Source organism: Akkermansia sp. NBRC 115031 (genome assembly GCF_030268505.1).
GTDB classification, from domain to species: domain Bacteria; phylum Verrucomicrobiota; class Verrucomicrobiia; order Verrucomicrobiales; family Akkermansiaceae; genus Akkermansia; species Akkermansia massiliensis.
The window spans coordinates 237,909-295,579 of sequence record NZ_BSQU01000003.1; the positions used below are offsets into that span (position 1 = coordinate 237,909).

Consider the following 57,671-nt stretch of genomic DNA (forward strand, 5'->3'; position numbering starts at 1 on the left):
GTAAGAGGGGTAAGAGGGGTAAGAGGGGTAAGAGGGGTAAGAGGGGTAAGAGGGGTAAGAGGGGTAAGAGGGGTAAGAGGGGTAAGAGGGGTAAGAGGGGTAAGAGGGGTAAGAGGGGTAAGAGGGGTAAGAGGGGTGATGATGGGAATTCCCTATAATCCCTAAAGTTCCCTATGATTCCTATAACCCCTAATTCCTTTTCCCTTTTCCCTGATAAGAAAAACCCCGCCTGCCGTAAGGCAGACGGGGCCGTCTCTCTGTTTCTGCTATGCGTTTCTGCGGGTGAACTTATTCATCATCCCCTTCTTCCTGGACCGGAGCGGGGGGGAGGGGCATGTCGTTATTGCCGCGGGCTGCCTTCCTGGCTTCCCTGCGTGCGGAACGGCGCGCTTCCAGAGCCTTGGAGGCGTCAGCGTTGAGCTGTGCCATTTCAGCTTCATTCAGCTTGCCGTCCTTGTCGGCGTCATACTTTTCCTCAATCAGGATCCAGCCGGCCGCCATGATGGGGGCGCGGTTGGGATCAAGCTGGGGGCGGGGGCCGTCCGGGCGGTTGCCGCGGGGACCGCGGTCACCGTCTCCGCGGCGTCCTTCACTGCCTCTGCGACCTTCCGGTCCCCTGGGCGCGCGGGGTCCTTCAGCCCTGGGGCCTCCGGGACGGCGCGGGCCATCCATCTTGGGCGCACCCGGTCCCTTGGGACCGCCGGGCGCGGCATGATGCGGGCCGGGCTGGCCGCGATGGGGAGGGATAGCCTGCAATTCTTCCGGGGAAAGCTTGCCGTCGCCGTCCTTGTCAAACTTCTTGATCATGTTGGCAGCGTGGGCTTCCTGGCGGGCTTTCATTTCCTCCATGCGCTTGGCGGCTTCCGGATGGTCCTTGGCCCAGTCCTCCCGCATGGCTTTCTTTTCCTCGTCGGAAAGCTTGCCGTCGCCGTCCTTGTCATACTTCTTCAGCATTTCGGCCTTGCGGGCTTCCTGGCGGGCCTTCATTTCTTCCATGCGCTTGGCGGCTTCCGGATGGTCCTTGAGCCATTCTTCCTGCATGGCCTTTCTTTCCTCCTTGGAAAGCTTGCCGTCGCCGTCCTTGTCGAACTTCTTCAGGATGGCGGCCTTCCTGGCTTCCTGGGCTTTCTTGACGTCCGCCTGGAGAACGGCTATTTCCTCGTCGGAAAGCTTGCCGTCCTTGTCGGTGTCATACTTGGCCATGACCAGTTCTTCCCCGATGATCATGATGCCGGGATCAATTCTCCTCATTTGGAGATTGGCCCGTTCCGGACCTGGGCCCTGGCGGTCCCTGCCTCCGGCGCGGTGGCGGGGGCCTCCCCTTCTTTCAGGAGGGGGCTGCATTTCCGGAGCGTCGGAAGGTGCGTCCGGGGCGGGGGGCGGCGGCGCGTCCTGAGCGAACGCGGAGCATGCGGCAAAGGCCGCGGCGATAATCATTTGCTTGGTCATAACTTTGAGTGGTGAGGTTTGATGCGTTTCGGAAAGGGGCGTCGCGCTGTGATATCTCAAACAGGTGGAAACGCCTCCCTTTGCTAGGATGAACCCCCGGAATTCGTCCTGGTTGCAAAATAAAAACGTGCGTGCTCCGGAAAGGGGCGGCCGGAGCCTTTGCGGGGCTTCCCTTTTTTCTGCCGGGGTGCAGAATGGTAAAGCTGTTGAATATGAAATAAATCTGTAAAAAAAGACCGCAGCCCGGAAGGGTTGCGGTCCAGCCGTGTCATGGAGGGAAAAATTATTCTCCGGAAATGAAGCGGAGATAGGCCAGCCACCACTGGTCGCCACCCAGCAGCCAGATCAGGGCGGCGCTGAGCAGAGCGGGGCCGAAGGGAAGATTCCTGCCGAACCCCATGCGTGAAACGACTGCCTGCACAATCCCCAGCAGGGAGCCGAGGAAAAGGCAGAACACCGCGCCCTGCCATCCGCCCACGCATCCGGCCATCATCAGAATCCAGGCATCACCGGAGCCCATGGCTTCCCGCTGCGCGCGAATATCCGTCATGGTTCCTTCCACGCTTTCCAGGTCTTCCAGCGGGAAAACGTCTCCGTTCTCCAGCTCTATCCTGTCCTGGCGCAGGATGACGGAGCAGGGAGGGAGCGTTTCCCCGTCAATGGTGACGGAGCCCCCGGAAATGACGGCCTTGTCCGTGGCCCGGTGGAAAAGCATGGACCAGTCGTGAGGCTGTCCGTTGATAATGAGCTGGAGCTCGTCCCGGTCGGATTCCGGCTCCTTCAGGCTCCACGGAGCGGGAGCGTCAAAGTGCTGCTTCCAGGTGCCGAACAGGAGCTTGCCCATTTCAATCACCAGCCTGATGGCGGCATACCCGGCGATTCCCCCCAGCACGGAGGCCGTGAAGGCGTCCGTCCAGGTCATGACGTCATTGTCCGGCAGGAGAAACGGGTAAAGGGCACAGGCTCCCACTCCGGCTGCGGCGCCGATGAGCGCCTGGGTACGGAATACGATCAGATGCTCCGCGTCAATGAACATGATGACGATGGCCATGGCAGTCCACAGGCAGAGCAGTATGGCGGCTCCCGCGGAGGCGTCCGCGTACTTCCACCCCAGGGCGGCGAAAAGCAGGGCCGTAAGCAGCTCCACGAAGCAATAGCGGAAGCTGATGCGCGTTCCGCAGCAGGCGGATTTTCCCCGGAGCGTCAGCCAGCTTAGCACCGGAATATTCAGGTACCACGGAATGGGTTCCTCGCATTCCGGGCAGAAGGAGCGCGCCGGATCATTGACGGAGATGCCCAGCGGCGTCCGGTAAATGACCACGTTCAGGAAGGAGCCGATGCAGGCTCCCATCAGGCCGAAAATCAGCGGAATCAGCCACGCGGGAAGGGCGTCAGACATGGGAGGGTGGGGAATAAGTCCGGCTGGGCGTCTGGTTGATGCGGTCAATCAGCAGCCTCAGCCTGCCGTAATTGCCGCGTTTGATGGGGAAAATGAGGCGTGGCAGCCGGTCCAGGTGGGGTTCGTCCGCCTCATCCGGGAGCGGTCCGCTCTGGACCATTCTTCCCCCGGGCAGGATCAGGTCTGAAAAATCCCGTTCCAGGTGCTCCACCCACTGGGCGGGCAGGTGCGTGTTCAGGCGGATGACGATGGCGTCCCTGACAAAACGGTAGGAGTGGAAAATGCGGTAGAAGCGGTCGATGTGCTCCATGGCCTCCGCCGGATTCTTGGTGACGTGGATGAGGTGCAGGTCATCCGCGGAAATCAGGCCGGAATCCACCAGTTCCACGCGGATGAAGGCCAGCCAGTTCAGCCAGAAAGTCTTGCCGGGGGAATCGAGAAGGACGATCGGGTAAATGGTGGCCTTCCCCGTCTGGATCAGGGTGAGGGTTTCAAACACCTCGTCCATGGTGCCGAAGCCGCCGGGGAACGCCACCATGGCATCGCTTTCCGCTACGAAATTCAGCTTTCTGACAAAGAAATAATAGAAATTGATCAGCTTGTCGCTGTGGGCTACCACGTGGTTGGAAGTCTGTTCATACGGCAGGGTGATGTTCAGGCCGAAGGAGCGTTGCTCGCCGGCTCCTTCATTGGCCGCCTGCATGATGCCCGGTCCGCCACCCGTAATGACCATGTAACCGTGTTCGCTGGCTTCCCTGGCGAACTCCCGCGCCGTTTCATACGCCGGCTCATCATTCCTGATGCGCGCGGAGCCGAACACGGAAATCTTGCGGATGTGGCGGTACGGGGCGAAAACGCAGTTGGCCCGGTACATCTCCCGCCCGGAACGGATCAGGACGGTAAAATCGTGGTCGGAGGCTTCGGACTGCGCCATGTTGATGCCCGTCTTGATATACTCCTGGAGGTAACGGGGATCGTGCCTGGTGGAGGCTATTTCGGAAAGTTTTTTGACGACTCCTTCCAGAGCCTGGTAGCTGGTGTCCATGGACATGGTGGAGGGGCGCTTCTTGTCTTCCCCCGTAAAATCCCTGTTGTCCAAAAAATCAGGATGCTTCATGAGTTGGTATATAGGTTTGCCCCACTATGCCAGATGACGCACGTTAAGTCACAGAAAATTTGCCGGCGGACATGAAAAGAGTTGATTGTTGAAAACAGATCGTTAAATTGCTCCCCGCACGGGCGTTTCCAAAACATGCCGTAGGTCCTTCAGGCGGATTGCCCGCCATGCCCGTGCTGAGGGGAAACCCGGTACATTACATACGATTATGTCGGAAAACGAAACCACTACTGCAGAAGAAACCGCCGTTACCACGCTGGCCCGCTTTGAAGTTCCCAGCCGTCTGGAAAAAATTGAAGACCCGAATGATGCGAATCATCTGACCTTCGTGGCGGAACCGTTTGAAAACGGTTACGGCCATACGCTTGGCAACTCCCTGCGCCGCGTTCTTCTGGGTTCACTTGAAGGTGCCGCCATCACCTCCGTCCGCATCGCCGGCGCACAGCATGAATTCTCCTCCCTGCCCGGCGTGGTGGAAGACGTGACGGAAATCGTGCTGAACCTGAAAAAGGTCAAGTTCAAGCACAACGGCAAGGAACCGCGCCTGCTCTCCCTGCGCGTGCACAAGCAGGGCGTCGTGACCGCCGCCGACATCACTGACGACACCACCTACCAGGTGGTCAATCCCGATCAAATCATCTGCACCCTGGACCAGGACACCATGTTCGAATGCGAATTCCAGGTGCGCGTGGGCCGCGGCTTTGCCACCGGCGACGAAAACAAGGTGCCGGACATGCCCATTGGCGTGATCCCGATCGACTCCATTTTCTCCCCGGTCACCCGCGTGAAGTACTCCGTGCAGAATACCCGTGTGGGCCAGATGACCGACTACGACAAGCTGATCCTTGAAGTATGGACGGACGGGCGCATCTCCCCCGCAGACGCCATGCTCCAGGCCTCCGCCATTCTGCGCCACCACCTGGACGTCTTCGTCAACTATGACGACAAGCAGGTCAACTTTGAAGAAGCTCCTTCCGCCGTCCAGGACGAGGAAACGGCCCGCCTGCGCAAGCTGCTCAACATGAGCGTCAACGAAATCGAGCTTTCCGTGCGCGCCGCCAACTGCCTCAACAACGCCAACATCACCACCGTCGGCCAGCTCGCCATGAAGAGCGAAAGCGAAATGCTCAAGTACCGCAACTTCGGCAAGAAGTCCCTCAACGAAATCAAGGACAAGCTGCTGGAACTGGGCCTTTCCCTGGGTGTTCAGGTGGATCCCTCCCTGCTTACCGGTCCCGTGCCGCAGGCCAAGCCGCGCCTGGGTCTGGAAGAGGAAAGCCCCGTGGGCCTGGCAGACCTGATTGCCGCCAACATCGAAGACGACGACGACTAAATCTCACAAAACCAACACACATAGAAAAATATCATCATGAGACACGGTGTAAAAACCTCCAAGCTTCAGCGCAACGCTTCTCACCGCAGGGCTTTGCTCGCCAACCAGGCATGCAGCCTCATCCTCAACGGACGCATCACCACCACCCTGGCCAAGGCCAAGGCTCTCCGTCCCTATGTGGAAAAGCTGATCACGCTCGCCAAGCGCGGCGACGTGCATTCCCGCCGCCTGGCTACCGCCACCATTCACAACACGGCCGCCGTCAAGCGCCTGTTTGATGAAATCGCTCCCCTCTGCGCGGAACGCAAGGGCGGCTATACCCGCATCGTCAAGCTGGGCCAGCGTCTGACGGACTCCGCCCTCGTGGCCATGATCGAAATCATCGATCTGCCCCGCGAAACGGCTGAAAAGGAAGAAGCTCCCGCAACCACGGAAGCAACCGCCTAAGGCCGTTCCCTGACACATCAGGCTTAACCATCTGTCCCGGCCTCTCGCAGAGACCGGGGCGGATTTTCTATTCATATTGGCGGTAAAGAGATTACGGAGGAAGTGCGGTGGCAAGATCGCTCTTGCTTCTTTCCTGCCGGAACGGTATAATTCAGCCTCAACTATGGACGCAGTATTATTGTTTTCCGGACAAGGTGCCCAAAAAGTAGGCATGGGCAAAGATTTGTATGACCAGTATCCCGCAGCCAGGGCCCTGATTGAGCAGGCGGACAAGGCGCTTGGGGAATCCCTCTCCTCCATCATGTTTGAAGGCCCCGGCGAAGAACTGACCCGCACCTGCAACTGCCAGCCTGCTCTCTACGTGCATGGCCTGGCCTGCCTGGCCGTCTTGAAGGAGCTGGCGCCTTCCCTGAATCCCGTGGCTGCCGCCGGCCTTTCCCTGGGTGAATTCACGGCTCATGCGGCTGCCGGAACCTATACCTTTGAAGAAGGCCTTCGCCTGGTCCAGAAGCGCGGCGCGTTCATGGAGGAAGCCTGCAACGCCACGAAGGGCACCATGGCCGCGATGATCGGCGGGACGGATGAAAACGTCATCAAGCTGGCGCAGGAATGCGACGTGGACGTTGCCAACTTCAACTGCCCCGGCCAGACGGTCGTTTCCGGCACGGAAGAAGGCGTGGACAAGGCCATTGCCGGAGCCAAGGCTGCCGGCTGCAAGATCGCCAAGAAGCTCAATGTGGCGGGAGCCTACCATTCCCGCCTGATGCACAGCGCCATGGTGAAGCTGGCGGAGGAACTCAAGAATGTCTCCTTCGGCACGCCTTCCATGCCCGTCTACTGCAACTATGAAGCCCGCGTGGTGGAAGGGCCGGACGACATCCGCAATGTGCTGGAGCACCAGGTGTGCGGCTCCGTGCGCTGGACGGCCTCCATGCAGAAGCTGGTGGACCAGGGCCACCGCCTTTTCATTGAACTGGGACCGGGCAAGACGCTGGCCGGCATGATGGGCCGCATCTGCAAGGATGCCACCGTCATCTCCATCGAAGACGTGCCCAGCCTGGAAGCCGCCGTTGCGGAATTAAATAAATAATTCTCCGTAACAGTAATTTTCAAACCGCCGGATCTTCAACGGTCCCGGCGGTTCTTTATTTCAAGTTATCCGACGGCACGGCGTCCCGGCCCGGGTGCAACACGGTGGCGGACGTTCCGCCGCGCTCTTATTCCCTGCCGGGAGCAGCGGTAATGCCGCACTTTTCCACAAGCGTGTGGACGTAGCATAAAAGCTTGCCCATGAAAACGAGGATGCAGGGAATCAGGATGATTACTTCCAGTTCGGCATGGTTCATCAGGAAAAATATCACGATGCCAAAGCAGAAAAAGAGGGTTGCCGCTGCGTAAAACAGGATGCGGATGGAAGGCTGCTCCTTCTTTGAAGGCTGGAGCGCCTTGAATTTAATCCGCCTCTGCAGAATGGCGGAAAGGGGGACCCAGTTCCGGGAATCTTCTTTCCTGACCATGGTGGTGGAAAACGGAAGCTTGCCGGCTGCCGCCAGCGTGTCGATCACTTCCTTGCTGACGGGACCGGCGGTTTTCTCATCGGTGCGGTAATGGTAGAGCGTTGCTCTGGCGGGTATCGGGCTCATAGGCTGCAGGGGAGAGAGCGGAGAGGAGGAAAATGTTTGCGTCTGGTCAGCGTTCCGGTTCCTGGGCGGGCATTTTCCTCATGCCTCCGGTAAGAAGGTGCATGTACATCAGCATCTTTCCCATGAAAAACGCTATGGCAGGCACGAACAGCACTTCCATGTAAAGGATGGTGTGGAGCATGATGGAATGCGCCACGCCGCAGGCCAGAAGGAGAAGGGCAATGATGTAAAACAGGAGGCAGCTTTTAGGAGGGCGGCAGGAAAGCATGAAGGCGGATGCCCTGAGGCGCGCCAGGCGCTCGTGACGGCGCAGCTCCGTTGCGAGCGGCATCCAGCACTGGGAATGTTCCTCCCGGATCATGGTGTCCGGAAGAATTTTCTTGGAGACAAGCAGGGCGTGGAGGTCTGTCAGGCAGATAGGGCCCACAATCTTGTCTTTGACGCGGTAGTGATATAATGGGGTACGTTGGGAAGCCATTCTCCTTACATAAGGCATGAAAGGAATTCCGTCAAGAAACAAGCGTAACGGAATGGAAGGCGGAATTCCCGAATTCCTAAAGAAGTTCCGCCAGGGAACGGATTTTACTGGTTGCCAGGGAAAAATCCGCCTGCTCCGTCACCCGGTTCGGGATGGAGATAACGGGCATTCCTGCGCGGTGCGCGGCGGTGGTGCCGTTCTGGGAATCTTCCAGCACCAGGCATTCAGCCGGCTGCATGCCCAGGTTTTCCGCAGCCTTCAGGAACAGGGCCGGGTCCGGTTTGACGGGAAGGCCGTCGTCACGGCAGACGACGGTCTGGAAATAGGGCATGATGTCCAGCCTGTTCAGCCAGCCGTCCACCCAGCGGTGGGAAGAGCTGGAGGCCACGCCCATGGGCGTTCCGGCTTCCGCCAGGCTCCGGATGAGTTCGCAGGCTCCTGGCAGAAGGCCGGCGTGCTCCAGGTCGCGGACGATTTCCTCCTGGCGGCGGCCGTTGACGGCTTCCCAGTCGAAGGTGCGGCCCGTCAGTTGTTCCAGATGCTCCCCGGGGTTCCAGTGGGTGTAGCCGCTCCCCAGGCACTGGTTGAACAAATCCAGGGGGAGGGCGTGGCCGCAGGATGCGAACACGCGTTCCCAGGAAGAATAAATGGCGTATTCCGTATCCACCAGCAGCCCGTCAAAGTCAAAAATCACGGCGCGTGCCCGGTGGAGCAGTTCGCGGGCTTTCCGGACGGCTGCCAGGGAGTCGTCAAGGTGGTCAGGGTTGGTCATGGACGGGTGTCTTTTTCAAGCCTCTCAGCATCTCCATGAAGCTTCTGTGGGCCAGCTTGGTCTGGAACAGGCGGATGGCGATGATGGTGTAAATGATGTTGGGCATCCACGCCCCCAGCCAGGTGGGGAGGTAGCCTGCGGAGGCCAGCGTGGGGAAAAACTCATACAGGAACAGCATGGCCGCCGCCAGGAACAGCGCAATGCCGATGCCGGACATGGCGGAGCGCCGCTGGAACGTGATGGCGGAAGGAATGGCGATGAATGTCAGGATAATGCAGGAAAACATGCGGGCTATCCTGACGTGCCATTCCGTTTGCAGGCTTCTGAGGTACTTGGCGTTTGTCGTGCCGGACCTGATGATTTCCTGGAGGGCCGGAGTGCCCTGGGTATCCACGCGGACGTTGGGGGAAATCAACTGCCAGGGAGTCTCTGGATAATGCTCTTTCAACGTTTGGTATTCCTGCCCGGCGAACACGGGCACGTCGTTCAGCTGGCGGGGTTCCTCCTGGGAATAATTCCTTTTGATGGCTTGCCGGAATGTCCATGTTCTGGAAGCCGGGTCCCACATGGCTTCATCCGCAAACAGCTCGTACTCCATCTTTCCGGGCGCGCTGAACTGTTCCACGCGCACCTGCCTGAACGGCTCGCCGGGGGAGTCTATTCCGGGAGGGTCGCCGAGGTACCAGATGCGGGATTCCGCGTCGTTCTTGTAGATGGTGCTCCGGGAGGCGTCGTCATTTTTATTCTGGCTCAGGGAGGAAAACATCAATTTCCTGTACAGAGTGGAATTGGGAGCCCAGTGAAACCCGAAGATGCCGAAGTAGATGGCCGCAAAGACGGCGCCGATGATGACCGGGGCGTTGATCCGGAGCAGGGATCTCCCGGATTGCAGCATGCCGGTGATTTCCGAGGATGAGGAAAGCTTGGTAAGCGCCCAGAGCGTTCCCAGCAGAAGGGTGTAGGGAAGGATCAGGTTCAGAATCATGGGCAGCTGGCTCAGGTAGAAGCGGAAGGTGCCCGCCAGGGGGGAATCCAGGTTCATCAGGTCCCCCACATTGTCCGCAAAGTCGCCGATGATGTAAATCAGCGTGAGGATGGCCGTGCACATGATGAAAGCCGTGAACCAGGTACGCGCCACATACCTGTCCAGGATGCCCGAGCGGTTGTACAGCAGCATCCCCAGCGCCGGAAGGAAACAGCCCAGGAGAATGAGCCAGGGCCGCAGAAGCTGGGCAAGGGGATATTCGGACGGCGTGCCGGGAATTTCCCATTGCATCTGGGACCATTCCCGGGGCATCAGGAACCAGGCCGCCGTTCCTCCCAGCGCAAGCAGGAGGAGGAATGCGAACCATTGGCGGAAATGTCGGGCCTGGATTGCCATGAAAAAGTAAGGTGGGACAAGGATGCCAGATCGGGGGCGGGAAATAAAGCGTTATTTGGCCGCCGGGCACGGACGGAGGCTTGCCGGAACCGCATGTCCGTGCGCCCGCGCCTGTCCAGCGGAGGGCGGTGCGGCACGGCTCCATGCGGGCCGGAATGGCGTGCGGAAGATATTCTCCTGATAGAAGTTGAGTGTTGTCAACGTAGACGGGATGGGATAAAATCTTCTCGACAACCGCTTTCCGGGTACAGCTTTTCCATGTTCAAACGTCTTGTTCAACTGTTTCTTCTGCTCCTTCTGGCAGCAGTGGGCGTCCTGGTGTGGTTTGCGTGGTATGTGTCCACTCCGTTGCTCGTTCCCGTGGGGGGGGATGAACCTGCCGCTTCTCCCGTTGCGGATTCCCTGGTGATGGAGCCGGTGGAAGCCGTCTCCGCCGACGGTACCGCCATTGAAGGCTATCTGGTGCGTCCGGGGCGTCCGGAGGCCTTGTCCCCGCGCCAGAGCCGCGTGCGGGATACCTTGAAACTGCGCGGAAGAATGCCGCATCTGGAGGCGAAGCCGGAGCTGGTGGTGATAGCCACCTCCTGGGACCAGGGGGTGAAAGGCTCCCTGCCGCTGGCGGAAGGACTGACCGGAGCCGGTTACACGTGCCTGGTATGGAATCCGCGCGGGAAAAACGACGCCCGGAAATTCTGCACGTACGGATTGAAGGAATATGCGGACGTAACGGCTCTGCTGGACGCCGTATCCCGGAAACAGGGGGGATTGCCGCCCGTGGCCGCCGTAGGGCAGGGGTTTGGGGCAGCGGTGCTGCTGAAAGCCGCGTCTGAAGATCCCCGCATCCGCTGCATGGTCAGCATGGACTGCTTCCCTTCCCTGAAAACCGTGGCTGTCCGGGAAATGGAGCAGGACTGGGGCAAGCCCCTGTGTTATGCCGCGTACTGGCTGCTGGATGCCGGCGTTGACTGGCGTGCGGATTTCAGTACGTTTGACGTGGCTCCCGTAGACGATGCCCTGAAACTGGATTATCCCGTCATGGTGGTCTGCACGAACCAGTACTTCTTCTCCACGCTGGAGGATTGCCTGAGCATTTACGACTCCCTGAGAAACGAGAAAAAACAACTTTATGAATCCATCCGGGAAGGCGAGCCCTACGGCACCCGGGAGCGGACCTTCCTCCATTCCATTGAAGGAAAAAAGGGGGAGAAATTTGAGAAAACCTACAAGGTCAACGTCTATGCCGGGGATGACGAGTTGCAGGCTGGCATTGCGGAATGGATTCATGAGAATACGCGCATGCCCATGCCCAGGGTGTTGTCCCATGAAACCTACAGTGCACCTGCTACGGGCACCGCTCCTTCCGGTTCATGAACCGTGCCTCTCCTTTTGCTGATGATCCCGTGAGTGCCAATCAGGAAAACACCCGTGAACTCCGCGAGAACCGCCGCAGGCGCAGCCGTTTCATCCTGCCTGCGCCGCGCCATCTTGCCGCCGTGGCGGTGGGGGCCCTTCTTGCCGCCGTGCTGGTGCACTACCTGGGCTTCATCGTTCTGAGCTGGTTTGACCTGGGCATTCATGTGCACAAGGCACCCGCGGTTCAGGAGGACCGGAAGCCGCTGCCTGAGAAAATCGTGCTGAAAGCGGACGACCGTCCCGCACCGGATGTGGCGGAAGTGGTTGAAAAACCGGATATCGAGCAGCTTGAGGAAGTGCCGCCGGAATTGCCGGACCTGGAGGACATGCTGCCGGAACAGGTGGTGATCGCTCCGGGGGAAACCAGCTTTTCCGCCGATCCGGTTACTCCGTCCCCGCCGGAATCCCTCGCCCCCAGAATGCCGCAGGTGGACATGAATGCCGTCGCGAAGGGACTGCCTGAACCTTCTCCGCCCGAGATGCTGAAAACTTCCGCCAGCCCGGCGACTATCAAGACGGCGGAGCCGGACATGGTCAACCCGGACGAATGGTACAACAAGCTCAAGGGGGCTGGCGGCCAGGATGATTCCCATCTGCCGGACGGCAGTAAATCACTTTCCCAGTTGATGGCCCAGTCCTCCCTGGGCAAGGACAGCGGTTACAGCAGGCTGGGCGCGGACCTTCTGTTTGAATACAACAAGGCGGTGATGAAAAATTCCGCGCGCCTCAGCATGCTTCAGCTCGCCGGGCTGATGATGAAAAACCCGGACACGATTTTCATTGTAGAGGGGCATACGGACAGCTTCGGTTCCGGAGAATATAATGCCGTGCTCTCCCTGATGCGGGCCAATGCCGTGCGCCAGTGGCTGAAGGACAACGGCATTGCCCTGACGCGCCCGAACGGGGAATGCAGGCTCTACATACGCGCCTGCGGGGCCTCCCGCCCGGTAGTCTCCACGAAGGGGGACCGGAATGCCCAGGCTGCCAACCGCAGGGTGGAAATCCACATGCGCAAGCCGGGAGAGGAAATTCCCGCCGGAAGCCTGCCCGTCACCTATGCGGTGGATATGAATACCCCCATTGCCCGCCAGGTGCGGGCCGGCGTGGGCGCCGAGGCCAGAATCCCCGCTTCCGCAGGAGAAAGGAAAACGGCCCCTGCGGCGCGTCCGCCGTCTGCCGTCCCGGCAGCCCGTCCCGCTCCCGCTGCGCCGGGACGCCGGGAGAAGCCTGCGCCGCGGCAGGAAGTCATCCCTGAGGCGGAACCCGTTCCGGAAACCATTCCTTCCGCCGAACCCGTGGAAGAACACATTCCCTCGGCGGAGCCGGTGGAGGAGGATATTCCGCTGGCGGAACCCGTCGTGCATGCGGAGAGGCGCGCCGCGGTGAAGGGAGGACTGGCCTGAAATGGAACTGATGCGTTTTCTGCCGGTCCGTGCCTTGCCCAGGCCCGGACTGCCCCGGTATCTCTTCTCCTTTGACTTTGACGATACCTTGTTCACGCTGGGGGGCCCTGCGGAGGAAAGACGCGTTTTTTTCAAAACCATGCGTGGACTCCGGGCGCGGTACGGCGTGCTCTGGGGCATCAATACGGGGAGGGACCCCGTTTACCTGCGGGAAGGGCTGATGGACATGTTCCAGGGTAATCCGGAAGCGTTTGCCCCGGATTTTACGGTGACGATGGAACGGAACGTTCATCTGGCGGATGCGGAAGGGCGGCTGATGCCCGGCGTTCCGTGGAACGATGCCTGCTCCGTGGCCCATGACGACCTGTTCACCCGTTACGGCGGAATGCTGGAATCATTGATGGACCATCTGGAACACCGGTTCTCCGGGCTGGAACTCCGCAGGCAGGCCAATGACGCTTTTTCCCTGGTGGTGAACGATGCCTGCGGGCTGGATGACGTCTCCTGCGTCATTCAGGACACGGTTGGACCGTATGATGAAATCGTCACGCAGAGGGCGGGGCCTTACCTGCGTTTCAGCCACCGCGACTACAACAAGGGGACTTCCCTGGCTTTTGTAGCCTCACGGTTCGGTGTGCTTCCCGTCCATGCGGCCATCTTCGGAGACGGGCACAATGACCTGGACGCCATGCGCCATTTGCCGGAAGCGTTCCGGTGCTGTCCCTCCAATGCGGCGGAGGAAGTGAAAGCCATGGTAGCCTGCGGTCATGGATACATCAGCCCGGAACCGCGCACCCGCGGCGTGCTGGACGGCCTGATGCATGGCGCGTTCCCCCATTTCGGGATGAAGGCGGAGGTTCCGGAAGCGGACGCTTGAAAAACGGGGGACGCCGGATGCGGGGAAAATCGGTTTCCGGAATGTTCTTTCCATGAAAGCTCCCGCGGAAAAGGAAGAATCGTATTGACAAGAAATGTCTGCGATGCAGAAATAATGACGATTTATTCCGATCACATGAATATTCCTTCTTTTACCCGAAGCGTCTCCAGAGGTTCCGCCGTAGGCTGGTTTTTAGTGCTTCTGCTGGTTTGCGGCGCGGGCGCCGGATATTATCTGTACCAGGATAACCTGGCAAAAAGGAAAGCTGCCCAGGAATTGACTGCCGAGCGTAAAATGAAGGAGAAGAAGGCCAGGGAAGCCGCTGAAAAACAGAGAATGCAGCGTGAGCGGGAAATCAGGGAGAAGAAGGAAAAGGAGAGGCAGGCAGAGCAGAAGGCGCGTGAGGAAGCCAGGGAAAAGAAGGAACGGCAGGTTGCGGAAGCGGCTCAAAAGCTCCGGGAGCAGGCTCAACGCGAAGAGAAGGAAAAGAAGAGGAGGGAGGAGCTGGAACGGCGCGAACGTGAGGAACAGGCCCGCAGGCAGGAGGAAAACATCCCTGTGGAAGAAGATGAGCCTGAACCGGAAGGGCGTTTTCCCCTGCCTGTGAAGAACCGGATGCCGGAGCTTTCCGTCTACTCAATCCCCTCCAGGGATGAAATTCAAACGGATAAGGACAAGCCGCTGGAAACATGGTCCTGGGACAAGGCGGAAAAAATGGCGGGAATGGAGGAATTTCCTGCGGGTGCCGCTCCGTGGAAAAGAGGTAATGATACCCGGCGCATGCAGGAGCTTCTGGAAAAATGCCGGGAATGGAAGGACGCCAAGCTTTCCACCCTGAAGGCGTGCCCGGCGGCGAAGGATTTTCCCGGCGTTCCGGAGGACGGGGCCCAGACGGTAAGAAGGACGGTGGAAATAGATTCCAACATCGGCGGCTGGCACAGTACGGGACTGTATGCTCCCCCCGGAGGGGAAATCTCCTTTTCCCTGTCCGGCGCGCCCAAGGATAGCACGGTCAGCGTGCGCATAGGGTGCCATACGGACAGCCTGCACAAGCTGGATGAATGGAAAAGGGTTCCGGAAATAACCATGCAGGTTCCGGCGGACCGGGGCCGCGTGAAAATGGTGAACCCGATGGGCGGCCTGGTTTACGTGAATGTGGGCCAGCGTTCCAAACGGGGAAAAGTATTCAAGGTTCAGATTTCCGGAGCCGTGCCGGCCCCTCTTTTCGTCATGGGGAAGACCACTCCGGAACAATGGGCCGAACAACTGGAAAATACCAAGGCGCCGTGGGGGGAAATCTGCATGCCCCGTCTCATTGTCACGATGCCCGTGGAGCAGTTGAAGCGGTGCCCGGATGTTCAGAAAACGGCTGAATTCCTGCAAAAAAACATGGCCCTCCAGGACTGGATCATGGGATGGGACACCAAGCCGGACCGCCTGCATCACCCGATGCGTTTTGTCGTGGACAGGCAGATTTCCGCCGGGGCCGGGCATTCCGGTTATCCCGCCATGGCTACGAAGGACTGGACGGACTCCATTGCCAGCGGCTCCATCATCCATTCCGGAAGCTGGGGGCTGTGGCATGAACTGGGGCATAACCACCAGTCGCCTCCGTTTACGATGGAGGGCCAGACGGAAGTATCCGTCAACATCTTCTCCATGGTCTGCGAGGTAATGGGAACCGGGAAAAACTTTGAATCCTGCTGGGGCGGCGGCATGGGGCCGTACGGCATGAGCGCTGAGATGAAAAAATACTTCTCCGGGGATCAGACCTACAATGAAGCGCCCAACAAGGTGCAGCTCTTCTTCTGGGTGGAGCTCATGTACTATCTGGGATTTGACGCTTTCCGGCAGGTGGCCCTTCAATTCCATGACAAGCCGTACGACAACGGCAAGCTGAGTGATGAAAAGAAATGGGAATGGGTCATGAACGCCTTCTCCAAGGTCACGGGAAAAAACATGGGGCCTTTCTTTAAAATCTGGCGCATGCCGGTTTCCGAACGCGCCGCGGACAGGATGAAAGACCTTCCCGTCTGGCTGCCTTCCAAGGACTACCCGGCCTGCTATACCGCGGAGGAATAAAAGGGTTCCGGGATTATGAGGGCTTCCGTTGCCGCACTCGCGTCTGGACGGTTCCGGCGGCGGGGGCTAGGATGGCGGAGCTGATGAAATGGCTGAATGACTGGCTGGGCTTTTTCAAGCCCCTTCAGGTGAGGAACCTGCAAATCTTCTGGTCCGGGCAGGCCGCCGCCCTGATCGGGATGTGGCTGCAGGTGACGGCCATGGGCATTCTTGTGTACGACATTTCCGGCGGCTCCGCCACGGCGGTGGGCTTTCTGGCCGCCCTGAACGCGCTCCCTTTCTTTCTGGGCGGCATGCTGCTGGCCGGGCTGGGAGACCGTTTTGACAGGAGAAAACTGCTCATAGCCGTGCAATGCGTCCAATGGCTGGTGGCCGTAGCCCTGTTTCTGCTGACGATGCTGGATATGCTCCAGCTATGGCACTTGTATGCCGCCGGGCTGGTCATGGGCGTCAACCAGACAGTGGGCTTTCCCACGCAGCAGGCTTTTGTGGGCGATCTGATCCCGCGCAGGCAGTTGCAGGAGGCCGTGGGCATGTACTCCCTGGTATTCAACACGTGCCGCGCCGTAGGTCCGGCGCTGGCCGGCTACATCATTGCGGAATGGGGGGCCGGAACCGCCTTTGGCGGCAATGTCGTGGCAAGCCTGCCGTTGGTAGGCTGCCTGGTAGCTCTGAAAGGACGCGTTGCGGATACCTCTGCCCCTAAAAAGCAGCGCGGGGCCGGAAGAAAGGCCTCTGGGCTCAAGGCGGTGCTTTCTACGCGCAGCCTGCTCTTCATCATGATCAGCGCGCTCATTCAGAACATCTGCGGGCAATCCCTTTACCAGATTGTTCCGGCATTGATGCACGGGAACCCCAGGAATACCGGCCTCATTCTGGGAGCGGTCGGAGCCGGTGCCATGGTGAGCATCCTCTTTGTCCTGCCGTTTGCGCGCAAAAGCGACAGGGTGGGGGCCAAGCTCTCCTCGGGCACGCTGTGGATGGGGAGCGCATTATGCGTGGCCGGCATCATTCCCGTGGTGGAAATACAGGCCCTCTGCTTCTTCTTTGCCGGTCTGGCTACTTCTTCCCTCTTTGTCACCTCTTCATCCGCCGTGCAGCTTCTGGCGCCGCCGGAACGCAAATCTGCCATTCTGGGGCTGTTCAGCATCGTTACGATTGGGGTGCAGCCTTTGGCGGCCATGGGCTGGGGAGCCGTGGTGGATGTTTGGGGAGTCCAGGCGACGATCATCATGGCGGGAGGGCTGGAAGCCTTGTTCTCCATCTGGATGCTGAGCGTTCCGTTCTGGCGCAACTTCAAATTCTCTCCGGATGATTGTCCTGAGGCAACCTGACGGATCCTTGTCATTTGGCGGCATGGGAAAATTGCCGTCCCGTATTCCGCTGGCTTTTAAGGATTGGTCAGGAAGATGCGATTCGGGAAGTTCCTGGCGGCGGGAATTCCGGAATGCGGCTTGGGAGAGGCTGGAAAGGCAGTTCTTGAACCTGTTTTACTGAAAAGAGAGCAGGCGTATTCCGGTCCTGCGGGAAAATTGAAAGCCGCTTCTGCCGTTTTTCTCCTGGCGGGAATCATCTGCGGCCTTGCAGGGAGAATGTGCCTCCCTGCCGGCAGGACTCTTCAGGGAAAAAGGAAAATTTGGCAGACTGTCCTTCCGGGAAAGGGCCTTCCTGCTTGAATGATTCCTGTTTTTCAGCCGGACGGAATGTGGATTTTTCCCCAGCAAAAAAGGAGGAAGGAGGTAAATATCCGGAAAAGGGAGGAACCGGGTTTGTTAATGCCCCGGCTTTGCCTCGTGTTCGGAATAACTGATGCCCAGCATGCAGATATCGTCGGCCTGGTTGGTGCAGCCGGTGAATTTTGCTACGCAGGTAAGGGCCTGATGGACAAAATCCTTGGTGCTCGTGGGGGATGAGTTGTTAAAATAATCGATCAGCCTCTCCACGCCCAGCTCTTCCCCTTCCGAATTGGCGGCTTCCGTCAGTCCGTCCGTATACATCAGGACGCGGGAACCTGCCAGGAGGGGGAACTGGGCGTTCTGGTACGTGGCATCATCCAGCAACCCCAGGGCAATGCCCCTGGGCAGCGGCATCTTGCGGGCAACTCCGTCCGGCCCCAGGATAATGGGATGCGGGTGCCCGGCCGTGGAGGCGGTCATGACGCCGGTTTCCAAATCCAGGTAAATATAAACGGCGGAGGCGAACATCGTGGTATTCGCCCGTTGCAGAATTTTGGCAAGCTGGTGGTTGAGGGAAGACAAAAAGGCCGCCGGATTGTCCGCCAGATGGGACAACTGCTCCATCAGGCCGCGGAGCATGGAAGCGATCAGGGCGGCGCGGATGCCGTGGCCCATCACGTCGCAGACGATGGCGCCTACGCCGGAATTGCCCACGGGAAAGGCATCGAACCAATCGCCCGCCACCCCCTCTGAAGGAGTGAAAATGTGGTGGAAATCCACATGGCGCGTCAGGCCGTGTTCCGTATGGGAGCGGGAGGGAATCTCATAGGGAAGCAGGGCGAACTGGATTTCCCGGGCCAAATCTATCTCCTTCTCCAGGGACTTGTTGCGCTCTTCCAGAATACGGGCTGTTTCCGTGGCCTTGATCTCCGTCTTCACCAGCTTGGTAACGTCGCTGGAAATGCCCACGATGCCCTTCAGGTCCCCGTTGCGGCCGTACCAAGGAAACTTGCTGATCTGGCTCCAGGAATCATCCTTGTGAAGCCATGTCTCATGATGGAGACGGGCGCGGATGGGGCGTCCGGTAGCCATGATGTCCAGCTCCTCCTTGCGGGAAACATCGGACATCGTTTGATCGAAAAAGTAATCGTCCGTCCTTCCGGTCAGGTCAGCCGGCGTGGGCACGCCCAGCTTATTGGCCGTGGCGGTATTCGCCAGCACGAAGCGCGATTCCCGGTTCTTGAAATAAATGCTGTCCGGAATGTGCTCAATCAGGGTGTGGAACAGGTCCCTGTCTTCCGCGGCGCGCAGTTCCGCCGTCTTTCGCCGGGTAATGTTGACCCATACCCCTACCAGCATGACAGGGCGGCGCTGCTTGTCCCTGCGAGCGAGACCGTTGATGCGGACCCAGCTCCAGCTCTTGGAATTCAGCTTCTTCATGCGTATTTCAATGCGCATGGGCATGTGGGAATGGCCGTCCAGGTAACGGCGCACCTCCTGGGAAAAAAAGGCCTGGTCCTCCTCGTGGATGGTAAGCTCCGGCTGGGTGAAAATATTGGGGGCCTTCTCCTTGCGGCTGGCCCCCATCATGGTCAGGCAGCGGTCCGTGTAATGGATGACGCCCGTTTTGATATTCCAGATATAAAACCCTTCTTCCGCCGCCGCCAGGGCCATCTTGATCTTGTCCCAGGTAAAAACTCTCTGGGCGGAATGTCTGTTGCGTGAGGGCGGCATTGCAGTTGCCGTTATCTAACGACAAAACATCTGCCTTGGCAAGAGGCAAAATAAAGGAATCATTCCTGAAAAGCGGAACGGCAGGAGAAAAGCGGGAAACGGGCCCGGTTGCACCGGGGCGGCATCCGCCTATCTCTCCTTCTCCTCTTCCTGGGAATGAAGGAATTGCAACTCTTTCTTCAAGGCGCTTCCTACGCGGTGCTTCGCCAGATAAACCTGGGCAATCGTGACGCCGAGCTGTCTGCGGACCTTCGCCGCATCCCACTCCCGTAGCACGTAATAATCAAAAATTTGAAACTGCTTGGGAGACACCTTCGCTTTGACGCGTTCCAGGGCCGCCTGGAGCAGGTTATTCTGCCACTCCCTCTCCCACACCTGGTCAAAATTATTCTTCCCTTCGTCCGGAATCTTGTCGATGGGATGTTCCTGGCTCTCCGTGGCGTCCGGGCTCATCAGCATGGCCGTATCCTTCTTCCGCTTGCGGAACTGGTCGTTAATGCGCCAGCGGGTCATATTCCAGAGCCAGAGCTTGAAGGAACCCTGTTCCGGCTTGTAAATATTCTTCTTGCTCTGCTTGGCGATGGAAAGAATGGTCTCCTGCACCACGTCCCAGGCTTCGTCCTCCCTCAATCCGGCCTTGAGGGCGACGGAATAAATAAGACGCCAGTACGTCCGGTAAAACTCATCCCACGTGCGCTGGTCCTCCCAATTCTCCAGGCGCGCAATCAGGCTTTTCCTGGTATGTTCGGCATATTGGGAAAGTGTCTGCTCGTCAGGCTGGGACTCGTTCTGGGGTTGCAATGAAGGCACATTCATGGTTTATCATGAACTACGGATGAAAGTGAAGTGAAAGCCGAGTAATAAGCCGGAAAATTTTGTGCGGCTCGGCCTGTTCATTCACTACGTCCTTCATGGAGAAAATCTTTCAAGGGAACGGACATGATCAGGAAAACGTCAAAACGCAGGGGAACCTCCGTCATCGCGGCCCTGGTTGTGCTGTGCGCGGTGCTGGGGTACGGCTTGATGGAATGGAAGCCGCTGACGGATACGCCGCAGGCGGTCCCTGCCTCCTGGGAGGCGCCCGGGAAGGGAAGGGTTCCGGAGAAAATCTCTATACCGGAAAAGGGTGAACCTGTCAGGTTATTCACAATGAATGCTGGCAACTACTTTGTACCGGAAGATCCGCGCAGGAGCAACTTTCAGGTAAAATACAAGCCCGTTGAAGCACGGGAGGCCGTGGCCGAACTCATCCGGCAATCCGGTGCAGAAATAGTAGGATTGTCAGAAATGGGTGGGGAAGCCGCCGTGCGCGACCTGCAAATGCGGTTGAAAAGAAAAGGAGTTCAGTTACCGCATAAGGTCCTGGTCATGCGGAACGGAGAAGACCGGGGATTGGCCCTTCTCTCCAAATATCCCATTGTGGACAACCGTTCCGTGACGGACATGCCTGTATCCGGAGAAACGAAGAGGAAAAAAACGATGCTGCGGGGCATTCTGGACGCCACGGTGAAAATGCCGGACGGGCGGCTGTTCCGCCTGGTGGGCATTCATTTGAAATCGCGCCTCAGCCGTGACGGTTCCGCAGAAGACACGCGGCGAAGGGAAGCGTATGCCCTGCGGGACTACCTGAATGAAGCCATCGCCTCCCAGGACGGCATGCCGCTGCTTTTGTACGGAGACTTCAATGACGGTCCGGCGGACAGCGCCGTGCAGGTCATCCAGGGGCCGGCTAAAACGGAATACCGCCTGAACCGCCTGAAACCCAGGGATTCCCGCGGGGAAACCTGGACCATCTACTATGAAGACGGAGACACCTACCACTCCTTTGACCATCTCTTCATCAACAATACCCTGAAAAAGCGCCTTGGCCGCAAGCCTTCCATGGGAATCCTTGACTCTCCCCCCTCCCGCCAGGCCAGCGACCACCGTGGCATTTGGGTGGAATTGAGGTAGGTAAAAATGATTTATTATAAAAAAGATACGCAATAAATATTTGTTAGATTGTTTTATTTGATCGGATTGATATTTTTGTGATGTAAAAATTCACTTATAAAAACCTAAAAAATAATATTGCTAATGAGCAGAAAAATTTGTAGAGCTGTCCCTCAATATTACCTTCTTGCATAACTGTTAACTATTTATTATGGATTTTCCAATTAATTCTAATGATGTATCTGCGTTCAGCATAATTAGAGGATTTAAATTTAAGATATAAAAACGGAATTGTTTAATCTAGTTTTGTTCCGGTCATCTTCTCTGTTTTTCTCCAGATATATTGCCGGATATCAGTATTTGAGTAATGTTGCAAATCTTACAGTAATACTATTCTATATAATCCTGTAAAAAATATGGACTGCTTCCATTTAATGTGTTTTATTAGTGTTCTTATGTTGAAGTGGCAAATTATTTTTTACCATAGCTATATATAAAATATCCGGATACGTAATTGTAGATTGCAACTATACATATTTGTTGTCTTATTTTAAATGTTTGCTTCTGAAGAATTAGGGTTTTGTAAAAATACAAAAAGTTGCATTTTAACTTTGAATGGAACTCAATCTCTTAATTAGGGCTAATAGCAAAATGGAGCTTATAGATAATATAAACAAGACCCTGAAAGGGGATTTAACCAAGGAGTTGCACGACGGCAGCAAAGTAGCCATTGCCGCCTCGTGCTTTTCCATTTACGCCTTTGAGGAGCTGAAAGCGCAACTTAAAGACATTGAGGAGTTGCGCTTTATCTTCACCTCCCCGACTTTCGTCACCGAGAAAGCCAACAAGCAAAAACGGGAGTTCTATATTCCACGGTTGAACAGGGAGCGCAACCTCTATGGCTCTGAGTTTGAGATAAAGTTGCGCAACGAGCTTTCGCAAAAGGCCATTGCCAAAGAGTGCGCCGAATGGATCAGGCGGAAAGCATGCTTCAAGTCCAACTATACGGGAGAGAACATGATGGGCTTCGCCACCGTTGACGACAAGGCGTATATGCCCGTCACCGGATTTACCACGGTGGAGTTGGGGTGCGAGCGGGGCGACAACGCCTACACGGTGATAAACAAGTTCGAGGCTCCTTTCTCGCAGCAATACCTTTTCCTTTTCGATCAGCTTTGGAATGACAGCGCGAAGATGCAGGTGGTCACGGACAAGATACTCGACAACATCAGCAATGTCTATAAGGAGAACGCCCCCGACTTCATCTATTTTGTCACCTTGTACAATATCTTCCGTGAATTCCTTGACGACCTCTCCGAAGACGACCTGCCCAACGAGGCTACCGGATTCAAGGAAAGCCAGATATGGAGCAAACTATATAATTTCCAGAAGGATGCCTGCCTTGCCATCATCAACAAGTTGGAGAAGTACAACGGCTGTATCCTTGCCGACAGCGTGGGATTGGGCAAGACGTTTACCGCCCTCTCGGTCATCAAGTACTATGAGAACCGCAACAAGTCAGTACTTGTGCTTTGCCCGAAGAAACTTAACGACAACTGGATAACCTACAAGAGCAACTACCTGAACAACCCCATTGCCCGTGACCGCCTGCGCTATGACGTGTTCTTCCATTCCGACCTGTCACGCCGGGGTGGAAAGACCAACGGGCAGGACTTGGACCATATCAACTGGGGCAACTACGACCTTGTGGTCATAGACGAGAGCCATAATTTCCGAAACGGCGGCAAGGTGACAACGGACGGGAACGACGACAACCCGCGCGAGAACCGCTACCTGCAACTGCTGAACAAGGTTATCCGGGCGGGGGTCAAGACAAAAGTGCTGATGCTCTCGGCCACGCCCGTGAACAACCGTTTCAACGATTTGAAGAATCAGATACAGCTTGCCTACGAAGGTGAGTGCGGCAGGATGGATGCCCTGCTGAACACGTCTTCCGGCATTGACGACATTTTCCGTCAGGCTCAGAAGGAATACAACATATGGACGAAGCTCCCGCCGAAGGAGCGCACTACGAAAGAACTGCTCAGCCGGTTGAGCTTCGATTTCTTTGAAGTGCTCGACAGTGTTACCATTGCCCGCAGCCGCAAGCACATAGAGCAGTATTACAATACGGCGGACATCGGCAAGTTCCCCATGCGGCTGGCTCCGCTGTCACGCCGTCCCAACCTGACCGACCTCGACACGGCTATCAACTATAACGAGATTTACGAAATTGTCAGCCGCCTCAACCTTGCCATTTATACCCCTTCCGATTTCATTCTGCCAAGCCGGAGGAAAAAATACATGGACGAGGATAACGACTTCCACGGTCGCGGCAGAGCCGGACGCGAGAAGGGAATACGCCGCCTGATGAGCATCAACCTGCTCAAACGTCTGGAAAGCTCGGTCAATTCTTTCCGCCTCACCCTTGAAAGAATCAAGAAGTTGATAGCGTCAACCATCGGACAGCTTGATGTGTTGAATCAGGGCGACAGCTTTTCCATTGAATTGGAGGATATTTCGCGGAATCTCGATGCCGATGACCGAGAGGCGGATATGTTTATCGGTGGCAAGAAGACAAGAATTGCCCTGCAGGATCTTGACCACATCACATGGCGCGGCTACCTCAAAGAGGATTTGGAGAACCTTGATCTTCTGCTGCTCATGATTGGTTCCATCACTCCGGAACACGACAGCAAGCTGCAACAGTTGATTGCCGACTTGCGCGACAAGTTTGCCCATCCCATCAACGCAGGCAACAGGAAGGTGATTATCTTCACGGCGTTCTCCGACACCGCCGAATACTTGTACGACTGTCTGGCTGCTCCCATTCTGAAAAAGTATGGGCTGCATACGGCACTCGTCACCGGAGACGTGGAAGCACGCAGCACATTGCGCCTGCCACAGCGCGTGAAGCTCGACTTCAACAAGGTGCTTACGCTCTTCTCTCCAATTTCAAAGGAGAAGTCTGCCATTTATCCGCACATCCGGGAGGAGATAGACGTGCTTATCGCTACCGACTGCATCAGCGAGGGACAGAACTTGCAGGATTGTGACTGTCTCATCAATTACGACATCCATTGGAATCCCGTGCGCATCATTCAGCGTTTCGGGCGTATCGACCGCATCGGCTCGCGCAACGAGGTGATTCAACTTGTGAACTACTGGCCGGACGTGACCCTTGACGAATACATCGACCTGAAAGGACGAGTGGAAGCCCGCATGAAGGTGTCGGTGCTGACAAGTACGGGCGATGACAATCCCATATCGCCCGAAGAGAAAGGCGACCTTGAATACCGACGCGAGCAACTGAAACGTCTGCAGAGCGAGGTGGTGGACATTGAGGAGATGAACACGGGTGTTTCCATCATGGACTTGGGGCTGAACGAGTTCCGTCTTGACCTGCTTGCCAGCCTGAAAGACGATCCCGGCCTAGAGCATACGCCTTTCGGTCTTCATGCTGTGGTGCCCGCAAGTGACGGTGCGCCTGCCGGAGCGGTGTTCGTATTGAAAAACCGTAACAACGGCGTGAACATCGACCACAGGAACCGCCTGCATCCTTTCTATATGGTCTATATCTCGGAGAGCAAGGAAGTGGTGGTCAATCATCTTTCACCCAAGGAGATGCTAGACCGCCTGCGTTTCCTGTGCAAAGGCAAGACCGCACCGGACATGGAACTATGCCGGGAGTTCAACAAGGCTACTTCCGACGGGAAGAACATGCGGCGGTATTCCGAACTGTTGGGCGATGCCATCTCTTCCATCATCCATGTGAAGGAGGGGAGCGACATCGACAGTTTTCTGAGCGGCGTGCAAGGCTCACTCTTCACGGAGGAGATACGCGGGCTGGATGACTTTGAATTAATCTGTTTCCTTGTCATCAAATGAGTATGTACGGACTGCCCATCACTACGGAACGCAAGAAGCAATTGCCGAAAAAGGCCGTATTTGCGAAGTTCCACCTGAAGCCCTCGCAGCGCGACGGCTTCGATGCCGATGTGAGCCGCATGGATATTGTGGCGGTCTTGTCTCCGGCAACATTGCCGGCCATTACGGCGGGAGAGAGCATCAAGGATATTTATGTGCTTGCTGTTCAGATGAAACGTAAAGATTATGATGGCAAGAATATCGTCCTGTTATCCCGGCTCATTCCGCAGAACATCCTGTTTGCCTTGCAGTTTGAAACAGACACGCAATTCGCCGTCTATCATTCGGACAGGCTTATCTGTTCCGCATGGATGCCGACAGGGGAAGCGAAGATGGCGCTTTCGGGCTTGAGCATGGATGCCGTTTGGGAGAATATCGTGAAGAGCATCGGCGGCATTGAGATGGAACAGGGCAATACACTTACGCAGCAGATACAAACCAATGAGCAACGAGCGAAAACCCTTGCTCAGATTGCTGCTTTGGCGCGGAAGATGGCAAGTGAGAAACAGCCTCGGTGCAAACGGGAGTATTTTGAAATAATCAAAAAACTAAAATCAAACCTGTAAATGGACAAACTGAAGATGCAGAGCCACGATGTGACAGGCTCCAACATAAATAAGATAGCGCGATTGTTCCCGAACTGCGTTACGGAACGGTTAGGTAAGAACGGCAAGCCGGAACTGGCTATCGACTTTGAAAAACTGGAAGCGGAGTTATCCAACGATATTCTTGTAGAAGGGGAGGAACGCTATCAGTTCACTTGGCCGGACAAGCGGGCGGCAAACCGTTTGGCGAACACTCCCACGACAATGACGCTCCGCCCGTGCCGGGAGGAATCGGTGGATTTTGACAACACGCAGAATCTTTATATTGAGGGTGACAACCTTGATGTGCTGAAGGTGTTGCGTGAGACATACCTTGGCAAAGTGAAGATGATTTATATTGACCCGCCTTACAACACGGGCAACGACTTTGTGTACAATGACGAGTTTGCACAAGGCAAGTCGGAGTTTGAGCAAAACAGTGGTTTGTTCGATGAAGAGGGGAATCAGACGATTGACCCGATGTTGCGGAATACGGAAAGCAACGGGCGTTTTCATACCGACTGGTTGAATATGATATATCCGAGGCTGAAGGTGGCGAGGGACTTGCTGGCGGAGGATGGAGTTATCTTTATTTCGATTGATGATAACGAACAAGGCAATCTTAAAAAGTTGTGCGATGAAGTGTTTGGCGAAGATAACTTCATTGCCTCTCTAATTTGGGCGGCAGGCAGAAAGAACGATTCAAAATACATATCCGTTTCTCACGAGTATATGCTTTGTTATGTTAAATCCATCTCTACACTAATTGATAGTAAGGTTCTGTGGAGAGAACGAAAGCAAGGAATAGAAGATATATATGCGGCTTATGAAAAAATTAAAAAGCAATATGGGACAGATTATAAAGCTGCAACAGCAGCACTAAAAGAATGGTACAAAGGTTTGCCAGACACCCATGCAGCAAAGAATCACTCGCATTATTCTTGCATTGATGCTAAAGGAATATATTTCCCCTCTGATATTTCTTGGCCGGGTGGCGGCGGTCCTAAGTACGAGGTCCTGCACCCAGTTACAAAAAAACCAGTACGTGTACCAAACAGAGGCTGGGTCTACCCGACCAAAGAAAGAATGGATGAAGTAATAGCCCTTGGATTGGTTCACTTTGGAGAAGATGAAACCAGTGTTCCATGTAAGAAAACCTACCTGGTTGATGGAGAATATACTACACCGTATAGCGTTTTTTATAAGGACGGTAGAGCCTCCACTAAGCGGCTTCGCACTTTGATGGAAGCAATGGTATTTCAGAATCCAAAAGATGAAACAATAATAAAGAGTTTGTTGGAGTTTACACTTACCAATAAGGACAGTATCATACTTGATTTCTTTTCCGGTTCTGCAACTACCGCCCACGCTGTTATGCAACTGAACGCAGAGGACGGCGGCAACCGCAAATTCATCATGGTGCAGCTTCCAGAATTGACCGATGAGAAGAGCGAAGCCTATAAAGCCGGGTATAAGAATATCTGCGAGATAGGCAAAGAACGCATCCGCCGTGCCGGAAAGAAAATCAGGGAAGAGAATGCCGACAAGGAAGGCATCGACAAGCTTGACACCGGTTTCCGCGTGCTGAAACTCGACAGCGGCAACATGGAAGATGTCTATTACACTCCGCAAGAGTTTGACGGGCAATCCTTGTTCAATGAGAATGTGAAGCCCGACCGCAACAGCGAAGATTTGCTGTTCCAAGTGATGCTCGACCTCGGCATTGAACTCTCGGCAAAGATTGAGACGCGGCAAATGGCAGGAAAGAACGTGCATTTTGTGGACGGGAACTATCTGATAGCCTGTTTCGACAAGGACGTGAATGAATCCGCCATTACGGAAATCGCCAGACTGAAGCCGGTATATTTCGTGATGCGCGACGCTTCGGCAGCCAACGACAACGTGATAGACAATTTCGAGCAGATATTCCGTCACTACTCGCCCGACACGAATTGCAGAATACTGTAGCCATGAAATTCAAGTTTAAGATACAGCAATATCAGACGGAGGCAGTGGAGAACACCGTGGCCGTCTTCACGGGGCAGCCCACGCACGCCATAGAGGGATATCGCATCGACCGCGGACGGCAGGCGCAACAACAGTTGGATTTCGATGATGAAACAGGATACAGGAACCACTGCGTGGAACTGGACGGGAAAGCCCTGTTGAAAAACATCAATACCATTCAGAACCTGTATGACATCACGCCGTCTTCTTCCCTTTCAAAGGGTATCGGCGCGGTGAATCTCGACATAGAAATGGAGACCGGAACGGGAAAGACATACGTCTATATCAAGACGATGTTTGAGCTGAATAAGCAGTACGGCTGGAGCAAATTCATCGTGGTGGTGCCGAGCATCGCCATCCGTGAGGGCGTGGCAAAGAGTTTCCGCATGTTGGAGGAGCACTTCATGGAACACTACGGCAAGAAAGCGCGGTGGTTCATCTACAACAGCGGCAACCTGCAACAACTCGACAGTTTTTCATCTGATTCCGGGTTGAGCGTGATGATTATCAACACGCAGGCTTTCGCCTCCTCGATGAAGGAGGGCGGCAGGAGCAAGGAGAGCAGGATTATTTACTCCGAGCGTGATGAGTTCGGCAGCCGCCGTCCCATAGACGTGATTGCCGCCAACCGTCCCATCATTATCATGGACGAACCGCAGAAGATGGAGGGCGATGCCACGCAGGCGGGCATCAAACGCTTCAACCCACTGTTCGTGCTGAACTATTCGGCTACGCACACGACCAAGCACGATACCATCTATGCTCTGGATGCTTTGGACGCCTACCGGCAGAAGCTGGTGAAGCGCATTCATGTGAAAGGCTTTGAAGTGAAGAACCTCCGGGGAACGAGCGGGTATCTCTATCTCGACAACATCGTGTTGTCGCCCAAACGTCCGCCGGAAGCGCGCATTGAGCTGGAGGTGAAGAATGCTTCAGGCAGCATCGTCAGGAAGATAAAAACGTTCGGCGTGGGTGACAACCTGCGCGAAGAGTCCGGGCTGGCCGAGTACGACAACTTTGTGGTGTCGGAAATCAACGTGAACGGCTATGTGACCTTTCTCAACGGCGTGACCATCCGCAGGGGCGAGGTGATAGGCGACCCGGACGAGCTAAACATTCAGCGGGTGCAAATCCGGGAGACCATCATGTCGCACTTTGAGAAAGAACGCCAGCTTTTCAAGCGGGGCATCAAGTGCCTGTCGCTCTTCTTCATCGACGAGGTGGCGAAGTACAAGAGCTACGATGAGAACAGGGAGGAAGTGAAAGGCGTGTTCCAGAAAATATTCGAGGAGGAATATGCGCGGTTGGTGAATGAGGAGTTCTACATCTGGGATGAGGACTACAATGAATACCTCCGCCGTTTCATGCCCCAGGACGTGCATCGGGGTTATTTCTCCATAGACAAAAAGACCAACCGGGTGATTGACGGCAAGGTGGAAAAGAAGACGGGACTGTCGGATGACATTTCGGCTTACGACCTTATCCTGAAGAATAAGGAACGCCTGCTGAGCTTTGAGGAGCCGACACGCTTCATCTTCTCACACTCGGCACTGCGCGAGGGGTGGGACAATCCCAATGTATTTCAGATTTGCACGCTCCGCCATTCCAACTCCTCCACCGCCAAACGTCAGGAGGTAGGGCGCGGACTGCGTATCTGCGTGGACAGGCACGGTGTCCGCATGGACAAGGAACTATTGGGAGAGGATGTGCATGAGGTGAACAGACTGACCGTGATAGCCAATGAGAGTTATGCGGACTTTACCACAGCCCTGCAAAAGGAGACGCGGGAAGTGTTGCGTGAGCGCGCAGCCAAGGCAACAGTCGCCTATTTCCAAGATAGGCAGATTAAGATTGAGGAGGAAATACATACCATTACCGAAACGGAAGCCAGCCGCATCATCATCTATCTGGAAGACAACGGCTATATTGACGAAGACAAGCACATTACGCCGGATTACCGTGAGGCCGTGGCAAACGGCACTGTGGCTCCATTGCCGCCCAAGCTGCAACCGATAGCCGAGGGTGTAGTCCGCCTGATAAACTCCATCTTTGACCCGAAGGTACTCGACGACATGGTGGTGGAGGAGAAGACAACCACGCCGGACAACAGGCTCAACGAGAACTTCCAAAAAGCCGAATTCCAAGCCTTGTGGAACGAGATAAATCACCAATATGTCTATACGGTAAGTTACGACAGTAACGAACTAATAGAAAAAGCCAGCCTGCACATCAATGCCGAACTGAAGGTGAAGCAGCTCCGCTATGTGATGGTGGAGGGAACGCAAGACGAGGAGCAGGTAACTGACTTCGGAGACACCCGTTCCCAATCCAGGCAGCTGACCGATGTCTGCACTTCCTCCGTCCGCTACGACCTTGTGGGCGACATAGCCAAAGGCGCCAATCTCACCCGCCGCACAGTGGTGAAGATACTGCAAGGCATCAAGACGAGCAATCTCTACCTGTTCAAGAACAACCCCGAAGAGTTTATACGCAAGGTTGTAAGCATCATCAAGGAGCAGAAGGCCACAATGATTGTGGAGGCCATCCACTACAACATGACGGAAGGCAAATACGACAGCAGCATCTTCACCGTGAAGAGCAAAATGGATTTTGACCGGGCATACGAGGCGAAGAAGCATATCACCGATTATGTGTTCAGCGACAGCAAGGGGGAACGCCAATTCGCCCATGACCTTGATGAGGCCAATGAAGTGGTGGTATATGCCAAACTGCCCCGTACTTTCCAAATACCCACTCCGGTAGGCAACTATGCCCCCGACTGGGCTATCGCTATGACGAAAGGCGGAGTGAAACACATCTTCTTCATTGCCGAAACCAAAGGCTCTATGTCATCAATGGATTTGAGTGCCATCGAAAAGGCAAAAATCGCATGTGCGGAGAAGTTGTTCAACTCTATCTCAACGTCAAATGTGAAGTACCACAAAGTGGCTACCTATCAGGATTTGATTGATGAGATGAACGCGGGGTAAAAAAGAACCTTTTTAGCTTTGTTTTTGGGACTCTTATTTTTATGAGCCGGATTTCGTCCCAGGCCGGTTTGACTCTATCTTTCTCTAGGTGTACTCATTGGATCAGCCGGTTGTTTTCTCTTACGGACGAATGGCCTGGGATAGGATTACCGGATGGCAATGAGTTTTATTTGGCTAGGAGCATATCAGGCCTTCCCGTTTCTCAAAAAATGATTGCCGTGCCCGCGTGAAACGGGTAGCATGCCAAAAATTGTTGTTCAATCCTGCATCATCTGTATGAGATATTTTTCCAAGCATTCCGGAACGGCTTCGCACTGTTCCTCGTCAGGGAGCAAGGGGTTTACCCTGGTGGAACTGATTGTCGTCATCACCATTATGGTTGCCATGATGGCCTTGGCCGCCAGCATGTTAAGAGGCGGGGGCAGGGGGCAGGGCCTCCAGTCCGCCGTGGAGATGGTGGACGGCATGGTGCAGGAAGCCCGCCTGGATGCCATGGGCAAGGGAACGTGGAGCCGCCTGATTATCGTGAGCACTCCTGAGGACGAAGCCCGCAACATGCGCACCCTGGGCGTGATGTCCAAAAATACGCGCACCGGAAAGTGGCATCTGGTCAACCGTTTGCAGACTCTTCCCGCCGGGTTTTACATCAGCCCCACCTACAGCACCCTGCTGGAAGGCTCCAAGAAGACCAAGGGCAAGTCCGCAGCCCGCAGCTTTGCCAGCCGTGACGGGCAGGATACCGTCAATCTTCCGGGCAACAGGATGACGGATATTTATTTCATTGAGTTTGACGAGGAAGGCCGCATGTCCCAGCCGAACGCCCCCACCCGCCTGGTGGTGGTTTCCGGTTCCGCCGGAAACGGCAAGGAGGAGAAACCGACTCCGATGGTGGACGGCAAGCCGGGCCTGGCAGGCGGCATCGTGATTTATCCCAAAGGCAATATCAGCCGGCTGAGGACGACGGAGCAGGTGATTCCCAACTAATTCATATTTTACCGGATTTCCCATTTTATGTTGACCAAGTGTATGAAACAGTCTCGTGCCAAGGGGTTCACCCTGACGGAAGTGGTGCTTGCGATCGGCGTGGTTGCCGTGCTGATCGTGGTGTTCATGGCCATGTTCATTCCAGCCAGAAGGACGGTTCAGTCCGCTCTGACCATCCGCGAAGCGGACCGCATTGTCCACGCCCTGACGGCGGAACTTGGAGAGCTTCGCAATTCCGAGCGTGCCGCTCCCAATGCCAGAAAGTCTTCCACCACCAGATATATTTCCGCTTTTGACAAGGCGTTTTACTGGATGCAGTTTACGTCCAAGCCCGCTACGACCATTCTTGTTTACAATTACAGGGCGGATCTGACCAAGGGCGCCCGCAAGGACGGCACCCCTCAGCCCTGGCTGGAGGAAGGCGGGAGCATCCCCGGGCAGAATACGGCGGTGGTGACGGGAGTTTGCCTGGCGAACAACAAGGACCGCTGGGATGATTTCAAGGCGCTTGTCGGCCCCGTCTTCGCCGTGCGCATGACCCAGCTGGTGGTGGAGCGCATGGATTCCAACGCTTACGGGTACAAGCTGGCTCCCAAGTACGGGACGATTTACAATCCCTACAATCGCGGCAAGGTGATTACGGAGCCCTCCCTGTACGTTTATACGCCGGAGAAGGGCGGCGGCCTGAATTTGCCGTGGGGGGCGGAAGTCCTGTACCAGGCGGAGTTTTTCCAGCTGTTGAATACGGACCCTGAACGTTTGCAGCACCTGACGTGGGAGAATTTGAAGACTCCCATCTTTACGCGCAATCTCGCTTTCCGCCGCTAACGGGCATTATCTGAAGACCTCTGAAAAATCATGAAGACATTTGCCAAAATCAAATCCGGCGCGTTCACCCTGATTGAGCTCCTGGCAGCCATGACCATCACCACCGTACTGGTGCTGGTGATTGTGGCCCTGACCTCCCGCGGGGTGGATATCTGGAGATGGGTGCTGCAGGATGTGCGGACCACCACGCTTGCCCGCACGGCCATGGATACCATGACCAAGGATTTTGAGAGCATGCAGTTCCGTGCCGGTAATCCCTTTGAATGGATGCTGGTGCAGCGGGACAGCGATCTGGTTTCCCGCGCGACCAAGACCACGGCGTCCAGGAAGAAGGGCGGTTCTTCCGCCCTGAATGAAGCCCGCGTGAACCTGATGACCATGGGGCCGGAAGGCGCCAAGATCACGAATGCCTCCCAGTTGATTTTCTTTACCACGGCTACGGACCGCAATCCTGCCAAGTCCAGCATGGACATGCGGAACGACCGCATCATCGGTGACGTGAATTGCGTGGGGTACAAGCTGCTTTACCGTGACCAGATTCTGGACCAGGACGCTACGGCGGAGTCTGACGGCTTTCCGGTTTATTCCCTGTACCGCAATTTGATCAGCGCGGAGGATACCGTGCAGAATCTCCTGGGCCAGCAGGACCTTTGGTCCGCTTATACCCGCTACCAGCAGGATGAGACCATTCCCGCCAATTTCCTGGTGGAGAACGTGGTGGAAATGACGCTGATTTTTGAAGTGGATTACCAGAAGAAGATCGGCAATTCCGGCAGCAACAAGTCGGACAAGGATGCCACGCAGCGGGCGTCCGTGCTGGTGCCCGTCATGACGACGGGGGCCAACCGGCTCGGTTCCTGCACCCAGATGGATGTGTACGGCAACCGTCTGGACATCATCGGCAGCAGCGTGAATATTGACGATTTGAAGTCCGGACGCGTCACTGCCGTGACGATTTCCATGACGGTGGTGACGGATGAAGGCATGGCCCTGGTGGACCAGATCCGGCAGAAGAAGCGTCCCGCCCCCTCTCCGGAGGAATTCTTTGAGCGCTATACCCGGTCCTTCACCCAGCGCGTAGCATTGCCCATGAACCGTTAGGCCTGTAGTATGGGGGCTGATGGGAGCGGGTTTTTCCGCTGCCGTTTCCCGCCCGGAGCGTCCTGCCGTTATTTACACTGTAGTTGCAAAATGTCTGGTTTCGCAAATGTCGTCGGCAATTTGTCCCCTCTGCCGGAGCTGGTGCTGTGGCGCGACCCGGTCGCCAGAAGCGGGGAGGAAGCCATGGCCGTGGATGAAGCCCTGCTGGAATGGGGAGAGAAGCCCGTGCTGCGTGCATACCGCTGGGCGGAGCCGACCGTGACCTACGGTTATTTTGACGAGGAAGCCACGGCACGCGCCATTTTTCCGGGAGAGGAACTCCATTTTGTCCGCCGCTGGACGGGCGGGGGAATTGTGGACCACCGGCAGGACATCCCCTTTACCCTGGCCATGCACCGCCGGGGAGAGAAGGAACGGCCTTCCAGCGCCACCCTGTACCGATGGATTCACGGGGCTTTGGCCCGTGTTTTGAGAGATTGCGGCGTGGAATGCGTGATGCTGGACGGAGACGCCCCGGACGGTGGCCGCGCCTGTTTTGCCAGCCCCGTGACGAGTGATTTAGTATTTCCCGGCGGGGAAAAGCTGGCCGGTGGCGGCCAGAGAAGAATCCGCGGCGGCGTTCTCCATCAGGGGAGCATCCAGAATTGCCTTCTTCCCGCCGGATGGGATGAAATGCTGGCCGCCCGTCTGGCGGACGGACATTCCCTGTGCGTGGAAGCGGAGCTGTTTCCCGGCATGAACGCTAGGGTGGCGGAGCTGCTGGCATCCAAATACCGCACGGAGGCATGGCGCTCCGGCGTGCGGCATGAGCGTACGTCCCATGCCCGGTAAACCTTCCCGTTTTTCCTTCCGATGAGTTACCTCCCCGATCCCGGCCGTTACAGTCATCTGGACTATCGCCGTTGCGGGCGCAGCGGGCTGCTGCTTCCTCCCGTTTCCCTGGGGCTTTGGCACAATTTCGGCGCTGCCGACGATTTCGAGAATGCGCGGCAGCTTATCCATGGCGCGTTTGACGCCGGCATCACGTATTTTGACCTGGCGAACAATTACGGGCCGCCTCCCGGCGCGGCGGAAGAATGCTTCGGCCGCATTTTCATGCAGGATTTGTCCCGTTTCCGTGACGAGCTTGTCATCGCTACCAAGGCGGGGCACCTGATGTGGGCCGGACCGTACGGGGACTGGGGTTCCCGCAAGCATATGCTTTCCAGCCTGGACCAGTCCCTTTCCCGCATGAAGCTGGATTACGTGGATATTTTTTATGCGCACCGGCATGACCCGGAGACTCCGCTGGAAGAGACGGCGGGGGCTCTCGTCACGGCGGTCCGGTCCGGAAAGGCCTTGTATGCCGGTATTTCCAAATTCCCGGCAGAGCAAACCAGGCAGATATGCGCCATGCTCAGGGAGGCCGGCGTGCCGTGCCTGGTCCACCAGCTCCGTTACAACATGTTCAACCGGGAGCCGGAAGAGTCCGTTTTTCAGGCCATCCGTGAAACGGGCACCGGGTGCGTCGCCTTTTCCCCCCTGGCCCAGGGGATGCTGACGGACCGTTATCTGGAGGGAATTCCAGCGGATTCCCGTGCGGCAGGTTCCTCCGTCTTTTTAACGGAAGAACGGGTCCGGGAGCATGGGGAGAAAATTCGCAGCCTGGCTGCCCTGGCCCGGAGCCGCGGCCAGAGCCTCGCCCAGATGGCGCTGGCCTGGGTGTTGAGAGACCCCGTGGTGACCACGGCCCTGATAGGCGCCAGCCGCTCCCAGCAAGTCATGGATTGCCTGAAAGCCCTGGAAAATACGCGGTTCACCGCGGAGGAGCTTTCCATCATTGACGGAATGGCGGACAGGTAGGCGCTGTTATTTCCAATGGGAGCGTTTGCTTTTTCTTTTTATTCAGTTTTCCCGGAATCAGGGCAGCTTCAAGAATTGCCGGAGATAGCTGGCCAAGGAGAGCACATCGCGCGGAATACCACGGTTTTTTGCCGTTTTCCAGGGCTTCCGGCAGCAGAAAACCGTAACAAGAAGTAGGCAGGGGGAAAGAGGGGCGGCCCAGCCGCTTCCGGAACCACCGGAGTCAATTTGGATTAATCGGTGCGGTACTTGCTTCTTCCGTGAATCCGCCGGATTTTCCTGCGGTGCTGGTCTTTCCGCAGGAAGGTGAATTTTCCGTTCCGAACGGAGGTTTTTTCTTGGAGTAAAGTGGACCAGGTGTTATGTTCCTACCACTTTAATTTAAAGTGTACTGACAATGATAACCATCCAGGATTTATTTTGGCTCATCCCATCGGCTTCCGTGCTGGCCCTCATTTTTGCGGCCGTCTTTTTTTACCGCATGAAAGCCCAGGATGAGGGGAACGAGGTCATGAAAATGATCGCCAAGCACGTTCGCAGCGGCGCCATGGCCTATCTGCGGCAGCAATACAAGATCGTCACGATCTTCTTTGTGCTGATTACCGTCGTATTCGCTTTTCTGGCGTACTGCCTCCATATCCAGAATCCCTGGGTGCCGTTCGCATTCATTTCCGGCGGCTTTTTCTCCGGCCTGGCCGGCTACATCGGCATGAAGACGGCCACATACGCTTCCGGCCGCGTGGCGAACGCCTGCCGCCATTCCCTGGACGCCGGCCTGCAGATCGCCTTCCGTTCGGGCGCCGTGCTCGGCCTGACCGTCGTGGGCCTTGCCATGCTTGACATTGGCGTCTGGTACTGGGTGCTGGACTGGTTTTATGAAGACATGGAGCTTTCCATGCGCCTGGTCGTCATCACCACCACCATGCTGACCTTCGGCATGGGGGCCTCCCTCCAGGCCCTGTTCGCCCGCGTGGGCGGCGGCATTTTCACGAAGGCCGCGGACGTAGGGGCCGACCTGGTGGGGAAGGTGGAAGCAGGCATTCCGGAGGACGACCCCCGCAATCCCGCCACCATCGCGGATAACGTGGGCGACAACGTGGGGGACGTGGCCGGCATGGGCGCGGACCTTTACGAGTCCTACTGCGGTTCCATTCTGGCATCCGCGGCCCTTGGCGCCGCGGCTTACATGGCCGTGCCGGAAATGGCGATCAAGGCCGTTCTCACACCCATGCTGATCGCCGCCCTCGGCACCATTCTCTCCCTGCTGGGCGTGTATGCGGTGCGCGTAAAGCGCGGCGCTTCCCAGACGGAGCTGATGGCCGCCCTGAACCGCGGCATCAACCTGAGCTCCTTCCTGATCGCCATCGCCTCAGCCTTCCTGCTCCAGCTCATCGGCCTGGACAACTGGGCGGGCATCTGGGGCGCCATCGTCACCGGCCTGGCGGTGGGCATCATCATCGGGAAGAGCACGGAGCATTACACCTCCCATGACTCCTATCCCTGCCGCAAGATCGCCCACAGCGCGAAGACGGGGCCCGCCACCGTCATCATCTCCGGCATCGGCATCGGCATGATTTCCACCTGCATTCCCGTGATCACTATCGTCGTGGGCACCGTGCTGGCCTACGGCATGGCCTCCGGGGACTGGCATTTCACCGGCGCTGAAATGAGCAAGGGCCTGTACGGCATCGGCATTGCCGCCGTCGGCATGCTTTCCACCCTGGGCCTGACCCTGGCGACGGACGCCTACGGCCCCATTTCCGACAACGCCGGTGGCAATGCGGAGATGAGCAAGCTGGACCCGGAAGTGCGCCGCCGCACGGACGCCCTGGACGCCCTGGGCAACACGACCGCCGCCACGGGCAAGGGCTTCGCCATCGGTTCCGCCGCGCTGACCGCGCTGGCCCTGCTGGCCTCTTACATTGAAGAGCTGAAGATTTCCATCCAGCATTGGGGGGACGCCACCGGAAACACCATGTACAAGATCAATGACGCGGTGAGCGTGGAAGTGTCCAAGATAGCTTCCTGCACGCTGCCTGAATTCATGAATTACTTCCAGGTGACCCTGATGAACCCGAAGGTGCTCATGGGCCTCTTCGTGGGCGCCATGATGTCCTTCCTGTTCTGCGGCCTGACCATGAACGCCGTGGGCCGCGCCGCGGAGAAGATGGTGAAGGAAGTGCGCCGCCAGTTCAAGGAAATCAAGGGCATCCTGACCGGGGAAGCGGAACCGGATTACGTGCGCTGTGTGGAAATCTCCACGGCGGGCGCGCAGCATGAAATGATCTGGCCGTCCGTGCTGGCGGTCATCACCCCCATCTGCATGGGCCTTGTGTTCGGCGTTCCCGGCGTGTTCGGGCTGCTGGCCGGCGGCCTGGCCTCCGGCTTCGTGCTGGCCGTGTTCATGGCGAACTCCGGCGGCGCATGGGACAATGCCAAGAAGTACATTGAGCAGGGCCACGTGGGCGGCAAGGGATCGGAAAGCCATAAGGCCGCCGTCATCGGCGACACCGTGGGCGACCCCTTCAAGGATACGTCCGGCCCCTCCCTGAACATCCTGATCAAGCTCATGAGCATGGTGGCCATCGTCACCGCCGGCGTCAATATTGCCGTGACGCTGTTCTAAAGGTTGACAGTCATTATGTTCAAGGCCCGTGGGTTCAGTGGAATCCACGGGCTTTTTTCCGGCGGCAGGAAGGACGCCGTGGATTTTTTTCGCCATTGACGGAAAGTTTTTTTGACAACGCCGGGCGGGAGGAGTAATAAACGCGCAGATGCAATTCAGCACTGGACAGCCCTTTTTTAGCACGACCCGTTATTATGGCAACGGCTATTGGTGGCGTATACCCATGTCCGGACGGGGGAATCCCGATGTGCAGTAGTAGCATCCAGCTATGACCGTTTTTCAAGAACTGCTTTGATTCCTCCGAGAGTCAAAGCAGTTTTTTTATTTTCAACTTACACCATCATCCATCCATGCAACCACCATCCATCATCACCCTCCAACAGCGCAGCCGGCGGCTGAGCGCCGATTTGGAAACGCCCATCAGCCTGTTCCTGAGCCTGACCCAGAACCAAACTCCCGGCCTTCTGCTGGAGAGCGCGGAGGTGGATGGCAGATGGGGCCGCTACAGCGTCATCGCCTGCGATTACCTGATGACCGTTTCCTGCGTGGACGCCAGGCTTTCCCTTTCCATCAGCGATGACCGGCTCGCTTCCCTGAAGGAGCTGGAAGGCATGCCTTACCTGGCCGGCCTGCGCGCCCTGATGCACCGTCTGGAACTGGTGGGGGACGACATGAGGCAGGCTCCCATTACGCGTGCCTTGTACGGGTACTTCGGCTATGAAACCGCCGCCCTGTTCCAGCCCAAGCTGGCGCAGACCATCAGTCCCTCTTCCGCGGAATCCTGCCTGGTATTGGCGGGCACGGTGATCGTGTTTGACCACTTGTACAACCGCCTCACCCAGATCAGCCTGGGCGAACACCGGGACCTGTCCCACGCGCCCCTTCAGGAGACGGAAGAACCTTCCGTCGGGGAGGTTTCCCGCACGCCGGACCAGGCGGCCTACATGAAGGGCGTGGAGCATATTAAGGAACTGCTGCATGACGGGGAGGCCATCCAGGTGGTGCTTTCCTCCCAGGCCTCCGCGGAGTTCCACGGAGACGCCTTCACGCTGTACCGCCGCATGCGCAGCATCAATCCCTCCCCGTACATGTTCTTCATGCGTCTGCCGGAGGTGACGCTGTTCGGTTCCTCCCCGGAACTGATGGTGCGCTGCACGGACGGCAAGCTCCAGCTCTCCCCCATCGCCGGGACGCGCAAGCGCGGCAGGGACGACGAGGAAGATTCCGCCCTGGCCGCCGACCTGCTGAAGGACCCGAAGGAGTGCTCTGAACACGTGATGCTGGTGGACCTGGGCCGCAACGACCTGGGCCGCGTCGCCAAGCCCGGTTCCGTGAAGCTGGAACGCCTGATGGAGATTGAACGTTTTTCCCATGTGATGCACATGACTTCCCGCGTGACCGCCCAGGTGAACGACGGATTGGACGCCCTGGACATCCTCGGCGCGGCCTTCCCCGCCGGAACGGTCAGCGGCGCTCCCAAGGTGCGGGCCATGGAAATCCTGGCGGAGGAGGAACCCCTGCCGCGCGGGCCGTACGCCGGCTGCATCGGCTGGCTGGGGCTGGACAGGAACGGCGTCCACATGGATTCCGGCATCACCATCCGCAGCATGTGGGTGAAGGACGGCCGCATCCACTGGCAGGCGGGCGCCGGCATCGTGTACGATTCAGACCCGGCCGCCGAATGGCAGGAGTGCATGAACAAAGGCAAGATTATTGACGTTATTTTGAAAGGAGAAGACCATGTTTCTGTTCATTGATAATTACGATTCCTTCTCGTGGAATCTGGTGCAGGCGTTTTACGCCCTGGGCCGCAAGCCCGTGGTGTACGCGAATGACGATCCGCGCATTCTGGACCTGGCGGCCAGCCCGGAGCTGGAGGCCGTGTGCATTTCCCCCGGCCCCAGCCATCCGCGCAACGCCGGGCTGTGCCTGGAGTTCCTGAAACGCCTCCCCGCCGCCGTTCCCGTGCTGGGCGTATGCCTGGGGCACCAGCTCCTGGGCTACTTCGCCGGAGCGGAGGTTTCCCGCGCTCCGTACGTGATGCACGGGAAGAGCTCGGACATCATCCATGACGGTTCGGGGCTGTTCACCGGCCTTCCCAACCCCTTGACCGTGGGCCGCTATCATTCCCTGGTGGTCCAGTCCAAGGAGGACGAGCCGAACTCCCGCTTCACCGTCACCTCCCGCGGGCCGGAAGGGGAAGTCATGGCCCTGCGCTATAATGACCGCCCCTGGGTGGGCATCCAGTTCCATCCGGAATCCATCCTGACGCCGGACGGTCTCCAGCTCCTGGGCAACTTCCCGGACAACATCGTTCCGGCAGGGCAGAAGGAAAAGCGCATCAACCGCATTCTGGACACGCTGGCCGCCGGGCAGGACCTGACGGCGGACATGGCCGCCGCGGGCTTTGCGGACATCATGGACGGCCGCATGACCCCGGCCCAGGCGGGCTGCTTCCTGATGGGCCTGCGCATGAAGGGAGAGACCCCGCTGGAGATGGCCCATGCCGTCGGCATCGCCCTGGGGCGCGCCAACCGTGTGGAAGGGCTGGAAGGGGACTGCATAGACGTGGTTGGCACGGGCGGCGACGGCCGCAGCTCTTTCAACTGCTCCACCGCCACGTCCCTGACGCTGGCCGGAATGGGGTACAAGGTGGTGAAGCACGGCAACCGCGCCGTGTCCTCCTCCTGCGGCTCCGCGGACGCCCTGGAAGGCCTGGGCTTCCCGCTGGACGTGGCTCCGGAGGACGTGCAGCGCCTGCTGGACGAGCGGAACTTCGCCTTCCTGTTCGCGCCCAATTTCCATCCCGCCTTCCGCAATGTGGGCCCCATCCGCAGGGAGCTGGGCATACGTACCCTGTTCAACCTGCTGGGGCCCCTCATTAATCCGGCGCGTCCCACGCACATCCTGCTGGGCGTGGCCCGTCCGGAGCTGGTGGAACTGCTGGCGGAGACGCTCAGCCAGTCCCACATCCGCAGGGCCGCCGTGGTGTACGGCGCAGGAGGGTATGACGAGGTGACTCCGCTGGGACCCACCAAGATGATGATCGTCCATAACGGCAGGCTGGCGCCCATGACCCTGGACCCCGCGGACTACGGCATCCAGCCCTGCGAACCGGAGGACCTGGCCGTTCGGTCCAAATCGGAAGCCGTGGCCGTGCTGAAGGACATTCTGGCGGGGAAAGGCCCGCGCGCCATGATGGACATGGTGATTCTCAATGTGGGAGTGGCCATGTTCCTGCTGGAGGACCACATGGACCTGGCCGTCTGCATGGCGAAGGCCCGTGAGGCCGTCTGCGCCGGAGTAGGAAGGAGAACGCTTCATGTTGCTTGACCGGTTCAGGGAAGCCAAGGCGGAGGAAATAGCCCTGCTCACGGACATGGCCTTCCGCCGGGAGCTGCCGCGCCCGTGGAAGGGGCGCAGGCCGGACTTCCTGAAAGCCATCGCGGAGCCGCCTGCCGGGCAGCCCGTGGCCGTCATTGCGGAGTTCAAGCAGTCTTCCCCGTCCCGCGGCGTCATTGCCACCGGGCTGAAGCCGGAGGAAGTGGCGGAGCAGTATGCCGCGGCGGGCGCATCCTGTATCTCCGTGCTGACGGAGGAACAATTTTTTGGCGGCCGCATCGGGTATCTGGAGCGCATGAGCCGCGCCGGGCTTCCGCTGCTCCGCAAGGACTTCATCTTCCACCAGCTCCAGGTGATGGAGACGGCCTCCACCCCGGCTTCCGCCCTGCTGCTCATCGTGCGCCTGACGCCGGACGCGCGGACGCTCCGCATCCTGAGGGAACAGGCGGAAGCCTACGGCATGCATGCCGTGGTGGAGGTTTTTGACGAGTCGGACCTGGCAATTGCCAGGGAATCCGGCGCTCGCATCATCCAGGTGAATGCCCGTGACCTGGATACGCTTGAAACGGACAGGACTGCCTGCCTGGACATGGGGAAACTCCGCCGTGAGGGGGAGGTGTGGATCGCCGCCAGCGCCATGAGCGCCGGGGCGCATCTCAGGGAAGCCGCGGAAGCGGGCTTCCAGGCCGTACTGATGGGGACTGCCCTGATGGACGGCGGAAAGCCAGGTGAAAAACTGGCTGCAATTTTAGAAGAAACAACATGAAGAAGCATTCATTCGCAATCAAGGTGTGCGGGATTACCCGCCAGAGCGATTTGTCAACCGCCATGGGGATGGGAGCCCATTTCTGCGGATTCATCTTTCATCCCAAAAGCCCGCGTTATATTGCTCCGTCACGCGCCGCAGCCCTGGACTCCGCGCTGATCCGCCGCGTGGGAGTCTTCGTGAACCAGAACGCGGAGGAAATCATGGACGTCATGAAAACGGCCCGGCTGGAATTCGCCCAGCTTCACGGCGCCCAGTCCCTGGACTGCGCGCGCCGCATCGGTCCGGAAAAGGTGATCCGCGTACTGTGGCCGGACCGTTATGAATCCCTGGCGGCCCTTCAGAAGGAAATGGAACTCTGGGCGGACAGCTGCGCCTGGTTCCTGCTGGATGCGGGCAGCCACGGCGGCGGCCACGGCGTCTCCCTGGACTGGAACGCCCTGGCGGCTCTCAAATCCCCCCGGCCTTGGTTCCTGGCGGGCGGCCTTTCCTCCGCCTCCCTGAACAAGGCGCTGGAGCAGTGCACCCCGAACGGCATTGACCTGAACTCCGGCGTGGAAGCCATCCCCGGCCAGAAAAGCCCGCAGAAACTGCTGGCGGCCCTTAAACCCCTCATCTCCTACACCCCTTACCACATCGCATGAACAAAGAAGGATATTTCGGCAACTTCGGCGGCCGCTTCGTACCGGAAGCGCTGCGCCCCCCGCTCATGGAGCTGGAGGAAGCCATGGCTACCATCATGCCGTCCCGCGAGTACCGGGACGCGCTCCAGGACCTGCTGGTCAACTACGCGGGCCGTGAAACGCCTCTCACGTTCTGTCCCCGCCTCTCGGAAAAACTGGGCTTCCGCCTGTGGCTGAAGCGGGAGGACCTGCTGCACACCGGAGCGCACAAGATCAATAACGCGCTGGGGCAGGCCCTGCTGGCCAGGATGATGGGGAAAACCCACCTCATTGCGGAGACCGGGGCGGGGCAGCACGGCGTGGCCACGGCCACGGCGGCGGCCCGGCTCAGGATGGACTGCACCATCTTCATGGGCGCGGAGGATGTGGAGCGCCAGTCCATGAACGTGATGCGCATGAAGCTGCTGGGCGCCCGCGTGTTTCCGATTGAAAGCGGTTCCCGCACCCTGAAGGACGCCATTAACGAGGCTCTGCGCTACTGGATTTCCCATCAGGAGGACACCCTGTACTGCTTCGGCACGGCGGCGGGGCCCCACCCGTTCCCCACGCTGGTCAGGCAGCTCCAGTCCGTCATCGGCACGGAGGCCCGGGCCCAGATGCTGGAACGCGCCGGAAGGCTTCCGGACGTGGTAGTGGCGTGCGTGGGCGGCGGTTCCAACGCCATCGGCATGCTCCACCCCTTTGTGGAAGATGAAGGCGTGCGCCTGGTGGGCGTGGAGGCCGGAGGCACCGGGGAGCCCGGATGCTACAACTCCGCCCCCATCAACCTGGGCAGCCCCGGCGTGCTGCACGGCCACGTGACCATGCTTTTACAGGATAAAGACGGGCAGATACAGCCGTCCCACTCCATCTCCGCCGGGCTGGACTACCCCGGCGTGGGGCCGGAGCACTCCCACCTGGCGGAAATCGGCCGGGTGCATTACGGCGTCATCTGTGACGCCTCCGCGCTGAACGCCTTCCAGACCCTGACGCAGGAGGAAGGCATCATCCCCGCCCTGGAATCCTCCCATGCCGTGGCGTGGGTGCTGGACCATGCGGACGAGCTGCCCGCGGGGGGTGACGTGCTGGTGAACCTCTCCGGCCGCGGAGACAAGGACCTGGGAATCGTTAAAAAATATCTGAACCTTTAAGCCGCATCTTTCCATGAACAACATGCAGAAATCACCGTTGCAGGAAGCCGTGGAGCGCGCCCATGCCCTCGGCAGGCGCGCCGTCATCCCCTTCATCACCGCCGGATTTCCTGACAAGGAATCCTTCTGGACCCATCTGGAGCGGATTGACGGAGCAGGGGCGGACATCATTGAAATAGGCGTTCCCTTCTCGGACCCCGTTGCGGACGGTCCTCTCATTGAACAGGCCTCACGGGACGCGCTGGCCCGCGGCGTAAGCCTGAAATGGATTCTGGACGGTCTGAAAGCCCGCAAGGGCCGCTTTTTCGCCAAACTGGCGCTGATGGGGTATGTGAACCCCTTTTACCAGTACGGGCTGGAACGGCTTGCCCTGGATGCGGCGGAAGCCGGAGTCAGCGGCTTCATCGTTCCGGACATGCCGCTGGAAGAATCCGGCATCTTCAGGGATGCCTTTGACCCCCACGGACTGACGCTCGTCACGCTGGTGGCTCCCAACACCTCCGTGGAACGAATGCGGGAATACAAGCCCCATACCTCCGGCTTCGTTTACGTGGTTTCCGTGCTGGGGACCACGGGTGGAAAGGTGGACCTGACGCAGAGCGTCACGGAAACCATGCGCCGCGCCCGGGCCGTATTTGACGTGCCGCTGGCGCTGGGCTTCGGCCTCCAGACGCCGGACCAGCTTGACGCCCTGCCGGAAGACGCCCGTCCGGACGCCGCCGTCCTCGGCAGCGCCCTGCTCAGGCACATTGCGGAAGGGAAGGATGCGGCGGAATTCCTGGGCAAATGGACCGGAAAATAAAATAACATTTCTGTTAACGTTAAAAAGAGGCTGTGCAGAATAACTGCACAGCCTCTTTGCTGCTGGCCGCCCGTCAAAGATAAAGTAATTTTGACGGTTTTCCGGCGCCTGCAATCAGGCTCTGTCAATAGGCATAACTGACGCCGGCGTTAAACCGGTGCGCCGTGGCCTTGCTCCTTCCCTCAAACTCGTACCCTGCATACATCCTCCAGCGCGCGTTCAACTGCAGGGCGCTGTTCACGTTCACTCTCACCCCGTTCCGGTCAGGAGACGTTCCTTCCGCTTCCCAGCGGTACCCGTTGAGCAGCCGCTCCGCCTGCGCACTTGGGTTCCTGCGGTACACGTCCGGCACGTAGCTCACCATCGCGCTGTTGATCCATTCCCGGTCTTTCAGCTCACTGCGGTGCGTCAAGCCCACTCCCACCGGTACGCTCAGGTTCTTCAGGCGCCCCTTTTCAAAGCGCCTCGCGTCCCAGCCCGTTTCCGTAAACGCCTCCTGCGTCACGTCCGTATACTCCAGCCCCAGCATGACCTCCATTGCAACGGTCTCGTTTACCCGGCGGCTCCACTTCCCGGTGAATGTTCCAAACAGGGTTTCATTGGTCCACTTGCCGTGGGACCGGCCGCCCGTGTGGAAGGAATTCATCTTGTTGTCCGTCCAGCCATAGCCTGCCGTTCCCGTCACCAGCAACGTATTCTTCCTGTTGAGAACCTTGTGCCAGCCGCCGTAGAGCATGCCGATGCGCGTCTGCTGGTCAATATCTCCCGCAAAGCTGCGCCCGCGCATCTTGCCGTACAGGTCTCCGAAGCCCAGGCCCAGGATAGCGTGGGAAGTGATTCTCCTGTCCGCTCCCACGGAATAGCCGCCGCCGTGGTAGTCAAATCCGTCCCGTACTCCCTCGGAGGCGTGGTTGAGGAAATCCCCCATGCCCTTGACCCAGTAGTTGTTTTCCGGCCCGGTGATGAAGCGCTGGGCATCCAGGTTGCCCAAGGCGGCCCGGGACATCCCAAGCGCGTTGGCGGCGCTGGACCACATGGAGTTCATGGCCAGGGTACCTGCCAGTTCCGGAAGGATGTCCCGGATGGCGGAGTCCTCGGCGGGAGTCCAGACCAGTTGGAGTTGTTCCGGGAAGCCGTCACCATCCGCATCCACCCACTGGTGGCTCCAGGAGCCCGTGTAGGCATAGGGGCTGTCCACCCGGTCGGACCCGGTAGCCAGAGAATGGGCGCCGGAGAAGTCATCCGTGTGGGTCTGGTTGGCATCCGTCAGGACAATGAAGGCGCGCTGCTGCGCCCAGGAATTGTCTGCATAGAAGTAGTCCGCGGTAGTGCCCGTGTCCATGATGCCTATGGATCCGCCCAGGATGAAGGAACCGGTGGCGGAGATGGAAAGTCCGGTGGCGTTTGCCAGGGAGGCGGCTTCCTGCGCCTGCTTCTGCATGTCAAAGACGAAGCCGCGGGAAAGATCCACGTTTTTGGCATTGATGAAGGCGCTGGTTCCGGGGCGCAGGACGACGTCATTGTTGGTGATGGAGAAGGAGGCGGCATTGATGACGCTGCCCCCGGTGATTTCCAGAGTGCCGTGTTCCAGAGTCATGGAGGTATCGTCCCGCAGGCCGGCATTGCCGAAGACGACATTGTGTTCCAGGATGAGGAAACCGCCGTAGAGGGTGGTTTGGCCCTTGAAATCGCTGTAGCGGCTGGCCACGAGGTGGGCGTCATCCCCCTGGTAGAGTTCCCCGCTGAAGATGACAGTGCCGTCCGTAGCGTGGGAGATGCCGTCGTCATCCGTGTACTGGTTGAGAGAGAGGGTGACGTTTTCCGTAGAACTAAAATAAGCCGCACTGGTGATCGGATCATTAAAGCGAACCTCCTTTCCTTGGGCGGCGGCCAGCTGGAGATGGTTGGTTCCGTCTACATGAATGGCGTTGGCAACGCCGTTTACCACGGAGAAGGAGCCGTCATTGTGTTGAGTGAACGTTCCCCCGGTTATGTTGCCGCTGAAGAGCACGTCATGCGTGAATGCCAGAAAGCGGCTGGAATTGTCGGTAGTGATCCCTTGCAGGTAAATGGCTCCACCGTAGGTAGAGGAATAGTTATTGGTGAAGATGGCGCCGTTACGGATCGTGAGGAAAAAGTTAACTCCCTGCATATAAATCGCTCCGCCAGAGGAGGTGGAGATGGAGTAGGAGTCTGAGGAAGCATAATTCCCGGAGAAGGTAACATTGTTTCCCAGGGTCAGCGTTGCATGGTCTCCCTCCATATGAATCGCTCCGCCAGAGGAGTTGGAGTAGTTGGAGGAGTAGTTGGAGGAGGAGTCTGAGTAAGCATAATTCCCGGAGAAGGTAGCGTTGTCCCCCAGCGTCAGCATTGCATGGTCTCCACGCATATAAATCGCTCCGCCAGAGGAGGTGGCGGTGGAGGCGGTGGAGTAGGTGCCGGACTTGGAGAAAGTATAATTCCCGGAGAAGGTCGCGTTGCTCCCCAGGGTCAGCGTTGCATGGTCTCCCTCCATGTAAATTGCTCCGCCAAAGGAGGTGGAGGGGTAGTTGGATAAGTGGGAGGTGGAGTCGGAGAAAGTATAATTCCCGGAGAAGGTAGCGTTGTCCTCCAGAGTCACCGTTGTATCATCTCCACTCATAGCAATCGCTCCGCCAGAGGAGGAGGAAGAGGAGTAGTTGGAGGAGGAGAAAGCATAATTCCCGGAGAAGGCAGCGTTGTTCCCCAGGGTCAGCGTTGCATGGTCTCCTTCCATATCAATAGCTCCTCCGTAAGCACTATTGTTTGAATTATCAACATGGTTATTGAGAAATTGAACCTCTCCGGTGATTTCCAGAGATACGTTATCATCTGCTGTGCGTATCACTCCTGCGGCGCCATTGCTCCAGATGACGGAGTCCATCTCCAGCGTGTACTCTCCCGCTCCCAGGTCGTACAAGGGATTCTTACCCAGGCCGGATAAGTCTACGGCACAGAGTGCAGCCGGATCAGCGGAGCGGAAGTTGACAGGAACGGTTAGACCGGTAGTCAGGGAGGCGTCATCGTTGTTCAGAATCACCGTATCCCCGGCAACTAGGGCGACGGAGGAGACCAGTTCCTCCAGGGTGGAGTATATGTTATTGTCTGGATCGGAATATTGAGATGCGTCTACCATGAAGTCCGCCGCGGAGGCGGAGAAGGACAGGGAAATAATGGGAACCAGCAGAGAGGCCAGGAGGCTGCGGCGCAGCAACAAAGGAAGGATGGGTTTCATGATCAATAATAAGAATAAATATAGCCTTATGGCAAAGAGCAGAACTAAATAGCGGATTTCTAATCCGTATTTTTCTTCAGCCGCAGGAAGAAACTCAAGCAGGTACCATTTGAGAAATATCGGGTAACAGGATTGATTGTTGGAAAACTATGTATTTCTATGTGATTAAGTATTTTGGGGCATTAAGAAATTTACCTCGGCAAAAAAGAAAAGAATGAAGCATGGGGTTCTGAAAGATGAAGGGGTTTCGCTCAGCGCTCTATTTCAGAAGAGGAATTTGTCTTAAAATAATTCCCTATCATTGTAGTAGGATTGACATCGGATTAGAAATCCGTCACATGGCCGGAAAAGGAGAAAATAATCAAGGACCCCGGAAGGAATAAACAGATGGAATTCCTCTGTTGTGCTTGGAGGAGATTGATTGATAAAAGCCGGGAAAACGCGTTCAAGCCATGGAGTCCTCCAAGCTATCTGATGGCCGTTCTCCCGGGAACAAGGGGTCCCGGTCTTGGAAGTCCGTTTCTCTTCCGGATCCGTTCACTCTTCCTGTGTTTCAAATGGATGCCGGTTCCATTGCCCGACCATGCGGAGACGTGCCCCGGAGTCCTGTGCAAACGCTTCACCATGCTGCGGGAGTGGAAAATTTTGGGAAAATGGACCAGAGGCATATTTAGTCATTCTTCCTCAATCTCCAAAGTGCGATTTTCATAACTTGTTGTGAGGCATATTTTTATTTTGTCCTGTCATGAAAAGAGCAAATGCGAATTCGCAATCCGCCGTCTCTTTATTTACATATCATTCAAAATTTCATCATTGAATAATATTTAACAATCAAGGGATTATCTGTTTCAAAGATAATCCCTTCATAGAAAACCGGGAAAATCTGTTTAACGGGGATAATTCCTTTCTGTTAGAAAACCGTTGCAGGTGATTCTTTTCCTTTGACAGCGGATTGCGAATTCCTTATTTATATTCACAATCATATTTCCCTTGCCGTGTTGTGGGAAAGGTTCTTTTATGATTGAATAACCCATTAATTGTCAAACGTTACATGAAATTGCACCTTCCCTTGAATCTGCTGGCCGCCCTGATAACCTCCTTCTCCGGGGTAACGCTTGGAACTGCCACCTTTGCAGGAGTTTCTGGTCTTTTAATAACAGTATCACAGGCTTATGCTGCGGATGTCGCTTTTAACGGGACACAGGTTAACGTAGCGGCGGGAGGCAGCTCCACTTATGACGTGGGCACCGTTACGGCTTCCACCACCTTGAATTTTGCCGGGGCGGGCAACGCTACGATCACGAACCTGAACGGAGACGCCCCGGAAGCCGTGCTGACAGTGAATCGCGTCGCCAACGGAGGAACGGCCCTCTCCACCCTCACCCTGAACGGGGCGGGCACCTTCAACGGCATTATTTCCCTCTATTCCAACACGACAGGGGGAACGCAGAACAACATCCTGAACCTCAATCACGCGCTGGCGGCCCAGAACGCCACCATCAAGCTGGGCGGCTATGGTTATGCGACCGGGGCCTCCGTCCTGAAAGCGGGCGTGAATACCTCCATCAGCAAACTGGTGCACAACAACACCGCGGCCCTGATTACCGGGGAGGGAACCACACTGACCATCACGGGGGACTCTTCTTCCTACGGCGGCAGCTTCGGCGGCACCGTGACGGTTGATTACACGGGGGGCGGCACGTTCACCCTGGGCAATTCCGACAAGAGCGCGGCGCTGACCCCCGCCGCCTCCGCGGATGCCACTCTTAAAATCAGCAGCGGAACGCTTTCCCTGTTTTCCGGCAATGTCAACTGGTCCCAGAAGCTGGTCATGGGGGACGGCACAACGCTCACCGTGCAGGACGGCCCCGCCGTTTCCGGATATTATAACTATGACGCCACTTCCATCAATGGGGACGGCTTTACCTTCTCCGGGGCAGCCACGTTCGGCACCGGAGTGAACCTCACTACCCAGTACGGCAAGAACATCAAATTCACGGGCGTGCTTACGGCCGCCTCCGGCTTTTCCATCAGCGGGACCGATAGCGAGTACACTTATTACACCCTGACCGGCACGGAAAACCAGATCGGCGGGACCATCGCCATCACCCGCAACTCCACTTCCCTGGGCATCAACGCTTCCGGTTCCCTCGGCACCGCCGCCGTAACTACTTCCTCCGGCAGCCAGTACCTCACTTATTACGGTACGGCGGGAGAAGCGGCGGACGTCATTGACAACTCCATCACCGGGGCAGGCAACTTTGTAGCCCAGTCAGGCTGGGTGCATCTGTCCGAGAACGTAGCGCTTACAGGCACCTACACCGTCAATTCCGGCGCCGTACTCTCCAAGGCGGGCTCCATCAGCGCCGCGCTTGCGGGAGGCAGGCTGGATGCAGGCAATGGAACCATGAATGTGACGGGACTGACGGGGAATGGAACCATCTCCGCCTCCGCGGGCACCATGAATTTCCAGGACGCCTTCACAGTGGGGGAAACGATGGGCATCCTCGCCAACGGTTCCGGAACCATTACGGGCAATGTAACGGTGGACGGCGGACGCCTGTACTACACCTCCATGGACAATGTGGGCAGCGTGCTTCAGAACGTGACGCTGACTTCTGGCCTGATTGATTTTTCCGGTTTCCAGGAATTCCAGGACCTGTTCGGTTCCGAAGCCCTGGTGAATACCTCCTACAACCTGGGCGTTGACCTGGGGACGGGGTTCACGCTGGCGGATATTGACGAGTCCCTGTACACCATCACCACCGTTGACGGGAAAACGGTTATTACCTTCACGGGATCCGGCGCGTATGATACCGCATGGGATTCCGCCTGGAGGCTGGAAAACGCCCCCACCTCCGGCGCCGGAACACTGGCGGACCAGCAGACGCTGGCCCTGTACAACATTCGCGCCGCGTCCATGCAGGAGGGCTTCGGCTCCGTGAACGTCGTGACCGGAACGGGTGACCTGACGGGAGTGACCCTGGCAGGCGGCTATTACAACACTGCAACCAATGCAACGGCCACGGAGATCACTACCGGCATCTGGACGGATGTGCTGGGGGGCAATTACGGCCTGATCATCGGCGGCAGTTACGCCAACAACTGGAGCGGCACCGGCAAGTGGAACATCACGGGTGACGTCCATACCCAGATTCAGGGGGATACCTCCGTCAACTGGGTGGTGGGCGGCAACTACAAGGACGGCCAGGCTGCCGGCATTACGGGGAACGTTTACGTGTCCGTGGACGGAAATGCCGTGGTCAAGGGGAGCGTGATAGGCGGCGGCACCGCGGCCCACAACTCCACCAACAACATTGACGGCAGCACCTTTGTCGTGGTGCGCAGCATGCAGAGCGTGACGGATGAAACCGTCTCGCTCAATTCCGTAGCCAGGGGCTTCATCATCGGCGGCAGCGCCTATGAAGCCAACTCCACTTCCAGCGCCGCCATCACCGGAAGCACCAATGTGACGATTGACCTGGGGACTGCCTCCGGCACCTTCGTCAAGAGCATCGTGGGCGGTTCCTACTCGGGCAGCTCCGGAACATATACGATCAACGGGGACTCCAACGTCAGCATCACCGCCGCCAGTGACGCCGTCTTTACCGGGGCCATTTACGGCGGCGGCTACGGCACTGCCGGAACTTCCACGGTCAGAGGCAATTCCAACCTGACGCTGGATGGCGGCGCCTATACGGGAGCCCTTTATGCGGGCGGCGGCGGAGCAAGGTCCGCCGTGAACGGGAACGCCACCCTCACCGTTAAAAAAGCCGTGTTCCGAGCGGGCAGCACGCTGAATGTGTCGGAAGGCACGGTAGGGGGCACCTCCTCCCTGCTTCTGGGCGGTTACGGCAATACGGCGGACCAGGCCATCTCCTTCTCCAATACGGTCATTACCGGCTTCGACATTGTGACCATGTTCCAGAACTCCTTCTTTACGGGGAACCTGAACGTGGACGGCTCCAGCACGCTGGCCCTGGCGGGAGGCGCCGGAACGGGAATCAACGTGAATGGCACGTTCGCCCTTTCCGCGGAAGGGGAATTGAATCTGGACCTTACCGGGTTTGGCGCCTTGACGGACGGCATGTCCGTGCTCTCCACCACCGGACTGACCAACATCTCTTCCATCAAGGCCGTCTTTGCGGACGGCGTGGCGGGAACCATCACCCTTTCCAACAATGGCAGGGACCTGGTTTACACGGCGGAAACCCTCCTGCTGTGGGCGGGCGGTGAAAACGGGGTCTGGAGCGCGGAAAACATCTGGACGGACGGCGGCACGCCCGCCACGTATGCGGACGGCCTGGCGGTTTCCTTTGCAGACCAGGCCGGAGTCGCCACCTCCGCGGTGCAGCTTGATTCCGAGGTTTCCCCCGGCTCCATGCTGGTCCGCAACACCACCACCCGCTATGAGCTGGCGGGAACCGGAGTAATTGCCAATACCGCCGTTACCAAGGAAGGCACGGGAACCCTGGTGCTGGGCTCCGCTTCCATCCTCGGTACGGGAACCACCGTAGCCGTGAACCAGGGCGTTCTGGCGTTCGGGTATGATACGGACCTGCCGGCCACGGGCATCACCTGGGGCGCGGGTTCCTCCCTGGGAGCGGCCAACGGCGCGACGGTCACGGTGAATCTGGGAACCGTGACCAACCCGGCGTTCTCCCTTGCCGCGGATACCAACTCATTCATTAATCTGGTAACGCCTTCAGACCTTACCTTCGGCAATAACATCACGGGAGCCGGCTCCGTCCGGAAAACCGGTACGGGGCTGCTGAAATTGACGGGGGCCAACTCCGGCCACCTGATCGTGCAGGAAGGCAACGTCCAGATAGGGGGCGGCTCCACTGCCATCAATTGGGGCAGCGCCGGTTCCTCCGTCACCCTGCAGAACGGCACGTCCCTGATCATTGCGGGCAACAGCGCCCACCACACCATCGGTTCCGATCTGATTCTGGGCACGGCCGCATCTGACGCGGTCTCCCTGAAATGGGTGGACGCCTCCCAGGCAAACGCCACCAATTACCAGCATAACTTTACGGGAACCGTTACCGTCAACGGGGCGGCCACCCTGGTGGGCCGGGACAACTGGGCCAAGGAAATGGGCTTCACCGGAACGCTTACAGGCGCAGGCTCCCTGACCTACAGCCGCGGAGGGGGCGACGGCAGGTACAACTCCAACGGCAAGCTCATCATCGGCGGTGACGCCTCCGGATTTACCGGCATGATCACCATGAACGCCGCCAACGGGTACAGCACGGGGCTTGACATGCGCACCTCCATGGCGCAGGGCGGGGTCACCCTCACGTCCGGCACGGATACCACGGGATTCGCCTTCATGCGCGTGCTGGGGGATATTGAAATCGCCTCCCTGGACGGCACGGCCAACTCCCAGGTGGGCGCCGTGGGGGGAGCGCGTACGCTGACGGTGGGTTCCGGCACGTATAACGGCACCATCACGGACCACGGCGTTGCCATCGCCTACGGAGCCACCACCATCTCCTATGACACCACCGGAGTCCTCTCCCTGACCAAGGTCAGCGATGAAACCCTGACGCTGGGCGGAACGGTCAGCTACACGGGGCTGACGAACATCCAGGGTGGAACCGTTGCCCTTACTGCCGCAGGGGCCACGTCCCTGGGGAACATCACCATGGCGGCCAATACGCGGATGACGACCGCCGGGGCCCTGAATCTGGCGGCCAGTTCCACGCTGACCCTGGATATAAGCTCTTCCATCGGCGTGGGTGGGGCCTTCGGGGCCGGTACGTTCAACCTCACCCTGAATGGCCTTGAAGGCATTACGGAAGCCGGGGAATACACCCTGATTTCTGCTGCCAGCGGACTTGATGCCGCCAGCGCCATCTTCAACTGGGCCGGCTATACCGGAGACGAAACGCTGATTTACACGCTCGAACAGACGGGCGCCACCCTCAAGTTGGTGGTGACTTCCGCCGGGGACGTTTGGATCTGGCAGGGAACGGAAGGCATGACCTGGAGCGACACGAACACGGGAGCCCAGTGGGGCATTGACGGCTCTGCGGATACGGCCGCCGGCCAGAACCTGGTCTTCAACAGCTCCGGAGCGGGAACCGTCACCCTGTCCGGCGCGGTGAATCCGGCCTCCATCACGGTGAACAACGCCGCGGGCAGCGACTATGTATTCGCCTCAGACGGCACCGGAAAAATTGCGCAGGGCACGCTGACCAAGCGCGGCGAAGGCAAGCTTACCCTGAACCTGGACAATACGGGCTGGGCGGGAGCCATCTCCCTCCAGCAGGGCGAGCTGGTGGCCCAGGTGGCCAACTCCCTCGGTTCCGGGGCTGTCACCATTACGGGCGGCACGCTCACGCTGGCTACGGCTGACGTCCAGCCGGGCATGGGCATGATCAACCTTCAGGGCGGGAGCCTCAATCTGGCGTCCGGCGCCTTTGCCACGGCGTTCACCGCAGACAACATGACGTGGACGGACGGCTCCCTGATCCTGGGTGAAAATGTGACGGCTACCGCCGCCAAGGCCCTGGCCAACGGAAAAACCGTGGAACTGGCCGCCGGCTCCATGCTGACGGTCAGCGGCGCCAATGACAACACGGCGCTGAACCTGGATGCCTCCGGCACCGGCACCATTTCCGTGGGCCTGGGAACCAGCTACGGAGCCAATGTCCTGAACATGAGCACGGCATTCCAGGGAACCCTGTCCGTGACATCCGGTTACTTCCAATTGAACAACGTGACCATGGGAGCAGACGGCACCGTGAACCTGGCGGACTCCAATGTCCGTGCGGAATGGAACGGCACGGCCGGGGGCGCCTTTGCCAATGACATCATCTTTACGGGCAACCAGATATTCGCCACCAAGGACTTCACCCTCAGCGGCGATCTGAGCGGAACGGCGTTCTTCACCCAGGGCGGGGGCAACATCACCCTCACGGGCGGCGTCAATCTGGACGGACAGCTCAAGGTGCACCGCGGCACAGTTACGGTGAACTCCGCCAATGTGACCAAGCTGGGGGACAGCATTGACATCCAGAACAACTCCACGCTGGCCTTTGCCCGCGACTTCTCCTACGGCGGCGTCATCAGCGGCACGGCCGGCAGCACGGTATCCGTAAACGCCGGAACGCTGGAGCTCACCGGAGCGAACACCTTCCTGGGCACCCTCTCCATTGCGGGCGGCGCTACGGCGCGGCTGGGTGACGGGAGCGCCTGGGCCGGGGCCCTCTCCGGAGCCGGTTCCCTGGTCGTCGACACCACGGGGAATATAACGCTGGCGGCCGGCAACACCGGGTTCACCGGTTCCACTACGCTCTCCGGAACGGGCACCGTCACCCTCGCGGGGGCCGACTCCCTGGGGTCCGGGCGGGTCACCGTCAACAACGGGATTCTTGACCTGGCCTCCCAGAATGCGGCCAACGCCATCCTGATCACGAAGGGAAGCCTGGCAAACGCGGGAGCTAAAACCACCGGAAACGTGGAAGTGGCCGCTTCCGCCGGAACGCAGGGCGCCCTGAACACCATCAATCTGGGCGGTCTGTCCGGCTCCATGGTCGGTTCCATCGTCATGGAAGACTACTCCCGGCTCACCGGCATCTCCGGCGGCCTGGACATGACGGGAAAGACGGTGACGCTGAAACTGGATTCCGGCAGCCTTACCGCGGGCGGAACAACCGGGCAGGGCGTCATTGATGCGGACAGCCTGACGCTCTCCGCCGCCAACACGACCATCAACCTCAGCAACCAGGGCGTCCTGGACCTGCTCTCCGCCAACCGGGATTCCGCCGACGGCGTAGGGCTGGTGCTGACGACGGGAACGCTGACCGTGGACAACTACAAGCAGATAGCCTTCTCCCCGCTTCTGGCCTCCCTCGGTTATGCCGTGACGGAAGTCCTGGGCGCGGACGGAACGCTGATGGTCAGCGGCAATACGGACCTCGTCTACCTCGTGGACACCACGCCCAACTCGGACAACCCCAACATCAGCGACTACGCCGCCCTGGATCCCTACAAGGCCGTGGGCATCAACGGAACCACGCTCAATGTAAGCCTGAACGGTGCTCCTGAAGCCTCCCGGAACGGAGACGGCCTGAAAGTCAGCAACCTGATCGGCAGCAATGGCGCTCTGGTGGTGACGAATACGGCGGCGGACGCTGCCGCCAACCATGCCGTGGTGGACCTGATCCAGAACGTGGACGCCGGAGGCAACAGCTACGGCGGCACCATCAGCGGGGACCATGTGGACTTTATCAAGAAAGGAGCGGAAACCCTCACCGTGGAAGGCAGCTTCACCGGAAATGACTCCATGCTGAGCTCCACGGAAGGGAACATTGTCCTGAACGGTACGGGCAACAGCCTCACTACGCTGGAGCTCGCCGGGGGAGACATCACGCTGGGCGGCAGGAATGACGGCGCCTCCCGCGTGACGACGGTGGAAAACCTGGCCTCCGGCACGGGTGGAGGAACCCTGGACCTGGGCCGCGGCGCCCAGCTGGTCCTCACCGGCCAGCAGGCCGGCAGCCATGTGACTGATGTGACCATCTCCGGTGACGGCACGCTGACCCTCGGAGGAATGGGAACGGACTCCTCCCTGACGCTGGGCAACGGCTCCTCCCTGGACGGCGTTCTGCTGGACATCCGGGAAGGTTCCGCGCTTTCCACCGCGGCCGGCTCCGTGAATACGGTCTCCGGCCTGACGGGCGGGGGCGCCCTGAAGCTGAGCGGCGCGGAAATGACGGTGGACTCCTCCGCCTCCCATACCTTCACCGGTACGCTGGACGGCGCATCCGGAACGCTCAACGTCAAATCCGGCAACGGCAGCGTGCAGACCATCAAGGGTGCGGGCAATGCCGGCTACAACCTGAACGTGAGCGACGGCGGCGCGCTGACCCTGGCCGGCGCGGCTGCGGAAGGCGGTAATCCCGCCCAGGCTGCCTACAAGGGCATTACAGTGAACGGAGGCACGCTCAACATCGGCAGTGCGGACGCTCCCAAGACCCAGTTGACTCTTGGCACGGACGGCTTGAGCGTGACGGGGAACAGCACGGTTACCATCACCACGTCCTCCACCACGGTGGATGGCCTGGGGAACCCCTTCGTCACCTCCAGCGGAAACATTACGCTGGGCGACGGAACGGGAGAAGTGACGCTGGTCATGACCAACCTGGACACCCTGGTGACGGGGAGCACGGAAACGCTGAACATGGAACTGTTCAAGACGACGGACGGCGCGCTGGTATCCCTGGGCGACAACGTCACCCTCCAGGACATGATCCTCAGCTCCCTGTATGAAAACCTGTCTCTGACCACGAATGACAGCATGACGGCCATCATCCTCACCGGCACGGCGCGCACGGAAAACATCTTCCGTGACTCCTCCCTGACGCGGAACGCGGCCACCGGGGCGGACCTGCTGTGGAACTCCCGCTACCATATGGAGGAAGGCACCACCCTGCGCGACTTCTACACCTCCGTTCTGCTCTCCCAGAACGCGGGCGACTACTCCGGCGCGGCCCGCAAGCTGGCCGCCGCCGCGGGCAGCACGGTCACCAGCCTGGGCATCGCCCAGCGTGACTCCCTGCGCGACCAGATGGGCTGGATCCGCAACCGCGTGGCGCAGATGGGCGTGAACCCCGCGTACGTCCATGAGGACATGCCGTACTTCCACATGTGGATGCAG

The 57,671-nt window shown here is 58.1% G+C and carries 36 protein-coding genes (1 of these 36 only partly in view); 26 read left to right on the top strand and 10 right to left on the bottom strand.

What is annotated here, in order from left to right; all coding sequences use genetic code 11:
* Window positions 1-288: 288 nt before the first annotated feature.
* The 3 genes from QSJ36_RS05920 to QSJ36_RS05930 all read right to left on the bottom strand — a co-directional run bounded on the left by QSJ36_RS05920 (window position 289) and on the right by QSJ36_RS05930 (window position 3,965).
* Entirely contained in the window at window positions 289-1,449 is a 1,161-nt protein-coding gene (locus QSJ36_RS05920) for an EF-hand domain-containing protein (protein WP_285467635.1), read from the bottom strand.
* 283 nt (window positions 1,450-1,732) lie between these two features.
* Window positions 1,733-2,848 carry an A24 family peptidase gene (locus QSJ36_RS05925; RefSeq protein ID WP_102726857.1) on the bottom strand — a complete coding sequence of 372 codons (1,116 nt, stop codon included), beginning with the start codon at window positions 2,846-2,848 and terminating at the stop codon, window positions 1,733-1,735.
* Entirely contained in the window at window positions 2,841-3,965 is a 1,125-nt protein-coding gene (locus QSJ36_RS05930) for a TIGR00730 family Rossman fold protein (protein WP_022397271.1), read from the bottom strand. Before QSJ36_RS05930 ends, QSJ36_RS05925 begins: the two co-directional genes overlap by 8 nt.
* Window positions 3,966-4,173: 208 nt before the next feature.
* On the opposite strand from QSJ36_RS05930, the gene QSJ36_RS05935 reads away from it, so the two are divergent.
* The 3 genes from QSJ36_RS05935 to fabD all read left to right on the top strand — a co-directional run bounded on the left by QSJ36_RS05935 (window position 4,174) and on the right by fabD (window position 6,835).
* Entirely contained in the window at window positions 4,174-5,298 is a 1,125-nt protein-coding gene (locus tag QSJ36_RS05935; protein ID WP_022397270.1) for a DNA-directed RNA polymerase subunit alpha, read from the top strand.
* A gap of 36 nt (window positions 5,299-5,334) precedes the next feature.
* Entirely contained in the window at window positions 5,335-5,745 is a 411-nt protein-coding gene (rplQ, locus tag QSJ36_RS05940) for a 50S ribosomal protein L17 (protein WP_102726858.1), read from the top strand.
* Window positions 5,746-5,908: 163 nt separating this feature from the next.
* Window positions 5,909-6,835 (top strand): ACP S-malonyltransferase, encoded by a 927-nt coding sequence (gene fabD, locus QSJ36_RS05945; RefSeq protein WP_102722719.1) that lies wholly within the window; start codon window positions 5,909-5,911, stop codon window positions 6,833-6,835.
* A 127-nt stretch (window positions 6,836-6,962) separates the two neighbouring features.
* Here the strand turns inward: fabD and QSJ36_RS05950 are convergent, their stop codons facing one another.
* The 4 genes from QSJ36_RS05950 to QSJ36_RS05965 form a co-directional block, all read right to left on the bottom strand.
* Window positions 6,963-7,388, bottom strand: coding sequence for a DUF4339 domain-containing protein (locus QSJ36_RS05950; RefSeq protein WP_285467641.1), 426 nt, complete (start codon window positions 7,386-7,388; stop codon window positions 6,963-6,965).
* 46 nt (window positions 7,389-7,434) lie between these two features.
* Window positions 7,435-7,866 carry a hypothetical protein gene (locus QSJ36_RS05955; protein WP_285467642.1) on the bottom strand — a complete coding sequence of 144 codons (432 nt, stop codon included), beginning with the start codon at window positions 7,864-7,866 and terminating at the stop codon, window positions 7,435-7,437.
* A 76-nt stretch (window positions 7,867-7,942) separates the two neighbouring features.
* Window positions 7,943-8,638, bottom strand: a complete 696-nt coding sequence (locus tag QSJ36_RS05960; RefSeq protein WP_022397265.1) for an HAD family hydrolase — start codon at window positions 8,636-8,638, stop codon at window positions 7,943-7,945.
* The gene (locus QSJ36_RS05965) at window positions 8,625-10,019 is read right to left on the bottom strand and encodes an LptF/LptG family permease (RefSeq protein WP_102722721.1); all 1,395 of its coding nucleotides are present in this window, start codon (window positions 10,017-10,019) and stop codon (window positions 8,625-8,627) included. The genes QSJ36_RS05960 and QSJ36_RS05965 overlap by 14 nt, the downstream gene beginning before the upstream one ends.
* A gap of 258 nt (window positions 10,020-10,277) precedes the next feature.
* On the opposite strand from QSJ36_RS05965, the gene QSJ36_RS05970 reads away from it, so the two are divergent.
* The 5 genes from QSJ36_RS05970 (at window position 10,278) to QSJ36_RS05990 (ending at window position 17,128) form a co-directional block, all read left to right on the top strand.
* Window positions 10,278-11,390: an alpha/beta hydrolase gene (locus QSJ36_RS05970; protein WP_250716038.1), complete on the top strand. Its 1,113-nt coding sequence runs from the start codon at window positions 10,278-10,280 to the stop codon at window positions 11,388-11,390.
* A 29-nt stretch (window positions 11,391-11,419) separates the two neighbouring features.
* A complete protein-coding gene (locus QSJ36_RS05975; RefSeq protein WP_285467647.1) occupies window positions 11,420-12,835 on the top strand; it encodes an OmpA family protein in 1,416 nt (471 codons plus the stop codon).
* Window positions 12,836-12,869: 34 nt separating this feature from the next.
* Window positions 12,870-13,712: an HAD hydrolase family protein gene (locus QSJ36_RS05980; protein ID WP_180973729.1), complete on the top strand. Its 843-nt coding sequence runs from the start codon at window positions 12,870-12,872 to the stop codon at window positions 13,710-13,712.
* Window positions 13,713-13,847: 135 nt separating this feature from the next.
* Window positions 13,848-15,794 (top strand): M60 family metallopeptidase, encoded by a 1,947-nt coding sequence (locus QSJ36_RS05985; protein ID WP_285467649.1) that lies wholly within the window; start codon window positions 13,848-13,850, stop codon window positions 15,792-15,794.
* An 83-nt stretch (window positions 15,795-15,877) separates the two neighbouring features.
* Complete coding sequence (locus QSJ36_RS05990) at window positions 15,878-17,128, top strand: MFS transporter (protein WP_180973118.1); 1,251 nt, start codon at window positions 15,878-15,880, stop codon at window positions 17,126-17,128.
* Window positions 17,129-17,566: 438 nt separating this feature from the next.
* On the opposite strand, the gene QSJ36_RS05995 is transcribed toward QSJ36_RS05990, so the two are convergent.
* A complete protein-coding gene (locus QSJ36_RS05995; RefSeq protein ID WP_285467652.1) occupies window positions 17,567-19,204 on the bottom strand; it encodes a SpoIIE family protein phosphatase in 1,638 nt (545 codons plus the stop codon).
* A 129-nt stretch (window positions 19,205-19,333) separates the two neighbouring features.
* Entirely contained in the window at window positions 19,334-20,020 is a 687-nt protein-coding gene (locus QSJ36_RS06000) for a sigma-70 family RNA polymerase sigma factor (RefSeq protein WP_022397257.1), read from the bottom strand.
* 123 nt (window positions 20,021-20,143) lie between these two features.
* On the opposite strand from QSJ36_RS06000, the gene QSJ36_RS06005 reads away from it, so the two are divergent.
* The 17 genes from QSJ36_RS06005 to trpA all read left to right on the top strand — a co-directional run bounded on the left by QSJ36_RS06005 (window position 20,144) and on the right by trpA (window position 44,748).
* Window positions 20,144-21,157 (top strand): endonuclease/exonuclease/phosphatase family protein, encoded by a 1,014-nt coding sequence (locus tag QSJ36_RS06005; RefSeq protein WP_285467655.1) that lies wholly within the window; start codon window positions 20,144-20,146, stop codon window positions 21,155-21,157.
* A 630-nt stretch (window positions 21,158-21,787) separates the two neighbouring features.
* Window positions 21,788-25,024, top strand: coding sequence for a helicase-related protein (locus QSJ36_RS06010; protein ID WP_285467657.1), 3,237 nt, complete (start codon window positions 21,788-21,790; stop codon window positions 25,022-25,024).
* 2 nt (window positions 25,025-25,026) lie between these two features.
* Window positions 25,027-25,629 (top strand): DUF4391 domain-containing protein, encoded by a 603-nt coding sequence (locus QSJ36_RS06015; RefSeq protein WP_285467659.1) that lies wholly within the window; start codon window positions 25,027-25,029, stop codon window positions 25,627-25,629.
* On the top strand, window positions 25,630-27,615 hold the full coding sequence (locus QSJ36_RS06020) for a site-specific DNA-methyltransferase (protein WP_285467661.1): 1,986 nt from the start codon (window positions 25,630-25,632) through the stop codon (window positions 27,613-27,615).
* Window positions 27,616-27,617: 2 nt separating this feature from the next.
* Complete coding sequence (locus QSJ36_RS06025; protein ID WP_285467663.1) at window positions 27,618-30,644, top strand: DEAD/DEAH box helicase family protein; 3,027 nt, start codon at window positions 27,618-27,620, stop codon at window positions 30,642-30,644.
* 276 nt (window positions 30,645-30,920) lie between these two features.
* A complete protein-coding gene (locus QSJ36_RS06030; RefSeq protein WP_180970953.1) occupies window positions 30,921-31,628 on the top strand; it encodes a prepilin-type N-terminal cleavage/methylation domain-containing protein in 708 nt (235 codons plus the stop codon).
* Window positions 31,629-31,670: 42 nt separating this feature from the next.
* A complete protein-coding gene (locus tag QSJ36_RS06035; protein ID WP_102722735.1) occupies window positions 31,671-32,456 on the top strand; it encodes a prepilin-type N-terminal cleavage/methylation domain-containing protein in 786 nt (261 codons plus the stop codon).
* 30 nt (window positions 32,457-32,486) lie between these two features.
* Window positions 32,487-33,557, top strand: coding sequence for a prepilin-type N-terminal cleavage/methylation domain-containing protein (locus QSJ36_RS06040; RefSeq protein ID WP_022397253.1), 1,071 nt, complete (start codon window positions 32,487-32,489; stop codon window positions 33,555-33,557).
* Window positions 33,558-33,647: 90 nt separating this feature from the next.
* Entirely contained in the window at window positions 33,648-34,388 is a 741-nt protein-coding gene (locus tag QSJ36_RS06045; protein WP_215442187.1) for a hypothetical protein, read from the top strand.
* Window positions 34,389-34,409: 21 nt separating this feature from the next.
* On the top strand, window positions 34,410-35,399 hold the full coding sequence (locus QSJ36_RS06050; protein ID WP_285467665.1) for an aldo/keto reductase: 990 nt from the start codon (window positions 34,410-34,412) through the stop codon (window positions 35,397-35,399).
* Window positions 35,400-35,796: 397 nt separating this feature from the next.
* Entirely contained in the window at window positions 35,797-38,025 is a 2,229-nt protein-coding gene (locus QSJ36_RS06055) for a sodium-translocating pyrophosphatase (RefSeq protein ID WP_022397250.1), read from the top strand.
* Between the two features lie 350 nt (window positions 38,026-38,375).
* Window positions 38,376-39,782, top strand: coding sequence for an anthranilate synthase component I family protein (locus tag QSJ36_RS06060; RefSeq protein WP_285467666.1), 1,407 nt, complete (start codon window positions 38,376-38,378; stop codon window positions 39,780-39,782).
* Complete coding sequence (gene trpD / locus QSJ36_RS06065) at window positions 39,766-41,358, top strand: anthranilate phosphoribosyltransferase (RefSeq protein WP_285467667.1); 1,593 nt, start codon at window positions 39,766-39,768, stop codon at window positions 41,356-41,358. Before QSJ36_RS06060 ends, trpD begins: the two co-directional genes overlap by 17 nt.
* Window positions 41,348-42,133 carry an indole-3-glycerol-phosphate synthase gene (locus tag QSJ36_RS06070; protein ID WP_285467668.1) on the top strand — a complete coding sequence of 262 codons (786 nt, stop codon included), beginning with the start codon at window positions 41,348-41,350 and terminating at the stop codon, window positions 42,131-42,133. The genes trpD and QSJ36_RS06070 overlap by 11 nt, the downstream gene beginning before the upstream one ends.
* Window positions 42,130-42,777 carry a phosphoribosylanthranilate isomerase gene (locus tag QSJ36_RS06075; protein WP_285467669.1) on the top strand — a complete coding sequence of 216 codons (648 nt, stop codon included), beginning with the start codon at window positions 42,130-42,132 and terminating at the stop codon, window positions 42,775-42,777. Before QSJ36_RS06070 ends, QSJ36_RS06075 begins: the two co-directional genes overlap by 4 nt.
* The gene (gene trpB, locus QSJ36_RS06080; RefSeq protein ID WP_285467670.1) at window positions 42,774-43,946 is read left to right on the top strand and encodes a tryptophan synthase subunit beta; all 1,173 of its coding nucleotides are present in this window, start codon (window positions 42,774-42,776) and stop codon (window positions 43,944-43,946) included. The genes QSJ36_RS06075 and trpB overlap by 4 nt, the downstream gene beginning before the upstream one ends.
* A 22-nt stretch (window positions 43,947-43,968) precedes the next feature.
* Window positions 43,969-44,748 carry a tryptophan synthase subunit alpha gene (gene trpA / locus QSJ36_RS06085; protein WP_180975239.1) on the top strand — a complete coding sequence of 260 codons (780 nt, stop codon included), beginning with the start codon at window positions 43,969-43,971 and terminating at the stop codon, window positions 44,746-44,748.
* 124 nt (window positions 44,749-44,872) lie between these two features.
* Here the strand turns inward: trpA and QSJ36_RS06090 are convergent, their stop codons facing one another.
* A complete protein-coding gene (locus QSJ36_RS06090) occupies window positions 44,873-48,001 on the bottom strand; it encodes an autotransporter domain-containing protein (protein WP_285467672.1) in 3,129 nt (1,042 codons plus the stop codon).
* Between the two features lie 1,051 nt (window positions 48,002-49,052).
* On the opposite strand from QSJ36_RS06090, the gene QSJ36_RS06095 reads away from it, so the two are divergent.
* Window positions 49,053-57,671, top strand: partial view of a hypothetical protein gene (locus QSJ36_RS06095; protein ID WP_285467674.1) — the 5' portion only. Its footprint extends 831 nt past the window's final position; only the first 8,619 of its 9,450 coding nucleotides appear in the window; its start codon is at window positions 49,053-49,055; its stop codon lies beyond the right edge, outside the window.

What these genes read in the sequence shown, in the direction of transcription:
- QSJ36_RS05920 (WP_285467635.1), bottom strand. Translation starts at nt 1,449, where the DNA reads ATGACCAAGCAAATGATTATCGCCGCGGCCTTTGCCGCATGCTCCGCG.
- QSJ36_RS05925 (WP_102726857.1), bottom strand. Translation starts at nt 2,848, where the DNA reads ATGTCTGACGCCCTTCCCGCGTGGCTGATTCCGCTGATTTTCGGCCTG.
- QSJ36_RS05930 (WP_022397271.1), bottom strand. Translation starts at nt 3,965, where the DNA reads ATGAAGCATCCTGATTTTTTGGACAACAGGGATTTTACGGGGGAAGAC.
- QSJ36_RS05935 (WP_022397270.1), top strand. Translation starts at nt 4,174, where the DNA reads ATGTCGGAAAACGAAACCACTACTGCAGAAGAAACCGCCGTTACCACG.
- rplQ (WP_102726858.1), top strand. Translation starts at nt 5,335, where the DNA reads ATGAGACACGGTGTAAAAACCTCCAAGCTTCAGCGCAACGCTTCTCAC.
- fabD (WP_102722719.1), top strand. Translation starts at nt 5,909, where the DNA reads ATGGACGCAGTATTATTGTTTTCCGGACAAGGTGCCCAAAAAGTAGGC.
- QSJ36_RS05950 (WP_285467641.1), bottom strand. Translation starts at nt 7,388, where the DNA reads ATGAGCCCGATACCCGCCAGAGCAACGCTCTACCATTACCGCACCGAT.
- QSJ36_RS05955 (WP_285467642.1), bottom strand. Translation starts at nt 7,866, where the DNA reads ATGGCTTCCCAACGTACCCCATTATATCACTACCGCGTCAAAGACAAG.
- QSJ36_RS05960 (WP_022397265.1), bottom strand. Translation starts at nt 8,638, where the DNA reads ATGACCAACCCTGACCACCTTGACGACTCCCTGGCAGCCGTCCGGAAA.
- QSJ36_RS05965 (WP_102722721.1), bottom strand. Translation starts at nt 10,019, where the DNA reads ATGGCAATCCAGGCCCGACATTTCCGCCAATGGTTCGCATTCCTCCTC.
- QSJ36_RS05970 (WP_250716038.1), top strand. Translation starts at nt 10,278, where the DNA reads ATGTTCAAACGTCTTGTTCAACTGTTTCTTCTGCTCCTTCTGGCAGCA.
- QSJ36_RS05985 (WP_285467649.1), top strand. Translation starts at nt 13,848, where the DNA reads ATGAATATTCCTTCTTTTACCCGAAGCGTCTCCAGAGGTTCCGCCGTA.
- QSJ36_RS05990 (WP_180973118.1), top strand. Translation starts at nt 15,878, where the DNA reads ATGAAATGGCTGAATGACTGGCTGGGCTTTTTCAAGCCCCTTCAGGTG.
- QSJ36_RS05995 (WP_285467652.1), bottom strand. Translation starts at nt 19,204, where the DNA reads ATGCCGCCCTCACGCAACAGACATTCCGCCCAGAGAGTTTTTACCTGG.
- QSJ36_RS06000 (WP_022397257.1), bottom strand. Translation starts at nt 20,020, where the DNA reads ATGAATGTGCCTTCATTGCAACCCCAGAACGAGTCCCAGCCTGACGAG.
- QSJ36_RS06005 (WP_285467655.1), top strand. Translation starts at nt 20,144, where the DNA reads ATGATCAGGAAAACGTCAAAACGCAGGGGAACCTCCGTCATCGCGGCC.
- QSJ36_RS06010 (WP_285467657.1), top strand. Translation starts at nt 21,788, where the DNA reads ATGGAGCTTATAGATAATATAAACAAGACCCTGAAAGGGGATTTAACC.
- QSJ36_RS06015 (WP_285467659.1), top strand. Translation starts at nt 25,027, where the DNA reads ATGTACGGACTGCCCATCACTACGGAACGCAAGAAGCAATTGCCGAAA.
- QSJ36_RS06020 (WP_285467661.1), top strand. Translation starts at nt 25,630, where the DNA reads ATGGACAAACTGAAGATGCAGAGCCACGATGTGACAGGCTCCAACATA.
- QSJ36_RS06025 (WP_285467663.1), top strand. Translation starts at nt 27,618, where the DNA reads ATGAAATTCAAGTTTAAGATACAGCAATATCAGACGGAGGCAGTGGAG.
- QSJ36_RS06030 (WP_180970953.1), top strand. Translation starts at nt 30,921, where the DNA reads ATGAGATATTTTTCCAAGCATTCCGGAACGGCTTCGCACTGTTCCTCG.
- QSJ36_RS06035 (WP_102722735.1), top strand. Translation starts at nt 31,671, where the DNA reads ATGAAACAGTCTCGTGCCAAGGGGTTCACCCTGACGGAAGTGGTGCTT.
- QSJ36_RS06040 (WP_022397253.1), top strand. Translation starts at nt 32,487, where the DNA reads ATGAAGACATTTGCCAAAATCAAATCCGGCGCGTTCACCCTGATTGAG.
- QSJ36_RS06045 (WP_215442187.1), top strand. Translation starts at nt 33,648, where the DNA reads ATGTCTGGTTTCGCAAATGTCGTCGGCAATTTGTCCCCTCTGCCGGAG.
- QSJ36_RS06050 (WP_285467665.1), top strand. Translation starts at nt 34,410, where the DNA reads ATGAGTTACCTCCCCGATCCCGGCCGTTACAGTCATCTGGACTATCGC.
- QSJ36_RS06055 (WP_022397250.1), top strand. Translation starts at nt 35,797, where the DNA reads ATGATAACCATCCAGGATTTATTTTGGCTCATCCCATCGGCTTCCGTG.
- QSJ36_RS06060 (WP_285467666.1), top strand. Translation starts at nt 38,376, where the DNA reads ATGCAACCACCATCCATCATCACCCTCCAACAGCGCAGCCGGCGGCTG.
- trpD (WP_285467667.1), top strand. Translation starts at nt 39,766, where the DNA reads ATGTTTCTGTTCATTGATAATTACGATTCCTTCTCGTGGAATCTGGTG.
- QSJ36_RS06070 (WP_285467668.1), top strand. Translation starts at nt 41,348, where the DNA reads ATGTTGCTTGACCGGTTCAGGGAAGCCAAGGCGGAGGAAATAGCCCTG.
- QSJ36_RS06075 (WP_285467669.1), top strand. Translation starts at nt 42,130, where the DNA reads ATGAAGAAGCATTCATTCGCAATCAAGGTGTGCGGGATTACCCGCCAG.
- trpB (WP_285467670.1), top strand. Translation starts at nt 42,774, where the DNA reads ATGAACAAAGAAGGATATTTCGGCAACTTCGGCGGCCGCTTCGTACCG.
- trpA (WP_180975239.1), top strand. Translation starts at nt 43,969, where the DNA reads ATGCAGAAATCACCGTTGCAGGAAGCCGTGGAGCGCGCCCATGCCCTC.
- QSJ36_RS06090 (WP_285467672.1), bottom strand. Translation starts at nt 48,001, where the DNA reads ATGAAACCCATCCTTCCTTTGTTGCTGCGCCGCAGCCTCCTGGCCTCT.